The organism is Bradyrhizobium sp. ma5 (assembly GCF_042258955.1).
GTDB lineage: Bacteria > Pseudomonadota > Alphaproteobacteria > Rhizobiales > Xanthobacteraceae > Bradyrhizobium.
Genome location: NZ_CP170156.1, coordinates 7,470,395 through 7,528,065, shown reverse-complemented (window position 1 = coordinate 7,528,065; position 57,671 = coordinate 7,470,395). Strand labels below are relative to the sequence as shown.

48 protein-coding genes and 1 riboswitch (2 of these 49 running past the window's edge) are annotated in these 57,671 nt (G+C 65.6%); of the genes, 27 read left to right on the top strand and 21 right to left on the bottom strand.

Annotation, left to right across the window (positions count from 1 at the left end):
- The 4 genes in view from ACE103_RS35440 to ACE103_RS35425 are tightly spaced (at most 27 nt apart) and all read left to right on the top strand, a layout consistent with a single transcriptional unit that may run on beyond the window.
- Positions 1–889, top strand: the 3' portion of a protein-coding gene (locus ACE103_RS35440; protein WP_375776802.1) for an ABC transporter ATP-binding protein. It extends 119 nt beyond the left edge of the window; only the last 889 of its 1,008 coding nucleotides appear in the window; its start codon lies off the left edge, out of view; its stop codon occupies positions 887–889.
- An 11-nt stretch (positions 890–900) separates the two neighbouring features.
- A complete protein-coding gene (locus ACE103_RS35435) occupies positions 901–1,674 on the top strand; it encodes an SDR family NAD(P)-dependent oxidoreductase (RefSeq protein ID WP_375776801.1) in 774 nt (257 codons plus the stop codon).
- Positions 1,675–1,701: 27 nt separating this feature from the next.
- Complete coding sequence (locus tag ACE103_RS35430; protein ID WP_375776800.1) at positions 1,702–3,354, top strand: FGGY-family carbohydrate kinase; 1,653 nt, start codon at positions 1,702–1,704, stop codon at positions 3,352–3,354.
- Positions 3,355–3,363: 9 nt separating this feature from the next.
- Entirely contained in the window at positions 3,364–4,302 is a 939-nt protein-coding gene (locus ACE103_RS35425) for a carbohydrate kinase (RefSeq protein WP_375776799.1), read from the top strand.
- Positions 4,303–4,329: 27 nt separating this feature from the next.
- Here the strand turns inward: ACE103_RS35425 and ACE103_RS35420 are convergent, their stop codons facing one another.
- Entirely contained in the window at positions 4,330–5,214 is an 885-nt protein-coding gene (locus ACE103_RS35420) for a LysR family transcriptional regulator (protein WP_375776798.1), read from the bottom strand.
- Positions 5,215–5,339: 125 nt separating this feature from the next.
- On the opposite strand from ACE103_RS35420, the gene ACE103_RS35415 reads away from it, so the two are divergent.
- The 8 genes from ACE103_RS35415 (at position 5,340) to ACE103_RS35380 (ending at position 15,193) form a co-directional block, all read left to right on the top strand.
- Positions 5,340–6,767, top strand: coding sequence for an amidase (locus ACE103_RS35415; RefSeq protein ID WP_375776797.1), 1,428 nt, complete (start codon positions 5,340–5,342; stop codon positions 6,765–6,767).
- 79 nt (positions 6,768–6,846) lie between these two features.
- Positions 6,847–7,797, top strand: coding sequence for an ABC transporter permease (locus tag ACE103_RS35410; protein ID WP_375776796.1), 951 nt, complete (start codon positions 6,847–6,849; stop codon positions 7,795–7,797).
- Positions 7,794–8,690, top strand: coding sequence for an ABC transporter permease (locus ACE103_RS35405; protein WP_375776795.1), 897 nt, complete (start codon positions 7,794–7,796; stop codon positions 8,688–8,690). Before ACE103_RS35410 ends, ACE103_RS35405 begins: the two co-directional genes overlap by 4 nt.
- A gap of 2 nt (positions 8,691–8,692) precedes the next feature.
- Complete coding sequence (locus ACE103_RS35400; protein ID WP_375776794.1) at positions 8,693–9,691, top strand: ABC transporter ATP-binding protein; 999 nt, start codon at positions 8,693–8,695, stop codon at positions 9,689–9,691.
- A complete protein-coding gene (locus tag ACE103_RS35395; RefSeq protein ID WP_375776793.1) occupies positions 9,688–10,716 on the top strand; it encodes an ABC transporter ATP-binding protein in 1,029 nt (342 codons plus the stop codon). The genes ACE103_RS35400 and ACE103_RS35395 overlap by 4 nt, the downstream gene beginning before the upstream one ends.
- 56 nt (positions 10,717–10,772) lie before the next feature.
- Positions 10,773–12,263: an ABC transporter substrate-binding protein gene (locus tag ACE103_RS35390; RefSeq protein ID WP_375776792.1), complete on the top strand. Its 1,491-nt coding sequence runs from the start codon at positions 10,773–10,775 to the stop codon at positions 12,261–12,263.
- 444 nt (positions 12,264–12,707) lie between these two features.
- Positions 12,708–14,417, top strand: a complete 1,710-nt coding sequence (locus ACE103_RS35385) for a pyrroloquinoline quinone-dependent dehydrogenase (RefSeq protein WP_375776791.1) — start codon at positions 12,708–12,710, stop codon at positions 14,415–14,417.
- Between the two features lie 209 nt (positions 14,418–14,626).
- Positions 14,627–15,193: a c-type cytochrome gene (locus ACE103_RS35380; protein WP_375776790.1), complete on the top strand. Its 567-nt coding sequence runs from the start codon at positions 14,627–14,629 to the stop codon at positions 15,191–15,193.
- Positions 15,194–15,308: 115 nt separating this feature from the next.
- On the opposite strand, the gene glyA is transcribed toward ACE103_RS35380, so the two are convergent.
- The 3 genes from glyA to bla all read right to left on the bottom strand — a co-directional run bounded on the left by glyA (position 15,309) and on the right by bla (position 18,791).
- Complete coding sequence (gene glyA / locus ACE103_RS35375) at positions 15,309–16,586, bottom strand: serine hydroxymethyltransferase (RefSeq protein ID WP_375776789.1); 1,278 nt, start codon at positions 16,584–16,586, stop codon at positions 15,309–15,311.
- Between the two features lie 34 nt (positions 16,587–16,620).
- Positions 16,621–16,706, bottom strand: a riboswitch (ZMP/ZTP riboswitch).
- An 83-nt stretch (positions 16,707–16,789) separates the two neighbouring features.
- Complete coding sequence (locus ACE103_RS35370) at positions 16,790–17,704, bottom strand: ankyrin repeat domain-containing protein (RefSeq protein WP_375776788.1); 915 nt, start codon at positions 17,702–17,704, stop codon at positions 16,790–16,792.
- Positions 17,705–17,855: 151 nt separating this feature from the next.
- Positions 17,856–18,791: a class A beta-lactamase gene (gene bla / locus ACE103_RS35365; RefSeq protein ID WP_375776787.1), complete on the bottom strand. Its 936-nt coding sequence runs from the start codon at positions 18,789–18,791 to the stop codon at positions 17,856–17,858.
- Between the two features lie 99 nt (positions 18,792–18,890).
- Here bla and ACE103_RS35360 point away from each other — a divergent pair, with 99 nt between their 5' ends.
- Positions 18,891–19,868 (top strand): LysR substrate-binding domain-containing protein, encoded by a 978-nt coding sequence (locus tag ACE103_RS35360; RefSeq protein ID WP_375776786.1) that lies wholly within the window; start codon positions 18,891–18,893, stop codon positions 19,866–19,868.
- Positions 19,869–20,021: 153 nt separating this feature from the next.
- On the opposite strand, the gene ACE103_RS35355 is transcribed toward ACE103_RS35360, so the two are convergent.
- The 6 genes from ACE103_RS35355 to ACE103_RS35330 all read right to left on the bottom strand — a co-directional run bounded on the left by ACE103_RS35355 (position 20,022) and on the right by ACE103_RS35330 (position 27,670).
- Positions 20,022–20,990, bottom strand: a complete 969-nt coding sequence (locus tag ACE103_RS35355) for an ABC transporter ATP-binding protein (protein WP_375776785.1) — start codon at positions 20,988–20,990, stop codon at positions 20,022–20,024.
- The gene (locus tag ACE103_RS35350; RefSeq protein ID WP_223977601.1) at positions 20,987–21,967 is read right to left on the bottom strand and encodes an ABC transporter ATP-binding protein; all 981 of its coding nucleotides are present in this window, start codon (positions 21,965–21,967) and stop codon (positions 20,987–20,989) included. Before ACE103_RS35350 ends, ACE103_RS35355 begins: the two co-directional genes overlap by 4 nt.
- A complete protein-coding gene (locus tag ACE103_RS35345) occupies positions 21,964–22,881 on the bottom strand; it encodes an ABC transporter permease (protein WP_173638359.1) in 918 nt (305 codons plus the stop codon). The genes ACE103_RS35350 and ACE103_RS35345 overlap by 4 nt, the downstream gene beginning before the upstream one ends.
- Entirely contained in the window at positions 22,847–23,803 is a 957-nt protein-coding gene (locus ACE103_RS35340) for an ABC transporter permease (protein ID WP_342726821.1), read from the bottom strand. Before ACE103_RS35340 ends, ACE103_RS35345 begins: the two co-directional genes overlap by 35 nt.
- 245 nt (positions 23,804–24,048) lie before the next feature.
- Positions 24,049–25,839, bottom strand: coding sequence for a peptide ABC transporter substrate-binding protein (locus tag ACE103_RS35335; RefSeq protein ID WP_375776784.1), 1,791 nt, complete (start codon positions 25,837–25,839; stop codon positions 24,049–24,051).
- Between the two features lie 412 nt (positions 25,840–26,251).
- A complete protein-coding gene (locus ACE103_RS35330) occupies positions 26,252–27,670 on the bottom strand; it encodes a M20 family metallopeptidase (protein WP_375776783.1) in 1,419 nt (472 codons plus the stop codon).
- A gap of 272 nt (positions 27,671–27,942) precedes the next feature.
- Here ACE103_RS35330 and ACE103_RS35325 point away from each other — a divergent pair, with 272 nt between their 5' ends.
- Complete coding sequence (locus ACE103_RS35325) at positions 27,943–29,304, top strand: metallophosphoesterase family protein (RefSeq protein ID WP_375776782.1); 1,362 nt, start codon at positions 27,943–27,945, stop codon at positions 29,302–29,304.
- 54 nt (positions 29,305–29,358) lie between these two features.
- On the opposite strand, the gene ACE103_RS35320 is transcribed toward ACE103_RS35325, so the two are convergent.
- The 4 genes from ACE103_RS35320 to ACE103_RS35305 form a co-directional block, all read right to left on the bottom strand.
- Positions 29,359–29,571: a hypothetical protein gene (locus ACE103_RS35320; protein ID WP_375776781.1), complete on the bottom strand. Its 213-nt coding sequence runs from the start codon at positions 29,569–29,571 to the stop codon at positions 29,359–29,361.
- A gap of 422 nt (positions 29,572–29,993) precedes the next feature.
- Complete coding sequence (locus tag ACE103_RS35315; RefSeq protein ID WP_375776780.1) at positions 29,994–30,368, bottom strand: response regulator transcription factor; 375 nt, start codon at positions 30,366–30,368, stop codon at positions 29,994–29,996.
- Positions 30,365–31,231, bottom strand: a complete 867-nt coding sequence (locus tag ACE103_RS35310; RefSeq protein WP_375776779.1) for a S1C family serine protease — start codon at positions 31,229–31,231, stop codon at positions 30,365–30,367. Before ACE103_RS35310 ends, ACE103_RS35315 begins: the two co-directional genes overlap by 4 nt.
- Before the next feature lie 97 nt (positions 31,232–31,328).
- Positions 31,329–32,357 carry an AraC family transcriptional regulator gene (locus ACE103_RS35305; protein WP_375776778.1) on the bottom strand — a complete coding sequence of 343 codons (1,029 nt, stop codon included), beginning with the start codon at positions 32,355–32,357 and terminating at the stop codon, positions 31,329–31,331.
- Between the two features lie 263 nt (positions 32,358–32,620).
- Here ACE103_RS35305 and ACE103_RS35300 point away from each other — a divergent pair, with 263 nt between their 5' ends.
- Positions 32,621–33,070 (top strand): cupin domain-containing protein, encoded by a 450-nt coding sequence (locus tag ACE103_RS35300; protein ID WP_016842394.1) that lies wholly within the window; start codon positions 32,621–32,623, stop codon positions 33,068–33,070.
- Between the two features lie 117 nt (positions 33,071–33,187).
- Positions 33,188–34,681 carry a flavin-containing monooxygenase gene (locus ACE103_RS35295; protein WP_375776777.1) on the top strand — a complete coding sequence of 498 codons (1,494 nt, stop codon included), beginning with the start codon at positions 33,188–33,190 and terminating at the stop codon, positions 34,679–34,681.
- Here ACE103_RS35295 and ACE103_RS35290 read toward each other — a convergent pair.
- Positions 34,678–35,403, bottom strand: coding sequence for an alpha/beta hydrolase (locus tag ACE103_RS35290; RefSeq protein WP_375776776.1), 726 nt, complete (start codon positions 35,401–35,403; stop codon positions 34,678–34,680). The two genes, ACE103_RS35295 and ACE103_RS35290, sit on opposite strands and share 4 nt — an antisense overlap.
- A 153-nt stretch (positions 35,404–35,556) precedes the next feature.
- On the opposite strand from ACE103_RS35290, the gene ACE103_RS35285 reads away from it, so the two are divergent.
- Both ACE103_RS35285 and ACE103_RS35280 read left to right on the top strand, forming a co-directional pair.
- Positions 35,557–36,537 carry a helix-turn-helix domain-containing protein gene (locus tag ACE103_RS35285; RefSeq protein ID WP_375776775.1) on the top strand — a complete coding sequence of 327 codons (981 nt, stop codon included), beginning with the start codon at positions 35,557–35,559 and terminating at the stop codon, positions 36,535–36,537.
- Positions 36,538–36,558: 21 nt separating this feature from the next.
- Positions 36,559–37,626, top strand: a complete 1,068-nt coding sequence (locus tag ACE103_RS35280) for a maleylacetate reductase (RefSeq protein WP_375776774.1) — start codon at positions 36,559–36,561, stop codon at positions 37,624–37,626.
- On the opposite strand, the gene ACE103_RS35275 is transcribed toward ACE103_RS35280, so the two are convergent.
- Positions 37,627–39,081 carry a GH1 family beta-glucosidase gene (locus ACE103_RS35275; RefSeq protein ID WP_375776773.1) on the bottom strand — a complete coding sequence of 485 codons (1,455 nt, stop codon included), beginning with the start codon at positions 39,079–39,081 and terminating at the stop codon, positions 37,627–37,629.
- Between the two features lie 104 nt (positions 39,082–39,185).
- On the opposite strand from ACE103_RS35275, the gene ACE103_RS35270 reads away from it, so the two are divergent.
- The 6 genes from ACE103_RS35270 to ACE103_RS35245 all read left to right on the top strand — a co-directional run bounded on the left by ACE103_RS35270 (position 39,186) and on the right by ACE103_RS35245 (position 49,893).
- The gene (locus ACE103_RS35270) at positions 39,186–41,987 is read left to right on the top strand and encodes a M1 family metallopeptidase (protein ID WP_375776772.1); all 2,802 of its coding nucleotides are present in this window, start codon (positions 39,186–39,188) and stop codon (positions 41,985–41,987) included.
- Between the two features lie 78 nt (positions 41,988–42,065).
- Positions 42,066–43,718, top strand: a complete 1,653-nt coding sequence (locus ACE103_RS35265; RefSeq protein ID WP_375776771.1) for an acetolactate synthase large subunit — start codon at positions 42,066–42,068, stop codon at positions 43,716–43,718.
- A 138-nt stretch (positions 43,719–43,856) separates the two neighbouring features.
- Complete coding sequence (gene pgm, locus ACE103_RS35260) at positions 43,857–45,497, top strand: phosphoglucomutase (alpha-D-glucose-1,6-bisphosphate-dependent) (RefSeq protein WP_375776770.1); 1,641 nt, start codon at positions 43,857–43,859, stop codon at positions 45,495–45,497.
- A 23-nt stretch (positions 45,498–45,520) separates the two neighbouring features.
- A complete protein-coding gene (locus ACE103_RS35255; RefSeq protein ID WP_375776769.1) occupies positions 45,521–46,477 on the top strand; it encodes an NAD-dependent epimerase/dehydratase family protein in 957 nt (318 codons plus the stop codon).
- Positions 46,470–47,345 carry a dihydrodipicolinate synthase family protein gene (locus ACE103_RS35250; protein WP_375776768.1) on the top strand — a complete coding sequence of 292 codons (876 nt, stop codon included), beginning with the start codon at positions 46,470–46,472 and terminating at the stop codon, positions 47,343–47,345. Before ACE103_RS35255 ends, ACE103_RS35250 begins: the two co-directional genes overlap by 8 nt.
- A gap of 223 nt (positions 47,346–47,568) precedes the next feature.
- Positions 47,569–49,893, top strand: coding sequence for a xanthine dehydrogenase family protein molybdopterin-binding subunit (locus ACE103_RS35245; protein ID WP_375776767.1), 2,325 nt, complete (start codon positions 47,569–47,571; stop codon positions 49,891–49,893).
- Positions 49,894–50,095: 202 nt separating this feature from the next.
- On the opposite strand, the gene ACE103_RS35240 is transcribed toward ACE103_RS35245, so the two are convergent.
- The 3 genes from ACE103_RS35240 to ACE103_RS35230 are packed head-to-tail and all read right to left on the bottom strand — an operon-like array spanning position 50,096 to position 53,247.
- A complete protein-coding gene (locus ACE103_RS35240; protein WP_375776766.1) occupies positions 50,096–51,292 on the bottom strand; it encodes an acyl-CoA dehydrogenase family protein in 1,197 nt (398 codons plus the stop codon).
- 13 nt (positions 51,293–51,305) lie between these two features.
- Positions 51,306–52,451 (bottom strand): acyl-CoA dehydrogenase family protein, encoded by a 1,146-nt coding sequence (locus ACE103_RS35235; RefSeq protein ID WP_375776765.1) that lies wholly within the window; start codon positions 52,449–52,451, stop codon positions 51,306–51,308.
- A gap of 4 nt (positions 52,452–52,455) precedes the next feature.
- Entirely contained in the window at positions 52,456–53,247 is a 792-nt protein-coding gene (locus ACE103_RS35230) for an enoyl-CoA hydratase (RefSeq protein WP_375781252.1), read from the bottom strand.
- Positions 53,248–53,471: 224 nt separating this feature from the next.
- Between ACE103_RS35230 and ACE103_RS35225 the strand changes: the two genes are divergently transcribed.
- Genes ACE103_RS35225 through ACE103_RS35215 form a run of 3 tightly spaced genes read left to right on the top strand, consistent with a single transcriptional unit; the run spans position 53,472 to position 55,509 of the window.
- Positions 53,472–54,086, top strand: coding sequence for a LemA family protein (locus tag ACE103_RS35225; RefSeq protein WP_375776764.1), 615 nt, complete (start codon positions 53,472–53,474; stop codon positions 54,084–54,086).
- 21 nt (positions 54,087–54,107) lie between these two features.
- A complete protein-coding gene (locus ACE103_RS35220; RefSeq protein ID WP_375776763.1) occupies positions 54,108–55,007 on the top strand; it encodes a TPM domain-containing protein in 900 nt (299 codons plus the stop codon).
- A gap of 4 nt (positions 55,008–55,011) precedes the next feature.
- Complete coding sequence (locus ACE103_RS35215) at positions 55,012–55,509, top strand: TPM domain-containing protein (RefSeq protein ID WP_375776762.1); 498 nt, start codon at positions 55,012–55,014, stop codon at positions 55,507–55,509.
- A 199-nt stretch (positions 55,510–55,708) separates the two neighbouring features.
- Here ACE103_RS35215 and ACE103_RS35210 read toward each other — a convergent pair whose 3' ends face one another.
- Together ACE103_RS35210 and ACE103_RS35205 are read right to left on the bottom strand one after the other, a co-directional pair.
- On the bottom strand, positions 55,709–56,323 hold the full coding sequence (locus tag ACE103_RS35210; RefSeq protein ID WP_375776761.1) for a glutathione S-transferase family protein: 615 nt from the start codon (positions 56,321–56,323) through the stop codon (positions 55,709–55,711).
- 103 nt (positions 56,324–56,426) lie between these two features.
- Positions 56,427–57,671, bottom strand: the 3' portion of a protein-coding gene (locus ACE103_RS35205) for an MFS transporter (protein WP_375776760.1). 69 nt of this gene lie beyond the right edge of the window; 1,245 of the gene's 1,314 nt are visible here — the last part of the coding sequence; its start codon lies beyond the right edge, outside the window; the stop codon is at positions 56,427–56,429.

Sequence of the window (57,671 nt, the reverse complement as noted above, 5' to 3'; positions counted from 1 at the left end):
CGGCAAGACCACGCTGCTGCGGCTGATCGCGGGGCTCGAGGACGTCACCGGCGGCGCCATCCTGATCGACGGCCGCAATGTGGTCGACGTTCCGCCGGCCAAGCGCGGGCTGTCGATGGTGTTTCAGTCCTACGCGCTCTATCCGCACATGAGCGTGCGCGGCAACATCGCCTTCGGCCTGAAGATGGCTGGCATCGCCAAGGACGAGATCAACCGCAAGGTTGAGGCCGCCGCGGCGACGCTCAATCTCACGCCCTATCTCGACCGCAAGCCGCGCGAGCTCTCCGGCGGCCAGCGCCAGCGCGTTGCGATCGGGCGCGCCATCGTGCGCGAGCCGAAGGCGTTCCTGTTCGACGAGCCGCTGTCGAACCTCGACGCCGCGCTGCGGGTGCAGATGCGGCTCGAGGTGACGCGGTTGCAGAAGCAGCTCGGCACCACGGCGATCTACGTCACCCACGACCAGGTCGAGGCCATGACCATGGCCGACAAGATCGTGGTGCTGAACGGCGGCAAGATCGAGCAATACGGTTCGCCGCTGGAGCTCTATGAGAAGCCTAACAACCTGTTCGTCGCCGGCTTCATCGGCTCGCCGAAGATGAATTTCGTCACCGGGGAACTCGCGAAGCAGCAGGGCGCAGCGACCATCGGGGTGCGGCCCGAGCATTTGAAGGTCGAGCGCGACGGGCAGGGCGGCTGGCACGGCACGGTCGCGGTCGCCGAGCATCTCGGTAGCGACACCTTTCTCTATGTCGATGCCGGACCGCTCGGGATGCTGACCGCGCGCTATGTCGGTGAGCTCGACCTGCATCCCGGCGACAAGGTGTCGCTGATCCCGGATCCGGCGCGCATCCATCGTTTCGACGACAGCGGAAAGTCGATCCACGCGTAAGGAAGAAGAAAATGTATCTCGAGAAATTCAGGCTCGGCGGCAAGACCGCCATCATCACCGGCGCCGGACAGGGCATCGGACTGGCGTGTGCCGAGGCACTCGCGGAAGCCGGCGCCAAGGTCATCATCGGCGACCGCGACGCCAAGGCGGCCCATGACGCGCAGGCGGAGCTGAAGGCCAAGGGCTTCGACGCCGATATCGCGCTGATGGACGTGACCGATTCCGGCCGTGTCTCGGCGGTCGCCGACGAACTGGTCCGCAAGTACGGCAAGGTCGACATCCTCGTCAACAATGCCGGCATCGCGCGCAGCGAGACGCCGGCCGAAACCGTGACCGACGAGCATTGGCTCAACGTCATCGACGTCAACCTGAACGGCACCTTCTGGTGCTGCCGGGCGTTCGGCAATCACATGCTGAAGGCGAAGTCCGGCACCATCGTCAATGTCGGCTCGATGTCCGGCTTCATCGTCAACAAGCCGCAGGAACAGTGCTTCTACAATGCGTCCAAGGCCGCGGTGCACCATCTGACCAAATCGCTCGCGGCCGAATGGGGCGCGCGCGGGGTTCGCGTCAACGCCGTGGCGCCGACCTATATCGAGACGCCGCTGAACGCCTTCGTGAAGAACAGCCCCCGCATGTACGACGCCTGGATCGGTGGAACCCCGATGGCGCGGATGGGGCAGGTCGACGAGATCGCCTCCGTCGTGCTGTTCCTGGCCTCCGAGGCGGCGAGCCTGATGACCGGAAGCATCGTTCTGGTCGATGGCGGCTACACTTGCTGGTAGGATCGCGCCGGAAATAGCGGAGCGGCCATGCGGCAAGCCTATATCGGGGTGGACGTCGGGAGCACCAGCGCCCGGGCGGGGGTATTCGACGAGGCCGGCAAGCTATTGGGTTCGGCGCGGCATCCGATCCGGGTCTGGCACGAGCCCGGCGATATCGTTGAGCAATCGTCCGATGACATCTGGGCCGCCTGCGTGACGTCCGTGCGCAACGCGATGCGCGAGGCGGCGGTCGCCGCCGAGCACGTCAAGGGCATCGGGTTTGATGCGACCTGCTCGCTGGTCGTGCTCGACGGAGGCGGCCGGCCGCTCACGGTCAGCCCGTCCGGCGATCCCGCACGCAATGTGGTGGTCTGGATGGACCACCGCGCGATGGGTGAGACGGAGTTCGTCAACGCGACCGGCGACCGCGTGCTGCGCTATGTCGGCGGTGCCATCTCGCCGGAGATGGAGATCCCGAAGATCCTCTGGCTCAAGCGGCATCTGCCCGCGACCTTCGAGTCCGCCGGGCATTTCTTCGATCTCGCTGACTATCTCTCGTTCCGCGCTACCGGCTCGCTGGCGCGCTCGACCTGCACGGTCACCTGCAAATGGACCTATGTGGCCGGTGAGGGCGGCTGGAGCGAATCGTTCCTGAAGCGGGTCGGGCTCGAGGCGCTCGCAGCGGATCGCTTCGCCCGGATCGGCACCGAGATCGTCCCGCCGGGCTCGCCGCTCGGCCGCGGCTTGTCGGAAGGTGCCGCGCGCGATCTCGGCCTGCTGCCGGGAACCGCTGTCGGCGCCTCGCTGATCGATGCCCATGCCGGCGGCGTCGGTGCGATCGGCGGCCGCGACGGCTCCGGCGCCGATGTCGATGTCTGCCAGCGACTGGCCTACATCATGGGAACGTCGGCCTGTATCATGGCGACGACGGTCGATCCCTGCTTCGTGCCCGGGGTCTGGGGCCCGTATTTCGAAGGCATGGTGCCGGGCTTCTGGCTGAACGAGGGCGGTCAATCGGCGGCCGGTGCCGCGATCGATCATCTGCTCAAATCGCACCCGGCGCATGCCGAGGTTTTGCTGGCTGCGAAGCACGACGGCGTCGATGTCATCGAGTATCTCGAAAAGCGCATCCTGGCGCGCAGCGGCAATGCCGGGGCCGCGGCGCTGCTTGCACGCAACGTTCATGTCCTGCCGGAATTCCTCGGCAACCGGTCGCCCTATGCCGATCCCGGCTCGCGCGCCGTGATCGCGGGGCTCGATCTCGACACCGACGTGTCGGCGCTGGAGCGGTTGTTCATCGCCGGCCTGTGCGGGCTGGCCTATGGCCTTGCCGACGTCATCGAGGCGCTGCAGGCCCACGGCGTCAGCGGCAAGACCATTGTGATCGGCGGCGGCGCGAGCCGCAGCCCGCTGGTGCGCCAGATCATGGCCGACACCACCGGCTACACGGTGGCGCTGCCGCAGACGCAAGAACCCGTCTTGCTCGGCGCCGCCATGCTGGGTGCGGTCGCCAGCGGTGCGCATAGCTCGATCAATGCGGCGATGGCCGGCATGTCGGCGCTCGGGCGGTTGAGCGAGCCGACCAGGCCCGAGTTGGCCGATTTCCATCGCAAGAAGCGCGGCGTGCACAAGATGCTGCGCCAGCTCGATCGTGACAGCCGCGAGGCGATGAAGCGGGCTCCCGGCGCGGCGCCGGGTTGAGGTGTTTGCATGCTGCTGAGTTGCGGAGATGCGCTGATCGATTTCCTGCCGTCGCGGACGGCGGATGGGCGCGAGGCCCTGACGCCCGCGGTCGGCGGCTCCTGTCTCAACATCGCAATCGGCAGCGCCCGGCTCGACGTTCCCACCGGCTTCGTCGGCGGCATCTCGACCGACACCTTCGGCCGCATGATCGCCGATCATGCGGCGGCGTCAGGCGTCGATCTCAGCCGCGCGACACGCAGCGATCGCCAGGCAACGCTGGCCTTTGCGCGCGTCACCGGCACCGAGACGCAATACGCCTTCTATGACGCCGACACCGCATCGCGGAACTGGGCCTATCGGCGCGAGGCGATTGCGCTTGACGGCATCACATGCCTGCACACCGGCTCGACCACGCTGGTCCATGACAAGGGCGCGGCCGAGACGCTGGCCTTCATCGACGATGTGCGGGCGAAGGTGACAATCTCGCTCGATCCGAATTGCCGGCCGAACCTCGTCAGGGACAAGAACGCCTATCGTGCGCGCATGCTGGCGTTCTGCGGCAAGGCGGATATCGTCAAGATGTCCGACGTCGACTTCGCCTATCTGTTCGGCGACGAGGCCTATGCGGCGAGGGCCGAAGCGCTGCTGTCCGGCGGCGCATCGCTCGTCGTCATCACGCGTGGCAATGATGGCGCCTCTGCCTGGCATCGCCAGGCCGGACCGATCGAGGTCGCGTCGCCGGTCGTGAATGTCGTGGATACGATCGGCGCCGGCGACAGTTTTCAGGCCGCGCTGCTCGCCGCATTGCACCGGCTGAATCGGATCGCGCGGCAGCAACTGCGCGAGATCGGCGCGGCCGAGCTCACACGCGCGCTGTCGTTTGCCTGCAAATGCGCCGCCTTCACCTGCACGCGCGCGGGCGCCGATCCGCCGCGGAGCCGGGAGTTGCCTGCGGACACCTGGTAGTTGCTCGGCAGCGGCAAAGACCGCGCGTCACAAATGTGCAACGACCTTCTCGGCGCCCTTGAGGAAACTTCGGATCAATGGGCTGGAGGAATCGCGCCGCCAGCAGGCCGCAATCTCGATCGTGTCGGCGATGTCGACGAAGCGCCGGAACGCGATGCCGGGCGGCGCGCCGAGCTTGGCGCAGGCCGGCAGGATCGCGAGCCCTTCGCCGGCGAGCACGAGGCTGAGCGCCGAATGCACGGTCTCCACCCGGCTGACGACCGGCATCACGACCTGATGCCGCCGCAGCATCGCCGATACCGCCGACGATGTGGGCTCCTCCGGCCGTGGCAGGGCAATGAGCGGACGCCCCTGCAATCTGCTGACCGGTACCGCAGGGAGGCGGGCGAGCGGCGAGCGCGCGGGCATCGCCAGCATCAGCGGCTGCGTGCCGATCTGGGCGACCTGGATTTCCGGGTGATGGATCGCGGGCATGCACAAGGCAACGCTGACGGCGCGGTCGAGCAGCAAGGTCTCGCGGGTCGATGCGGAAAGCTCAACGAAATCGAGGTCGACGCCCGGCAGCGACCGGCGCAGCTCCGGCACCAGCCGCGGCAGCACCGCGCTCGCTAGCACGAACATGTAGCCGACCGCGAGCCTGCCGCGCTGTCCAGAGGCGATCGCGCGCGCGGCCTCGATGCCTTCCTCGGCCAGCGCCAGCGCCTCGCTCGCCCGCGACAGCAGAGCGAGGCCGGCCTCGGTCAAATCCATGCCGCGCGTGCCACGCCGGAACAGCGGCGTGCCGAGCTCGGCCTCGAGCTTGCGGATTTGCACCGACAGCGGCGGCTGGGCCATCCGCAGCCGCTCGGCAGCCTTGCCGACGCTGCGCTCTTCAGCCACGGCAACGAAGTAACGAAGCCGACGCAAATCCATAGGCATACCGAAAACGTATGGGTTGGTCTTCAAATTCGTATTGGACGCCGAGTTAACATGGGAGGCATTCTGGCTGTCAATTTGGTCGAACGTGCCGTCCGGCCCTTTGGAGAGCGTGTTTGGGGATGAGTGGAGATCCGTGTCTTCTGCCGGCGACCGACTTGCGCGCGCGCATCGCCGCCAGGGAAATCTCTCCCGTCGAGCTCACCGCCGCGGTGCTCGCCCGCGCCGAGCGGCTGCAGGGCGAGCTGAACTGCTTCATCACGCTGTGCGCCGACGAGGCGATGGCGCAGGCGAAGGCCGCGGAGCGCCAGGTCATGGCCGGCGAGCCGCTCGGCCTGCTGCACGGCATCCCGTTCACCGTGAAGGACATCGTCAGCACCAAAGGCGTGCGCACGACCTTCGGCGCGGTGCCTTACCGGAACAATGTGCCGAACCATGATGCCGTGGCGGTGGCGCGGCTCCGTGCGCAGGGCGGAATATTGCTCGGCAAGACCACGACTCCAGAGTTCGGCAGCAAGTGCCTGACCGACTCGCCGCTGTTCGGCCGCACCCGCAATGCCTGGAGTGCCGAGCGGACGAGCGGCGGCTCCAGCGGCGGCGCGGCGGTGGCGGTCGCGAGCGGGATCGCGCCGCTGGCGGTTGCGACAGACGGCGGCGGCTCGACCCGGATTCCCGCCGCCTGCAACGGCGTGGTCGGGATCAAGCAGAGCAACGGCGTGATCCCGCACAGCCAGGTGCAGGACGCCTTCGGCAACCAAACCTATGTCACGCCGACCACGCGCACGGTCGCCGACACCGCGCTGATGATGCAGGCGATGGCCGGCGAGGATCCGTCAGATCCGTGGTCGATCGGCGTGCCGGTGCCTGATTATCTCGATCGCACGGCGCCGCGTGGTGATCTCAGGGGCAGGCGAGTGCTGTACTGCCTGTCGCCCCCTGGCCGCCCGGTGACATCAGACGTCTCCGCAAACTTCAAGGCGAGCCTCGACCGGCTGGCCGGCCTCGGCGCCGAACTCGAGGAGTTCTCCGGCGACGGCTTCGACATCGAGCCGATCTGGCGCGCCATCAATCACACCGTCTGGCGCACCCGCTTCGAGAAGCTGGCGGCCGATCATCCCGATGACCTCAGCCCGACCTTCCTGAAGCAGCTCGCGCTGGCCGCGAAGGTGAGCGGCGTCGAGTACCAGCAGGCGATGTTCGACCGCACCGCGCTGTTCCGCCGGGTGCAGGCGCTGTTCGCGCGCGGCGATCTATTGGCGATGCCGACAGTGACCCGCACGGCGCTGCCGATCGACCAGGATCTGTTCGGCAGCATCGACATCGACGGCCAGAGCTTCGACAGCGTGCGGCCGCACTGGTTTCCCTGGACCATGCTGTTCAACATGACTGGACATCCCGCGGTCAGCATCCCCTCCGGCTTCGGCAGCGACGGCCTGCCGGTCGGCCTGCATCTGGTCGGTCGCTTCCGGGCCGATGCGGAACTCTTGCGCGCCGCGGCGCTGTTCGAAGAGGCGAGCGATCTGCTCGGCCGTTGGCCGGCGCTGACATGATGAATGGCGCGGCGAAGGGCTTGCATTCGTCCGCGAACATGTTGAAACCTGCGGCCTGTTCCCAACCCTTCGGGCGGGCATGAGCGTATTCTTCCTGCGGCGGATCCTGACCCTGGTGGCGACGCTGTTCGCGGCCTCGCTGATCATTTTCCTGGTGCTCGACGCGCTGCCGGGCAATGCGGCGCAGATGCTGATGGGCGCCGACGCCTCGCCTGATGCGGTGCGCGCGCTTACCGTCAAGCTCGGCCTCGACCAGCCGCTCACGGTTCGCTATCTGCTCTGGATCAAGGGCATGGCGGTCGGCGATCTCGGCAACAGCTATGTCTACGGCACGCCGGTGGCCGGCCTGATCGCGGAGCGGCTGGTGCTGACGATCCCGCTCGCGATCATGTCGATGCTGATCACGGTGGTGCTGGCGCTCGCCGCCGGCATCTACACCGCGGCCAATCACAACAAGATCGGCGATGTCGGCGTGATGTCGCTGACTCAAATCGGCATCGCGCTGCCGAATTTCTGGTTCGCGATCCTCCTTATCCTGCTGTTCTCGGTGAAGCTGCAATTGCTGTCCGCCGGCGGATTTGCCGGCTGGGATGACGGAGTCTGGGCCGGGATCAAGTCGCTGCTGCTACCCGCGATCTCGCTCGCCGTGGTGCAGGCCGCGATCCTCGCCCGCGTCACCCGCTCCGCCGTACTGGAGGTGCTGCGCGAGGACTTTGTGCGTACCGCGCGTGCAAAAGGGCTCGGCAAGCGCGAGGTGCTGTGGCGCCATGTGCTGCGCAACGCCATGATCCCGGTCATGACGGTCATGGGCCTGCAATTCGCCAATCTGCTCGCCGGCACCATCGTGATCGAGAATGTGTTCTATCTGCCGGGCCTCGGCCGGCTGATCTTCCAGTCGATCGCCAACCGCGACCTGATCGTGGTGCGCAACTGCGTGATGCTGCTGGCTGCAATGGTCGTGACAGTCAACTTCGTGGTCGATGTGCTCTATGCCTTCATCGATCCGCGCATCAAGGTGGCCAACCTGTGAGCGCGCCGCTGACCGCATCCGCCGGCGCGCCGGCACTCGCACCCGGCGCAAGGCCTGCGACCGGCTTCTGGCGCCGCGCGCTGCGTCATCGCAGCTTCGTCCTCGGCGCGGTGCTCAGCCTCGTTGTGCTCGTCGCGGCGCTGCTGTCGCTGGTCTGGACGCCGTGGTCGGCCTACGACATCGACGTCGCATCGAAGCTGCATCCGCCGTCGGCGGCGCATTGGCTCGGCACCGACGTGCTCGGCCGCGACATCGTCTCGCTGCTTTTGGTCGGCGCACGCTCCACCATCATGGTCGGCGTCATCGCCGTCGGCATCGGCCTGACTGTCGGCGTTGGCCTCGGCCTGATCGCGGCGGCCCGCAAGGGCTGGACCGAGGAGCTCATCATGCGGATGAGCGACTTCACGTTCGCTTTCCCGGCCGTGCTGTCGGCCATCATGCTGGCCGCGGTCGCGGGCCCCGGCATGGTGACGTCGATCACCGCGATCGGCATCTTCCAGATCCCGACCTTCGTCCGCGTCACCCGCGGCTCGGCCAATGCGATCTGGGCCCGCGAATTCGTGCTGGCCGCGCGCGCCGCGGGCAAGGGCGCATTCCGCATCACGATCGAGCACGTGCTGCCGAACATCCTGTCGATCCTGATCGTGCAGGCGACGATCCAATTCGCGCTCGCGATCCTCGCCGAGGCCGCGCTGTCCTATCTCGGGCTCGGCACCCAGCCGCCGCAGCCGTCCTGGGGCCGCATGCTCAACGACGCGCAGACCCTGCTGTTCCAGTCGCCGATGCTCGCGGTCTATCCTGGCGTTGCGATCGCGATCGCGGTGCTCGGGCTCAATTTGCTCGGCGACGGATTGCGCGATCTGCTCGATCCCCGTCTGGCGCGGGAGCGTTGAGCATGAGTGACGCGCCGCTGATCGAGGTGAAGGACCTGGGCGTCCGGCTCAACACCAGCCGCGGCCCGGCGCAGGCGGTCCGCGGCGTCAGCTTCGCGCTTCGCCGCGGCGAGACGCTCGGGCTGGTCGGCGAATCCGGTTGCGGCAAGTCGGTCACGGCGCTGGCCCTGATGGGGCTGTTGCCGGACAGCGCCGTGATCAGCGGCAGCATCCGGCTCGATGGTGCGGAGCTCGTCGGCCTGCCCGATACGGCCTATTGCAAGCTGCGCGGCAATCGCATCAGCATGATCTTCCAGGAGCCGATGACGGCGCTCAATCCGATGCACACGATCGGGCACCAGGTCGCCGAGCCGCTGCGGCGTCACACCGGCATCTCGGCAACGGAGGCGCGCGGCGAAGCCATCGCCTTGCTCGATCGCGTCGGCCTGCCGGATGCGGCAAAGCGGGTCGATGCCTATCCGCACCAGTTCTCCGGCGGCCAGCGCCAGCGCATCACGATCGCGATGGCACTGGCCTGCCAGCCTGACGTCTTGATCGCCGACGAGCCGACCACGGCGCTCGACGTCACGATCCAGGGACAGATCCTCGATCTGGTTGCCGATCTCGTCGCGGAACGCGGCATGTCGATGATCCTGATCTCGCACGATCTCGGCGTGATCGCCGAGAATGTCGAGCGCATGATGGTGATGTATGGCGGCAATGTCGTCGAAAGCGGCACCACGGACGCCGTGTTCACGCGGATGGGCCATCCCTACACGCAGGGCCTGTTCCGTGCCCGGCCGCGGCTCGGCGCGCGCAAGGGGACGCGGCTCACCACCATCGCCGGCATCGTGCCGGATCTGGCTGACCTGCCCGCCGGCTGCACCTTCGCCGACCGTTGCGCGATCGTCGAGGCGCGTTGCCGCGCGGCGCTGCCGGCCGTCGTCGATGTCGGCGCGGCGCATGGCGTGCGCTGCATCAGGACCGACGTCTCGATGGCCGCCGGAGGCGGCGGCGCATGACGGTGCTAGAACAGCCATCATCCGCGACGCCGTTGCTCGAAGTGAGAGAGCTTGCGCAGCGCTACACCCTGCCGCGTGAAAGCCTGTTCAAGCCCGCAGCGCAGGTGCACGCGCTCAATGGCGTCACGGCGCAAGTCATGCCGGGCAAGAGCCTCGGCGTCGTCGGCGAATCCGGGTCGGGCAAATCGACCCTTGCGCGGCTGGTGATGGCGCTGGAGCGGCCGACATCGGGGCAGGTCGTCATGATGGGCCGCGACCTCAACCGCATGCCGCCCGACGAGCTGCGCCGCGCGCGCCGCGATTTCCAGATGGTGTTCCAGGATCCTTACGGCTCGCTCGATCCGCGGCAGACCATCGCGCGGATCGTGGCCGAGCCGCTGACTGCGCTCGGGTGCATGGATCGCGCTGGCCTGCGCGAGCGTGTCGCCACGGTGCTGCGGCAGGTCGGGTTGCGCGATGCCGACATGGACAAGTTCCCGCACGAATTCTCTGGCGGCCAGCGCCAGCGCGTTGCGATCGCGCGTGCGCTGATCACCCAGCCGAAGCTGATCGTCGCCGACGAGCCGGTCTCGGCGCTCGACGTGTCGGTGCAGGCGCAGGTGCTCAATCTGATGCAGGATCTGCAGGACGAGTTCGGTCTGAGCTACATCCTGATCAGCCATGACCTCGCGGTGGTCGATCTGCTCTGCGACGAGATCGCGGTGATGTATCTCGGGCGGATCGTCGAGCAGGGGCGGCCCGCCGATCTGTTCGCCCACAGCGCCCACCCCTACACGCGCGCGCTGCTGGATGCGGTTCCGCGCGCCCGGGCGGGTGGCGTCCGGCGCCGCCGCGGCGCGCAGGCGATCGGCTCGCAGGCGTCCGCTGTGACCGGCTGTCCCTACGCGCCGCGCTGCCCTCTCGCCGACCAGCATTGTCGCGAGACCGCGCCTGCGCTACGCAGCGTGGAAGACGCCCATCTGGCGGCCTGCCATTACGCCGAAGCCGTGATGGCGCTGCCGCCGGTGGTCGCGGAGGCCGGTTAGTCTATTGTGCGGGACCAGCCCAGGCTGATGAAAGAGCACGTCCGGGGAGCAGACCAATGTTGAGGAAATTGTGCGTCATCGCGGCCGCTGCCGCACTCGCCGCAGCGCCGCTGCCAAGCCTCGCGCAAGGCAAGAAGGACAGCGTCGTGATGGGCATGACGCTGGAGCCACCGGGACTCGATCCCACCAACGCGGCGGCCGCAGCGATCGCCGAAGTCACGCTCTACAACGTCTATGAGACGCTGACCAAGATCAACGAGGACGGCTCGGTATCGCCGCTGCTCGCCGAAAGCTGGCAAGCCTCGCCGGATCTCAAGACCTATACGTTCAAGCTCCGCAAAGGCGTCAAATTCCACAATGGCGAGCCGTTCGATTCCGCGGCGGTGAAGTTCACGTTCGACCGCGCCGCGGCGCCGGCCTCGACCAACAAGGACCGGAGCCTGTACCAGGCGTTCGCGTCGGTGACGGCGCCCGACCCGGAGACCATCGTCGTCGCGTTGAAATATTCCGAGCCGAACCTGCCGTTCCTGCTCGGCCAGGCATCGGGCTCGATCGTCGAGCCGAAGAGCGCGCCGACCGATGTGACGCAGCCGGTCGGCACCGGGCCCTATACGCTCGGCAGCTGGGCCAAGGGCTCGTCGATCACGCTAGTGAAATGGCCGGAGTATCGTAACGCCGCTGCGATCAAGCTTTCCAAGGTGACGATCCGCTTCATCGGCGATCCCGCCGCGCAGGTCGCGGCGCTGTTGTCGGGCGACGTCGACGCGTTTCCGCGGGTTGCCGCGGCGCGCAGCCTGGCGCAGTTCAAGGCCGACCCGCGCTTCAACGTGCTGATCGGCGGCTCGCGAACGAAAACCATCGTCGGTATCAACGAGCGCAAGAAGCCGCTCGACGACGTCCGCGTTCGCCGCGCCATCCTGGCCGCGATCGACCGCAAGGCGATGATCGACGGCGCGGTCGACGGCTTCGGCACGCCGATCGGCAGCTTCTACACGCCGGGATCGCTCGGCTATGTCGATACCACCGGCATCAACCCCTATGATCCGGAACTCGCCAAGAAGCTGCTGGCCGAGGCCGGCGTCAAGACCCCGCTCGAGCTCAGCCTCAAGCTGCCGCCACCGTCCTACGCGCGGCAGGGCGGCGAGGTGCTCGCGGCCCAGCTCGCAAAAGTCGGCATCGTTGCCAAGATTGAGAACGTGGAATGGGCGCAGTGGCTGTCGCAGGTCTTCACCGGCCCGCACAATTACGACCTCACCATCGTCGCGCATGTCGAGCCGTTCGACCTCGTGAAAATGACCGAGCCGGATTATTATCTCGGCTACAAATCCGAGGCGTTCAATGCGCTCTATCAGCAGATCATGGCGACGCCTGATGAGGCCGGCCGGGCCAAGCTGCTCGGCGACGCGCAGCGGATGCTGGCAACCGATGCGGTCGCCGGCTTCCTGTTCCAGCCGCAACTGATCACGATCGCCAACAAGAAGCTGAAGGGCGTCTGGAAGGACGTGCCGCAGTTCGAGAATGATTTCTCGACCTGGGCTTGGGAGTAACTTGCGAGTAACTTGGGAGTAACCCGAGAGCAGGCGATCGCGCCGGCGGAGAGCAATGGCCTCAGCCGGCGCCGCACCTCGCGGCCGCTTGACGTTTAGTCTCATTTTGCGTGCTGCGCCTGCGAAGGCGAATGTGTCCGGCGATGCGCGAAGTCGCCGGAAGCCACCGATATTGCTTACATTGATGCAAGCCCGCGGCCGCAGCACTTCGGGCGCGCGAACGCATGCAGTTCCGGCTTCGCATTGAGCGCATCGGTTGTCTTTGTGAACGACAGCGCTAACATGGAACTCGTCCATCGATACCTGTCGTTGTCTTTTCTTGATCATCTATTGCAGCGCAACCAAAGCCACCCACGGTGTGCGCTCGCTACGGCGGCCAGGCCTCGAGGGGGAAGTAGCAAACACCATCCCTGATACTGCAACCAAGAAATAACGGGGGAGACTATGTACGTGAAAGGGCTTGCGGCATTTGCCGCAGCGGTCGGCGTTGGCCTGTTGTCCGGTGCCGCCATCGCACAAGAAGTCAAGCAGGAGAAGCAGTCGGTCCTTGGGAACGCCAATGTGCCTCCGGTGACCCAGGAGCAGCTCAACGCCGCTGACAAGAACGCCAAGGACTTCCTGCTCACCAACGGAAATTACGCCCAGACGCGGTTTTATCCGGGCAAGCAGATCAGCCGCGACAATGTGAAGAACCTGCACGTCGCCTGGATTTTCCAGACCGACGTCAAGGAATCGCTCGAGACATCGCCGATCGTGGTCGACGGCGTGATGTATGTCACGACGTCGTTCAGCCATGTCTATGCGCTCGACGCCAAGACCGGCCAGCAGCTCTGGCACTACGCCCACAAGATGGGCCCGATCACGGTGTATTGCTGCGGTCCCAACAATCGCGGCGTCCAGGTGCTCGGCGACCGGGTCTATCTCGCGACGCTGGATTCCAAGCTGATGGCGCTGAACGCCAAGACCGGCGAGGTGGTCTGGACCACCAATATCGCCGATCCCGAGCTCGGCTACAGCGAGACGATGGCGCCGACCGTGGTCAAGGACAAGGTGCTGATCGGCACCAATGGCGGCGAGTACGGCATCCGCGGCTTCGTGCGCGCCTACGACGCCAAGACCGGCAAGCAGCTCTGGAATTTCAACACCATCCCGGAGAACTCCGTCGGCGTCTGGGCAACCAAGGACGCCACCGGCCGCGACATGCATCGCAATATCCAGGCCGAGAAGGACATGCTCGCTAAGATCGGCGATCCCTATGCCAAGCTCGGCGGCGGCGTGTGGCAGAACCCGTCGGTCGATCTCGCAACCAACCGGATCTACTTCGTCGTCGGCAATCCCTCGCCCGACCTCGACGGCTCGAACCGGCCCGGCGACAACCTCTACACCAACTCGCTGGTCTCGCTCGATCTCGACACCGGCAAGTATGTCTGCCACTTCCAGTATATCGCCCATGACGTCTGGGATCTCGACGCGGTCAGCCCGACGGTGCTGGTCAACGTCAAGGACAAGGACGGCAAGACGATTCCCGGCGTCATCCATGCCGGCAAGACCGGGCACATCTATGTGCACGATCGCAAGGACTGCAGCCTGATCCGCTTCTCCGAGGCGATGGTGCCGCAGGAGAACATGTGGGTGCTGCCGACCAAGGAAGGTGCGCGCATGCTGCCCGGCGCCAATGGCGGCGTCGAATGGTCGCCGATCGCGACCGATCCGGGACAGGAGCTGGCCTACGCCATCAACCTGCACCAGCCGATGACCTACCACGTCGAAAGCTCCGCCTATCCGAACGGCAAGCTGTGGCTGGGAGGCGCCTTCAAGGTGATCCCGAGCGAAAAGCAGTCGGGCAACATCACCGCGGTGAACTACAACACCGGCAAGATCAAGTGGCAGGTCAAGACACCCGAGCCGATGATCGGCGGCATCCTCGCTACCGCCGGCGGCCTGGTGTTCACCGGCGAAGGCAACGGCAAGTTCGCGGCCTATAATTCGTCGAGCGGCAAGGAGCTGTGGAGCTTCCGCGCCGGCGCCGGCGTCAACGCGCCGCCGTCGAGCTACATGATCGGCGGCAAGCAATATGTCGTGGTCGGCGCGGGTGGTAACACCCAGCTCGACTACAAGCGCGGCAACAACATCATCGCCTTCACGCTCGACTGAGCCGAAGCGGGATGCATCATCGCGCGTGCAAGCATTGGCGGGACCGGTTCGGTCCCGCCTTCGCTTTGTTTGATGAAAGTTCTAACTGCGTCATTGCGAGCGAAGCGAAGCAATCCATCGTGTCACCTATGCGGAAGCATGGATTGCTTCGTCGCTATCGCTCCTCGCAATGACGCAGGTGGACGGATACTGCGCCTTAGGATGAGCAGATGCTTGGTAAATTGATGATCTGCGGCGCCGCACTGGCGCTGATTACGGCCGCGGCGCGCGCGGAGACGATCGAGGAGAAGGTGCAGGTCTGCACCGGTTGCCACGGCGAGGACGGCAAGCCCGTCGACAAGACCATTCCGACGATCTGGGGCCAGCAGGCCGGCTATCTCTATATCCAGCTCCGCGATTTCAAGCGCGGCGATCGCAAGAGCGAGATCATGCGGCCGATCGCGACCCAGTTCGAGCGCGACGACATGCTGGCGATCGCGGAATACTTTTCGCAGAAGCCATGGCCGAATCTTGGCCAGCCCAGCGCGCCCAAGGACGTCGCAGCGAAGGCGCTCAGCGCCAGCGCATCGGTCGGTTGCCCGGCCTGCCACCTCGATCGCTTCCAGGGCGACGGCACGGTGCCGCGGCTTGCCGGGATGGGACGGGATTATCTTGCCAAGACCATCGCCGATTTCCGCACCCGCGCCCGCGGCAACAATCCCGGTATGTCGGACCTTATGATCGCGACGTCGCCGGACGACCTCGCCGCGCTTGTGGACTACCTGGCGGGGTTGTAGCGGCGAGCAGGTTGACCCTCACGCGAGCGCAGGGCTGTCGCATATGCGTTTTTGGCGGGCGGGTCGGGCGCGAGCGCCCGACCCCGTTCCGCGTATCTGAGCGTCAAAGTTCCGGTCAGTTCGGTCGAGACCCGGACACCACGCCTGGAACGGGAAAAGCTCGGCACATCTCGATGCACTCCGACCTGAGACGCGCGAGGATCGCATCGTCTCCGTTCGCCTGCAGAGCCCCCGCAATGAACTCGCCGATGCGGCGCATTTCGGAATCTCCCATGCCACGCGTGGTCGCTGCCGGTGTCCCAATTCGAATACCGCTTGGCCTGAGCGGCGGACGCGGATCGTCTGGAATAACTTGCTTGTTTGTGGTGATGGCGATGGCATCGAGCACGTCCTCGGCTGCTCGCCCGTCCAGTCCGACGGACGCTATCGTATCGACGACCATCATGTGATTGTCCGTCCCGTCCGTGACCAGCTTCATCCCGCGTTCCATCATCGCGCCGGCAAGAACCTTCGCGTTGCGCAGAACCTGTCGCGCGTAAAGCTGGAAATCCGAGGTCGCCGCCTTCTTGAGCGTCACGGCAGTCCCGGCCACGACGTTCATGTGAGGTCCGCCCTGCAACCCGGGAAAGACGGAAGCATCGATCCGACCGGCATTTTCCTTCCGGCACAGGATGATCCCGCCGCGGGGGCCGCGCAGTGTCTTGTGGGATGTCGTCGTCATGACGTCGAAGCCGGCATCAAGCGGATTGCGCATGACGTTCGCGGCAACCAATCCGCCATAGTGGCTCACGTCGGCCATCGTGAGCGCGCCAACTTCGTCGGCGATATTCTTGAACGCCGCATAGTCCAGGTCGCGCGGATAGGAGCTGTATCCGCACAACACCATCTTCGGACGTGCTTTACGCGCAATCTCGCGCAGCTCATCGAAATCTATCGCGCCGTTTGACGGTGCCGTCTTGTAGCGAACGAAGTTGAACAAACGCCCCATGTGGGACACCGGCGCGCCGTGGGTGAGATGACCGCCGTGGGACAGGTCCATAGCGAGAATCGTGTCGCCGGGCTGCAACAGGCCGAGATAGACGGCCTGATTCATCGGTGATCCGGAAAGCGGCTGAACGTTGGCGTGCTCGGCACGAAAAAGCGAGCAGGCCCGCTGGCGTGCGAGGTTCTCGACGTCGTCAGTATACTGCTGGCCGCCGTAGTATCTGCGTCCCGGATATCCCTCGGAGTATTTATTGGTGAAGACCGATCCGAGCAGTTCAAGCACCTCCGGGTAGGTGTAATTCTCGGACGGAATCAGTTCGACGCCGTCCTGTTGACGGCGCTCTTCCCCCACAAGGGCAGCGGCGATCTCTTGATCGTTGATGGACAGTTCGTTGCGAAACGACGGCATGATCGGGCTCCTCAACACGCTGTTTTTCCAGCAGATTGGTTGCCCAGGCGATCGGCGTCGGAACCCTTCGCGCTTCCCCGTGGTCTATTCCACGTTAGCTCGCCAGTCGCGCGATAGGACGAATGAGCACGGAGACTCTTCGCAAAGGAGAATTTAGCCGACCTGCGGACCTTCCGCAACCAATGAGTCGATCGCGTCAAGCTTCAGCGCGGCGTCAGCTCCTCGCGCAGCGCGGACAGGATCGTGAGATCGGCGGCGTGCTTGCCGGCCTTGTCGGCCAGCGCCGCATCGGCGCCGTGGGCGAGCAGCGCCTTCGCGATCGCCGGGTGGTTGCCTTCGGCGGCGATCATCAGCGCCGTGCGTCCGCGCGCATCGCGATCGTCGACCCTGGCGCCTGCGTCCAGCAGATACGCGACGACCTCGAGCGCCTGCGCCTCCGGCACGGTCTCATCCGGTCCGGTCGCCCACATCAGGAGCGTCAGATCGTTGGCGTAGCGGGCGTTGATGTCGATATCGAGCGCGAGCAACTGCTTGACGATTCCGAGCTGGCCGCCGGCTGCCGCATACACGACCGGTGGCTTGCCGGTGTCATCAACCTTGCGGCCGTCGGCGCCGTGCGCCAGCAGCATGCGCACCACCATGTCCCGGCCGGCATAGGCGGCGGCCGCGACCGCCGAGGCGCCGCTGCGTCCGCTGAGATTGACGTCGGCGCCGCGGTCGATCAGCCGCTGCACGATCGCGACATGGCCGCGCTCGGCGGCAAGATAAAGCGCGGTCGATCCCGCGAGGTTGCGCGCGTCGACCGGCGCGCCGCGGGCCAGCAGCAGGTCGACCATGTCGAGATGGCCGGAGCGGGCGGCGTGGCTGAGCGGTCTTGCACCGAGCCGGTCCCGCGCATCGACCGAGGCGCCGCCATCGAGCAGCGCAGTGGCGAGGTTTATGCAATCGGCATTGGCGGCCGAGAATAGCGTCAGCGAGATCTCGACTGCGCTGAGCTGGGCCTTGTCGGTTTCGTATTTGCGGATCAGCTCGCGGCAGCGTGCCGGGTCGGCCGCAGCAGAGCTGCTGTGAGCGTGGCCCGCAACAAACAGCGCGGCGAGGGCGATGCGGCGATACAAGACGTGTCCTCCGTATGGCCTGCTGACAGGTCAGCCATTTGGATTGAGCGTCGCATGATCCTTGGATGCTGCCAAGCCGCGCAGCGATTTTGGAGCCGCGCAGCGAAGTCGAGCCGCGCGGCGACGGGATGCCGCGCGGCGTTATCCAGCTCTAGCCGGTCTGCCCGGTGCTCGCATTGGCAACGGCGCGCGCGACATTGGCGATCACCTCGTTGCACTTCTCCATCGGAGCACTTGCCCCGGTCAGGTAGACCGTCACCACGATCGGCTTGCGGCCGGGCGGCCAGAACACGCCGATGTCGTTATAGGTGCCGCGATCGCCGGTGCCGGTCTTGTCGCCAACCCGCCAATCCCGCGGCACGCCGGCGCGCAGCCTCGTGTCGCCGGTCCTGTTGGCGACCATCCAGTCGACGAGTTTCTGGCGCGAGGCGGGTTGCAGGACATCGCCGATCGCCACGCGCTGCAAGCTTTTCAGCATCGCAACCGGGCTCGTGGTGTCGCGCAGATCGCCCGGCACGGCTTCATTCAGCGCCACCTCCCAGCGATCAAGCCGGCTGACATTGTCGCCGATGGTGCGGAAGAAGCTGGTGAAGCCGGCAGGCCCGCCGATCTCGCGCAGCAGCAGGTTGGCGGCGGTATTGTCGCTGAGGGTGATGGCGGCCTCGCAGAGTTCGGACAGCGTCATGCTCGATCCGACGTGTTGCTTGGCCACCGGCGCGTAGGCCAAGATATCCTTGGCCTCAACCTGCACGCGCTGGTCGAGGCTGGATTCGCCGCGGTCGACCCGGTGCAGCACCGCGGCCGAGGCCAGCGCCTTGAAGGTGCTGCACATCGGGAACCGCTCGTCACCGCGCCGGCTCGCGCGCAATCCGGTCTCCATGTCGAGCGCGGCGACGCCGAGCCGGCCGCTGGTCGCGAGCTCAATGCGTGCAAATTCTTCCTGCAGCCGCTTTGCCGGCTCGCCTGGTCCCGCCGCCGCGCTCTGTCCTGCTGCAGCGCTCTGTCCTGCCGCAGCGCTTGGCCGCGGCAAAGTGCAGGAAACCGCAAGGCCCAGCGCGCGCAATCCGAATGTCCGTCTCGTCAGCATCTCTCGTCTCCGTTGGCGGCGCGAACCTGCCGGGCGGCGTGACGGAGCACAAACAATCATTTATACAACGAGGCATGAGGAAAACTTGGTCATGACGCCATGCGCCGGCACCTCCCGCTGAATGCATTGCGCGCCTTCGAGGCCTCCGCGCGGCTGTTGAGCTTCACCCGCGCGGGGCTGGAGCTGCGCGTGACGCAGACCGCGATCAGCCACCAGGTCAAGCAGCTCGAGGATACGCTCGGCGCGAGCCTGTTCCGCCGTCTGCCGCGCGGGCTGGTGCTCACCGACGAAGGGCTGGCGCTGCTGCCGGTGCTGTCAGACGCGCTCGACCGGATCGGGGCCGCGATCGACCGCATCGAGGCCAAGGGCGCGCGCGAGGTCGTCACCGTCGGCTGCGTCACGACGTTTGCGACCGGATGGCTGCTGCAGCGGGTCGACCGGTTCAAGCGCGCGCATCCCTATATCGATCTGCGCCTGCTCACCAACAACAACCGCGTCGACATTGCGGGCGACGGGCTCGATCTTGCGCTGCGCTTTGGCGACGGCTCCTGGCACGGCACCGAGGCGATCCACCTGCTGTCCGCGCCGCTCTCGCCGGTGTGCTGCGCTGACGTGGCGGGCCGGTTGCGCAAGCCGTCCGATCTCACGCAGGAATTCTTGCTGCGCTCCTACCGCGCCGAGGAATGGCCGCTGTGGTTTGCGGTCGCAGGCGCGCCGTGCCCGAAAATCCAGGGACCGATCTTCGACAGTTCAGTGGCGATGGCCGAGGCGGCTGCGCGCGGCGTCGGCGTCGGGTTGGTGCCGATTGCGATGTTCAACAACGAGTTGACCTCAGGTCGGCTGGTGCGGCCGTTCGCGGCCGAAGTGCCGGCGGGGTCCTATTGGCTGACCTGGCTGAAGTCGCGTGAGGTCACGCCCGGCATGCGTGCCTTCCGCGACTGGCTACTGGATACGCTGCGGGCGGAGGTGAGTGAGATGGAGGAAGTGAGGGATGCGGCGGAGGTGCCTACCGCAAGGCCCAAGCCGAAAGCCAAAGCAAAGGCCAAAACGAAGCCCGCGAAGAAGCGGCAACGCTAGTCGAAGTTCATCTAGCCCCGTCATCCTGAGGAGCCGCGAAGCGGCGTCTCGAAGGATGTACGGCCCGGCTGGTGGCCGTCGACCCTTCGAGACGCGCTTCGCGCTCCTCAGGGTGACGGTCCGGGAACAGGTTGCGCCGCGGGGCAATCGGCCCTACGCCAGATGGCACGCCACGGAATGCCCGTTACTGCCTTCACGCAGCTCCGGCGCGCTCTGCCGGCAGCGCTCTTCGGCGATCGGGCAGCGGGTGTGGAAGTGGCAGCCTTTGGGTGGATTCATCGGGCTCGGCACGTCGCCCTTCAGACGGATGCGCAGCTTTTTCGCCTTGGGATCGGCCACCGGCACCGCCGAGAGCAGTGCCTTGGTGTAGGGATGCTGCGGGTTGCGGTAGAGATCGCTGGCCTTGGCAAGCTCGACGATGCGGCCGAGATACATCACGGCGACGCGGTCAGAGATGTGCTCGACGACAGAGAGATCGTGGGCCACGAACAGATAGGTGAGGTTCAGCTCGGCCTGCAGATCCTCGAGCAGGTTGATGACCTGGGCCTGGATCGAGACGTCGAGCGCCGAGACCGGCTCGTCGCACACGATCAGCTTCGGCTCCAGGGTCAGCGCGCGGGCGATCGCGATGCGCTGGCGCTGGCCGCCGGAGAATTCATGCGGATAGCGCCGCATGTGCTCGGCCTTCAGCCCGACCTTGACCAGAAGGCGCGCGACGCGGTCCTCGCGCTCGCTGGCTGGTGTCACGAGATTATGGATGATGAAGGGCTCGGCGAGGATCGCGCCGACCGTCATGCGCGGATTGAGCGAGGCGAACGGGTCCTGGAAGACGAGCTGCATGTTGCGCCGCATGGCGCGCAGATCGCCGCCGCCGAGCCCGATCACGTTCTGGCCGTCGAACACGACCTCGCCTGAGGTCGGCTCGATCAGCCGCAGCACGCAGCGGCCGGTGGTCGACTTGCCGCAACCGGATTCGCCGACCAGCCCCAGCGTCTCGCCACGGTTGACCGCAAACGACACGCCGTCGACCGCATAGACCTGCCCGACCTCGCGCGACAGGAGACCGCCGAGCACCGGAAAGTGCTTCTTCAGATTGCTGACGCGCAGCAGCGGCTCGCTCATGACGCGTCTCCGAGGTGGCAGGCCATGCGATGGCCGGGCGCGATCTGGCGCAGCCGCGGCTCCTGCTCGGTGCAGATGCTCATGGCGTGCTTGCAGCGGGAAGCAAACCGGCAGCCGGGCGGCGGGTTGATCAGGATCGGCACCGAGCCGCCGATCGCTTCCAGCCGGGTCTTGTGCTCGGCGTCGAGATCGATGCGCGGGATCGAGCGGATCAGGCCCTGGGTGTAGGGATGGCTCGGATTGCCGAACAATTCGTCGACCGCCGCCTCTTCCACCACCTTGCCGGCATACATCACGACGACGCGCTGCGCGGTCTCCGCGACCACGCCCATCGCGTGGGTGATCAGCATCACCGCCATGCCGAGGCGTTCCTTCATGTCCTGCAGCAGGTCGAGGATCTGCGCCTGGATGGTGACGTCGAGCGCGGTGGTCGGCTCGTCGGCGATCACGAGCTTGGGCCGGCAGGCCAGCGCCATCGCGATCATCACGCGCTGCCGCATGCCGCCGGAGAACTGGTGCGGATAATGATGCACGCGGCCCGCGGCATTGGGGATCTGCACCAGCGTCAGCATCTCGATGGTGCGCTCGAGCGCCTGCTTCCTGGTCACCGCCTCGTGGCGGCGCAGGCTCTCGGCGATCTGCTCGCCGATCGTCAGCACCGGGTTGAGCGAGGTCATTGGCTCCTGGAAGATGAAGCCGATCTCCTTGGCCCTGATGTCATCGAGCTGATGGCTGGTCAGCGGCGCCAGATCGCGGCCCTCGAACATGATCTCGCCTGCGACGATCTTGCCCGGCGGCATCGCGATCAGCTTCAGGATCGACATCGCGGTGACGGTCTTGCCGCAGCCGGACTCGCCGACCACGCAGAGCGTCTCGCCGCGGTTGATGCTGATGTCGACGCCGTCGACCGCCTGGACGATGCCGTCGTCGGTGGTGAAATGGGTCTTCAGGCCCTTGATGTCGAGCAGCGCCATCAGATCACCTTGCGGGCGTCGAGCGCGTCGCGCAGCCCGTCGCCGATGAAGTTGATGGCGACGACCGCGATGAAGATCGCGCCGCCCGGGAATAGCGCCCAGTGCGGGCCGATGTCGAGAAAGTCCTTGGCGTCATAGAGGATGCGGCCCCAGGTCGGCGTATCCGGCGGGAAGCCGAGGCCGAGGAACGACAGCGTCGATTCCGCGATGATCGCGGCGGCGACGTCGATCGTACCGGCGATGATCACGGGTCCCAGCGCATTGGGCAGGATGTGGCGTACCACCTGCCGCACCGGGCTCGCGCCGAGCGCGCGCGCCGCCTCGACGAATTCCTTCTCGCGCAGCGACAGGAACTGGGCGCGCACCAGGCGGGCGACCGGCATCCAGCGCAGGCCGCCGATGACAAGCACGATCAGGATGAAGATGCCGCCTTCGGGACCGAACACGGCCTTGAGCCCGTCGCGGAACAGATAGATCAGCATCAAGAGCAGCGGCAGTTGCGGCAGCGACAGGAACAGGTCGGTCAGCCACATCAGCGCGTAGCCGAGCGGACCGCGCGACATGCCGGCGAGCGCGCCGATCAGCGTGCCGACGAACACCGAGACCAGCATCGCGGCGAGGCCGACCGCGAGCGAGATGCGGCCGCCATAGATCATGCGGGCGAGCAGGTCCTGGCCGAGATCGTCGGTACCGAACGGATGCGCCAGCGAGGGGCCCTGCATGCCTGCCACCACGTCGATGTCGCTCATCGAGACGCGCCAGATGAACGGGCCGATCACCACGGCCGCGATCAGCAACAGCAGCAGCACGGCGCTGACCACGGCCGGCCGGTGCCGGCGGTAGCGCCGCCAGGTTTCGCGCCAGGGCGAGTAGCCGCGCCGCTCAGCGGAAGGAGATGCGAGGGTCAAGCCAGCCATAGAGGACATCTGCAATCAGGTTGAAGAGCACCACGAGACACGCGAACACGAAGGTCACGGCCATCACGACCGGCGTATCGTTGGCGAGGATGGAGGAAATCAGGAGCGAGCCGATGCCGGGAATCCGGAAGATCTGCTCGGTGACGATGGCGCCGCCGAACACCGCGGGCATCTGGAGCGCGATCAACGTGACCACCGGAATCATCGCATTGCGCATCACATGCTTGACGATCACCTTGGCCTGCCCGAGCCCCTTGGCGCGCGCAGTGGTGACATAGTCGAGCCGGATCACGTCGAGCATCGCCGAGCGCACGAAGCGGGTCATCGACGCCGCCTGGAACAGGCCGAGCACCATCACCGGCATGATGGCCTGCCGGATCATCTCCAATAGCCAGGGGATGCCGCTGCCCGGCACATCGGTGTAGACGAAGGGCAGCCAGTCCAGCTTCACCGAGAACACCAGGATGAACAGGATGCCGGTGAAGAAGGTCGGCAGCGAGAAGCCGATGAAGGCAAAGGTATTGGCGAGCTGGTCGAACAGCGAATACGGCCGGGTGGCGGCATAGACACCGACCGGGATCGCGATCAGCAGCGCCAAGAGCTGCGCCGAGCCGATCACGTAGAGCGTGGTCGGCAGCCGCTGCAGGATCAGCGTGTCGACGTTGATCCGGCTGACAAAGGAGAAGCCCCAGTCGCCCTGCACCATCGCCGCAAGCCAATGCAGGTAGCGGAGATAGATCGGATCATCGAGACCGAACTTGGTGCGCAGCGCGGCCTGCACCTCGGGAGGCACGTTCGGATTGGTCGCGAGCTCGCTGAACGGATCGCCCGGCGCGAGCGCCAGCACGACGAACAGCACGACCGAAATCCCGAGCAGGCTCGGGATCGCGATCATCAGACGGCGCAGGATATACTGACTCATCGAGAGATCATCTGACTAACGCTCGCACTTTGAGCACGTTGATCTTGCTTCCAGTCGAAAGGCGAGCTTCACCTCGCGCCCCGCGTACGGGGAGAGGTCGGAATCCAAGCACAGCTTGAATTCCGGGTGAGGGGGACTCTCCAAGAACTCATCTCGCACGGTATTTTCGGTTGGAGCCCCTCTCCCCGTAAGAACGGGCAGAGGGAGAACATGCACCCACTCAACTCCAAACCTGTTCCCGTGTCTCAGGTTTCACGATACCAGTCTTGCAGATTGTCGGTCTGGTTGGCCCAGCCGGACAGCGCGGGCCGCAGGGTGTTGGAGCAGGCTTCCACCGCAAGCCGATGCATCACGGGGATCATCACCGTGTCCTGCCACATCAGATCGTTGCACTTGATGTAGAGATCCGCGCGCTTGATCGGATCGGTCTCGGTATCGGCGGCATCGACGGCGGCGTCGAAATCCTTGTTGACCCAGCGCGGGAAGTTCGGCCCCTGCCACTTGTTCTCCTTGGTGGAGACGTTGCGCGAATGATAGCGGCGCATGTGCAGAGCGGGATCGGGCTGCGTCATCGGGATCTGGAACATCTCGATATCGGCATAGAAATGCGCGTAGGTGTCGGGGTTGGCGACGTCGGAGGAGAAGAACACCGAGGCCACCACCGATTTCAGCTCGACGTCGATGCCGGCCTTCTGGCAGGCCTGCTTGACGATCGCCTGGGTCTTCTGGCGCGGGCCGTTGATCGAGGTCTGGTACAGCAGCTTCAGCTTCTTGCCGTCCTTCTCGCGGATGCCGTCGGAGCCCGCCTTCCAGCCGGCCTGCTCAAGCAGCGCGCTCGCCTTCTCGACCGAGAACTCCCATTTGGTGTTCTTGGAGACGAACTCCTCAGGGCCGTTGAGATAGTTGGCGGTGGCGCGGCCGGCGCGACCGTAGATCACCTTCTTGATGGACTCGCGGTCGACCAGCAGCGCCAGCGCCTGGCGCACGCGCGGGTCGGACAGGATCGGATGCTTGGTCTTCATCGACGAGCGTTCGCCGTCGACCTCGGTGTTGGGGTCGGTGAAGTTGATGGCGATAAACTCGATGTCGCCGCCGACGGCATAGAGCGTCTTGCCCTTGCCGCCCTTCTCCAGCCGCAGCAGCACCTCGTCCTCGACCTGGATATTCCAGGCGAAATCATATTCGCCGGTCTGGATCACCGCGCGCGCCGCCGACACCGCGTCACCGCCGCCCTTCATCTCGATCGTGTCGAAATAGGGCCGGTTCGCCATGTGGTAGTCGGCATTGATTTCGCCGCGGATCAGGTCGCCCGGCTTGAATTCGATGAACTTGTAGGGTCCGGTGCCGACCGGCTTCAGATTGGTCGACGCCTCGCGCGACTTGCCGCCCTTGAATTCCGCGAACAGGTGTTTCGGAATGATGCAGCCATAGGCGCCGACGAACGCGTTGGCCCAGAACGGCGTCGGGTCCTTGAACTTGATGCGGATCGTGAGGTCGTCGACCTTCTCCACGGTCATGCCGGCGTAAGTCGCACTCGAGACCGCGGCCGTCGCGGGGTCGCTGGCATATTCCCAGGTGAAGACGACGTCGTCGGCGCTGAACGGTTTCCCGTCATGCCATTTGACACCGGGCTTGAGTTTCCAGACCACCGATTTGGCGTCGGCGGCGAGCCCGCCGTTCTGGAGCGAGGGGATCTCGGCGGCGAGGATCGGGTTGAGATGGCCGTCGACGTCCCAGCTGGCCAGCGGCTCGTAGAAGATGCGCGAGCCGTCCTGGTCCTTGGTGCCGGTGGCGAAATGCGGATTGAGCAGGGTCGGGCCCTGCCACCACAACAGCTTCAGCGGACCGCCGCCGCCGCGCTTGGTCGGCTTGTAGGGGTTGGGGCTCTGCGCCATCGCGACGCCGCCGATCGCCAGAATCTGGTTCGCCAGTGGCGCGGTGAGGCCGACGGCAATCATTCGCTTGACGAAGGCGCGGCGGTCCATCCGTCCGTCCCTTACGTCGTCGATCATCCCGCGCAGATTGTTATCGAACATTGTCCCCTCGGTCCGGCTCACGTGTGATTGCGGCGGGCCTTGGAACCGGCCGCCGTGCTGGCGGCAGATGCCACACCGAATGACTGCGAAGGTCAACGCCTGCAACGCCACAGGGTCTAGGTCTTTTGGCTATCGCTTGTGCAGAATCTCTCTGGGCAGCACACCGGTTCGGCATTTCGGTGCCAAAGCGCGGCTGCGCGCGCCTCGCAGTGCGGAAAATTTGTTCGTTATCCTTTGTTCCGAGATGCTTTCTTGCCACACGGACGCGCTTTCGCGCGAAGTGAATGCCAGTTCGCATCAAGAAACCGCGCCAAGACAAGAATCCCGAGCCCCGCTCCGATCAAAATCGGAGCGGGAAAAGGCGCTCGCCGGGCCGCGCATCGAAGCGCGGGCCCGGCCGCAGATGCGGCGCTCAGGCGACCGACATGTCCAACGGCGGTGCAACATTCGCCGGCAGCGGACTGACATAGGGCGTTCGGGTGGTCCGCTTCTTGAGGTCGGCCTTGGCGGCCGCGATCAGCTCGGGCTCCATCAACGCCTTGACGCCGAGGCCGGCCATCGCCTTGGCGGCCTGCACCATCGCCTTGTGCGCGGCCGGCGTCTTGCCCTGCGCCACAACCTGCCAGGTGTGGAACGGCGTGCCGATTGCAACCGTCGGTGCATGGACCTGCACCGTCGGCACCACCCAGCTGACGTCGCCGACATCGGTCGAGCCGACCAGCGGATTGCGCTTGGCGTCGATCGGCACCAGGAAATCGGCCAGCGGCCGCTCGGTCGGATCCATGCCGATCGCGTAGTAGACCGAGGCGATGTCCTTGTCGGTCAGGGTCGCGCGGATCTTGCCGGCGAAATCCTTGTCGGCATCGTCGAAATGCGGCGGGCCGAGATCTTCCATGATCCGGTGCAGCGTCTGCTCCAGCGGGGTGTTGGGCAGGATGTTGGAGACCGCGGAGATGATCTTCATCTCCATCTTGGTCTCGGTCATCAGGGCTGCGCCTTGCGCGATCTTGTTCACGCGCTCGACCAGCTCGTTCATGCCCGGCAGGTCGCGGGCGCGGATCGAATAGCGCACGCGGGCATGGGCCTGCACCACATTGGGCGCAATGCCGCCGGTGTCGAGCAGCGCGTAATGCACGCGGGCATCGCTCGGCATGTGCTCGCGCATATAGTTGACGCCGACATTCATCAATTCCACCGCATCGAGCGCGCTGCGGCCGAGATGCGGCGAGGCCGCCGCATGCGAGGTCCGCCCGGTGAAGATGAAATCGGCACGGGTGTTGGCGAGCGACGGCGTCACCGCCACTTCCCAGAAGCTGTGCGGATGCCAGGTGATGGCGATGTCGGCGTCCTCGAACGCGCCACAGCGCACCATGAAGGCCTTTGCCGCGCCGCCTTCCTCGGCCGGACAGCCGTAATAGCGCACCCGGCCCGGCACCTTGTTGGCGGCGAGCCAGTCCTTCACCGCGGTCGCCGCGAGCAGCGCGGAAGAGCCGAGCAGATTGTGGCCGCAGCCATGGCCGTGACCGCCGGTCTCGACCGGACGAGGTTCGGCAATTCCGGCCTCCTGGCTGAGGCCGGGCAGGGCGTCATATTCGCCGAGGAAGGCGATCACAGGTCCGCCCTCACCCCATTCGCCCATCACAGCGGTCGGAATGTCGGCGAGGTTCTCGGTGATGCGGAAACCCTGGTGGCGCAGTTCGGCCAGATGTTCGGCGGATGAGCGCGCCTCGGTGTAGCAGACCTCGGGCATCGCCCAGACCCGGTCGCTCAATTCGATGAAACGCGGCTTGATCGTGTCGACGCCGCGCCAAACATCATTACGGTTGTCCATTTGCTTCGGTTCCTTAGCTCGCAAGGCAATCTGAAGCGCGAAAGGCTAGCAGCTTGGCGCGACGCCGCCTAGCTTGTCGCGGCAGACCAGCTTTTCGGCAGCGTCACGTCTCGGTGTGCGAGAAACATGGCTGCCGCGCCAAAACTGCTCTCGTTGGATGGACGCTATGCATATAGAGGCGCCACTCCGCCACGACCTTGCGCACAAGTGTCTGCCTTGAGCGATCGACCTGCCTTCCTCTATGATATGGCTCGCGAGGACGTGGTCCGACCATGCATGATGCAATTCCGTCTCTGTTGCCGAGAAATCCGGGCCACCAGTTCGTGATCTATGCCGACGCCTGCTCGGGCATTCCCGGCGCGCTGCATGAGCGCACCTTCGCCTCGGTCAATAATGTGGTCCGCCGGCTGCATCCTGCGCCCGAATTCATTCTTTTCCCCGGCGACGAGATCATTGGCCTCACCGCCGATGCCGACGCATTGCGTGCGCAATGGCGGCATTGGCTTGAGGTTGAGATGGCCTGGCTCGACCGGCGTGCGGTGCCGCTGTGGCACACGACCGGCAACCACACGACTTACGACGAGATGAGCGAGGCGGTGTTTCGCGAGGTGCTCAAGCTGCCGCGCAATGGTCCGCCGGGGCAGGAGGGTCTGTCCTACTGGGTCCGCCGCGACGATCTCCTGATGGTGTTCGTGCACACGCTGTGGAGTGGGCTGGGCGGCGAGGGCCATGTTGAGACCGATTGGCTGCAAGCAGTCCTCGCACAGCACAGCGATGCCAGGCACAAACTGGTGCTGGGTCATCATCCGGTGTACCCGATCAATGGCTTCGGCGGCAGCTATCAGCGCGAGATCGGCCACGAATACAGCGCGCGCTTCTGGGATATCCTGGTCCGCGCCGGTGTGACCGCCTATCTGTGCAGTCACATCCTCGCATTCGATGTTCAGGTCCATCGCGGCGTCCTGCAGATCTGCACCGCGGGCGCGGGCACCGCGCACCGGATGCCCGAGGGCGTCGAGTATCTGCATTGCGTGCAGGCGGCGCTCGATCAGGACGGTCTTCGCTATCAGGTGCTCGACACCGAGGGCGTCGTGCGCGAGCAGCTCGCATGGCCGCTGCCATCGCTCGACCACGTCGCGTGGTCGCGATTGCCGCACGGGACCAGCCCCGCGCCATTGTCCGGGATGGCGGCGCGCGCGACGGTGGTCGCCCTGAAATTGTCGGGCCGCACCGCCGCGGCGAGCGCCGCGCCGCAGACGCTGCTGTGTACGCCGGTGCCGGACATGATCGCACCGCTCTGGCTCGGCCTGCGCGGTCCGAACCGGACGCTCACCCTGATCCTCGGGCGTGAGCCCGGGCGCAGTCCGCATTATTGGGTCGGTCCCGATCTCGGCGATGAGCGGGATTTCGACCTCGACATCGCCTTCTATCCGGATATGGGACCGGGTGGCGTGCTGTGGCGACGGCGCGGCGACATCAGCTGGACGTCGTTCGCGGCGATATCTGCAACGGGGCTCGAGCGGTTCTCATGGCCCGCGCTCTGGAGCGTCGGGCGCAGCGAGCGTGGACCGGACGACAGGCGATATGCCGGACCACGGCTCGACGTCGCTGCGGCCGTGATCGCATTGTTATGAGCCATAGTCGGCGGCGACCGCCCGGCTGAGACGCCGAGCAAGGAGGCAGGTGGCCTAGTCAGGCTTGTTCGGCTTGTCGCGTTCTGCGCTTTTCAATTCGCGATCGATCAGCGTGCAGACCCGCCGCTGCGCGAGCAAGCCGAGCCGCGCGCGCGTGCTGCCGTGCTTGATCTTGCCGTTGATTTCGAATGACCAGCTCCAGAGGTCAGGTTCGATGTTGGTGAGCGTGTATTGAATGTCCCGATGACGATAGATCAGCTTCTTCATGCCGTTTCTTCTTGTTGGCTGAAGATTGCATAGCGAGATCAAGAAGGCGTCTGTATCCGGACGACTACTTACACAATTGGTCTAAGTGTCCGCGCGACGGAATTTTCGCACTCACTGAGTTGGGGCCTTGTCCAGTGGTTACGCAAGCTCGGGCAAATCTTGTCGCGAGAACGCGGAACTGTTTCCCATTCTCATCTGTCATCGCCCGGCTCGACCGGGCGATCCAGTACGCCGCGGCCTCTCGGCTCAATGACTGACGTCTCTGGAATAGTGGATCACCCGCGTGCGCGGGTGATGACACCGGAGGTGAGTGGCTTGAGATCCAATCGTCATTGCGAGCGAAGCGAAGCAATCCATCGCTCAACGCCCGCGGGGGAATGGATTGCTTCGCTTCGCTCGCAATGACAGCAGAACGTGAGAACTCACAAATTGATCACCCCGCGCCGCGCCGCATGCGCCACCGCATCGGTGCGGCCGGTGGCGTCGAGCTTGTCGAGCAGGGAGCCGACATGAAACTTGGCGGTGTGGACCGAAATCCCGAGCCGCTGTGCGATCATCTTGTTGGATGCGCCTTCGGCCAGCAACGCCAGCACGTCGAGCTCGCGCGGCGTCAGCTCGAAGTCGCCGCCGCCCGCGGTGTCCCGGTTGCGTGCGACGATCGCAGCCGTTGCCTGTTCACCCGGCGCGGCAAGCCGCAGGCCGGCGACGCTGCCGAGCAGTGTCGCCAGCCGGTCGGCGAGGGCGGGATCGTCGATCTCGAGTGCGATGACGATGTCGGCGGCAGGCTCGCTGCTCACGTCTCGGGCCTTTCGCCGACCGTCACCTTGAAGTTCAACGGCTCGCCGCCGCGATGCACGGTGAGCTCAACGACGCTGCCGACGCTCTGCGGTCCGAGACCGCGCGACAACGCCCGCACGCCCGACAGTTTCTCGCCGTTGACGGCAATAATCACGTCGCCCTGGCGGATGCCGGCGGCGGCCGCGGGGCCGGCCTTGTCGACATTCATCACCATTGCGCCGAGGCCGTCGTCGAGACGGACCGGCTGCAGCCCGACGCCGAGATATCCGCGCGCGATGCGGCCGCTCTTCTCGAGCTGGGCCGCGACCCGCTCGATGGTCACGGCAGGGATCGTCAGCACGCGGCGCGGGCCGAGCACCGCCATGCCGAACGGCGCACCTGCGGCGTTCAGCGCCAGCCCGCCCTGCTGGCTGTGTCGCAGCCGGACGTCGAGCTCGATCCGCGCGTCGATCTCGCCGCCGCGCAGGCTGCGCCAGGCGGCGCCGGACCGGGAGACCATGCCGAGCCGCGCAATCGGCGCGCCGCGGTCGGCCGCGACGATCACCGCGAGAGATCCGAGCGCGGGGATTTCGGTCGACAGCTTGATCGGCGCGACATCGCCATCGACGCGCAGCAGCGCGATGTCGGTGGTGTGGTCGCGTCCGGCGACAACGGCTTGCCTGCGGCTACCGTCGGCAAACTGGATTTCGACCTCGCCCTCGTCGGCGAGCGCTTCGTCCGCAGTGACGATCAGGCCGGTCTTCCAGACGAAGCCGGAGGCGCGCGCGCGATGCGAATGTACGGAGACGATTGCAGGCGCCGCGCGCGCAATGGTCTCGGAAAGGGCTGATGACAGCGAGGCGAGTGTGGTCGGTTCGGTCATGGGAAACTCCGTTGGCGTCCCTCAATCTGGGATGCTGCGGCGGACGGCGATACTGGCCGGATGGGCAGGGCGCTGCCCCGCCGATCGGAACAGCGGCTCAGCTCAGCCGCTGCAGCGTTGCCTTCGGGCTTTCGCCGAACTTGGTGCGGTAGGCGCTCGCCATCCGGCTCAGATGGGTAAAGCCGAGGTCGAATGCAATATCGACGATGCGTTCGCCCGGCCGCGCCGTCTTGAGACGGGCGTTGAGATGGGCGAGGCGGATGTCGAGCAGCATCTCAGAGACGGTGGTGCCGAAGTGACGGCGGAAGCCGAGTTGCAGCGCGCGGATGCCGGTGCCCGCGATCTCCGCGAGCTCGGCGAGATCCAGCGGCTCGGTCGCACGGGTCTCGAGGTAGGCCCGCACGCGCTTCAGCGCGGCCGGCTGGGCCTCAGTGCGGCCGTTGAAGACGTCGATCGCCGAACTCAGGCTGTGTCGCTGCTCGTTGAGCAGGACATTGAGAAACTGTTCGCGCCAATCGGCCGCCGCGACCGCGGGCAACGATTTGCGCGGCCCGAGCTGCTCGGCTGTCGTCACGAGCGCCTCGATCCTGGCGGAGAGCGTCTCGCCGAGCTGCCCGCTCAGCGCGACGGCCGGATCGAACTCGACCGGCTGGACCGCGACGCCGCCAAGCGCTGCCGCGCGATGCTCGACCAGCTTGCGATCGAGCAGCAGGATGAGCTGGGCGCAGTCGTCGCGCCAGGTCATTTCGGTCGGAATCGTCGGCGACAGCAGTGAGGCACAGTGTTGCGGCCCGGTGGTGAGCTCGCGCGCGGTGGTCCGCACCGCGGCCGAGCCGGACAACGGCATCTGCAACAGGAAGAAGCGGTCGAGGCAACCCGGATTGATTGCGACCGATCCGCCATAGGCGACATAGTTGACGGAGAAGCCGTCGAACCCGGCGCAATTGTGGTGCGCGGTAAAATCGCGCTCCGAACGATCGACCGGCATCAGATCGTGCGGACAGAAGATGCGGCCGATCGCTTCCGCCGCGTCGTCGACGCGATCAGTCGCGACGCGCGCGAAATCCTTGAGCCTTGCTCTTGTCGAGCTAGTCCTTGCCGAAACCTCGTTGCCAACAGCTGTCACGCCGGCCGTCCGGAGTTGTTTGAGGTCTAAAACATCAGGCAGCCTAGTGCATCTGCCGGCAAAGGGGAACGCCGTTTCGTCGCGCAATCTGCCCGATCGACGGTCAGGAAGATGCGAAGGCATTGGGCAGATGTCGCCGGCCCGGCGCTCCCGCATTGCAGCATGGTCGCGCAGGCTGCGGATTCGTTTATCGGCTAGACAGCCTCATCGGCTGGCGACAGGCTCCGTGTCGGCAATACGCATCCAAAACTGGAGAGGCTGACATGGGCACGCTCGAAAAAGGCATTACCCGAACCGGCACCGGCTACGGCGGCAAAACCTGGAATATCCTGGGCCAGGTCTACTATCCGAAGGCGATCACCGACTCGACCTTCGCGTTCGAGACTAACAGCGATCCCGGCCAGTTCGTGCCGGTGCACATCCACCCGACCCAGGACGAATTCATCCTGGTGCAGGAGGGCGTGCTCGACCTCAAGCTCGACGGAGTCTGGGTGCAGGCCAAGGCCGGCGACCTCGTGCGCATGCCGCGCGGCATTCCGCACGGCTATTTCAACAAGTCCGACAAGCCGGCGCGGGCGCTGTTCTGGGTGTCGCCGATGCAGAAGCTCGAGGCGCTGTTCGAGAAGCTGCACAATCTGCAGGACCCGGTCGAAGTGGTGCGCATTTCCGCCGAGCACGAGGTGGACTTCCTGCCGCCGGAGGCCAACGACTAGGCCGGCGAGCACCGACGATACGCGCGCGAGGCGGCAATCGCCGGAGTTGGCTCCGGCGATGACGGAGACACGTGCGCGCAGGGAAATGGGCTTGTTCATTCATCGCGGAGACGTTTCATGGTCAAGCAGAAGCATGTGTGCGTCATCGGCGCCGGCATTTCCGGGCTCGCCGCCGGCAAGGCCTTCGCCGGTCGCGGTCACAAGGTGACCATCATCGAGCGCAGCGGCGATCTCGGCGGGGTCTGGGAGCCGGCGCGCTCCTATCCCGACGTACAGACCCAGAGCCCGAAGGAGCTCTATCGCTACACCGACAAGGCGATGCCGGAATCCTATCCGGAATGGCCGAAGGGTCCGCAGGTCCATGCCTACCTGCGCGACTACGCGCGCAGCCATGGGCTCGGCGGCACAATGCGGTTCGACACCAGGGTCGAAGACATGAAGCGTCGCGCCGACGGCAAGCCCGGCTGGACGCTTGAACTACGTTCGACCGACGGCGCTACGGGGCACGAGGATTTCGATTTCGTCGCGGTCTGCACCGGGCAATTCAACGAGCCGCAGTCGCTACCGCTTTCCGGCGAGGACGAGTTCAAGGCGCACGGCGGCCACATCCTGCATTCGTCGCAGTACAGCGATCCTGATCTCGCCAAGGGCCGCAAGGTAGTGGTGCTCGGCGGCTCCAAATCGGCGACCGACATCGCCGTGAATGCGGTCAATTCCGGCGCCAGCGAGGTCACCATCGTGTTTCGCGAGCCGGTCTGGCGGATCCCCTATTTCGTCGGCGGCCTCGTCAACTTCAAGCGCATCCTCTACATCCGCGCCCAGGAGCAGATGTTCGCGAGCTGGGGCATCGGGCCGATGGCGCGCCTCGCGCACGTCGTGGCCAAGCCGTTCGTCTGGGCGAACTGGCGCGGGCTCGAGAGCATGCTGAAGATGCAGCTCAAGCTGAAGCAGTGCGGCATGGTGCCGAAGGAGCGGATCGAGGACGGCGTCAACTGCTCGGTGCCGATCGCGACCCCCGGCTTCTATCCGATGGTTGCCGATGGCCGGATCAAGGCGGTGCAGGGCACTTTCGATCACTATGAGGGCAAGACCATCGTGATGAGCGGCGGCCAGCGCGTCGCGGCCGACGTCGCGGTGCTCGCGATCGGCTACAAGCTCGGTGTGCCGTTCCTGCCTCAGGAGTATCAGACCAAGCTGGTCGAGCCCGACGGGCAGTATCGGCTCTACCGGCTGATCGCCAATCCCGATTTGCCCGACATGGGATTTGTCGGGTTCAATTCGAGCTTCTGCACCGTGCTGTGCGCGGATCTCGCCGCGAACTGGCTGGTGCGCTACGCCGACGGCCAGCTCGCACGGCAGCCGAGCGCGGCCGAGATGCACGACAACATCGCGATGATGCTGAACTTCAAGCGCGTCGAGCGTCCGGCGGCGGGCGTCTATGGCGGGCTGTGCGTCGCGCCCTACCACTTCAAGCATTTCGACGAGCTGTTGGCGGACATCGGCACCAAGGCGTCGCGCCGCAACCCGCTCGTCGAGAAATTCACGCCGCCGGACGCGGACGCCTATGCGCGCTTCCTGGCGACCGCGCCGGAGTATAAGGCCGTGGCTTAATCGCGGCCGGCGTCGAGGAAGGCCTGCGCCAGGCGCTCCGGATTGGAGAAACACAGCTCGTGGCTGCCCGGCACCTGGACCAGGCGGAATAGCCCGAGCTTCTCCGACAGCCGCGGATGCCAGGGCAGGCCGTGCGGCATCGCGGTATCCTCGGTGCAGTTGACGTAGGACTTTGCGATCGGCATCTCGGCCGGATTGGTCCGCAACGCGATCTTGTCCTGGAAGGTCTTCAGCGGATGCGGGTTGAGCTTGTCGTAGGCACGTTGCGCCGTCTCGAGGTCGGCGTCGTTGATGAAGGCTTCGCGCCAGATCGGGAACGGCAGCACCACCGAGCCGTCGCCGCGCTCGGCATGGATGGCGTCGAACAGGCCGCGATAGTGCGGCGGCACCATGTCGTTGAGGCATTCGCCATTGTTGGGCACGAAGGCATTCCAGTACACCAGCCGGCGGATGCGGCTGGCGGCGGCGTCGGCAACGCCCGTGATGACCATGCCGCCATAGCTGTGGCCGACCAGCACGATGTCATTCAGATTGTGCTCGGCGAGATAATCCACGATGGACTGGATGGCCTCGGCAAGGCCGGAGTCCTTGCGGTCGCCGGGCCGGTTGCCCTTGATGGTCGGGGTGTGGACGACATGGCCGGCCTTGCGGATCGCAGCCGCAACCGGCTCAAACTCGGCGCCGGTATGCCAGGCACCATGGACGAGAACATAGGTCGACATGTTGTACCTCCCTCTGTGGTTTGGTTAGATCGATTGCGCGGCTCGGACGGTCGGCCATACGCGCTGACGTCATGCAATTCCTGATGGATATTGACCCGGGGCCACGGAACGCGCTTGGCTGTAACCGAACCGGATTGGGCTCGGAGTGAACTGATGCAGCAAATCGCCGCCGCGGATCGCTCGCGCAGGCTGAGCTGGAATACCGCGGACACACGGCCGGGCGAGCAGTTCGCCTATTATCGCGAGGCGATCTGCCAGGCCTTCATGAACCTGACGCCGGAGCCGCCGGCGACGGCGGGCTTCCTGGCCCGGGTCGAGACCGCTGGGCTCGGCGACGGCGCGGTCAACCGGGTCAGTTTCCCGGAGCATGTCGTGCGGCGCTCGGCCGCTGATATCGCCGCGTCCACACGGCGCTGCTACTACCTCAATCTCAAGCTGGCCGGCCGCTGCCGCATCCAGCAGGCTGGGCGCGAGGTCAGCCTGTCGCCGGGCCAGGTCGGAATCTTCGACAGCGGGCAGCGCTTCTCGCTGCTGCACGACCGCGGCCCCGCGCTGCAGGTCGCCTCGTTCTGGGTGCCGGCCGAGGCGCTCGATGAGCGGCTGCCGTCGGCGCCGGAGGTCGCCCCGGTGCGGGTCTCAGACGACCCGTTCGTCGGCCATCTCATCGCGGAGACGGCGCAGGTGCTGAACAATTCGGCGCTCCGCGCGTCTGACACGGATAACGCCCGGCTGTTCGGTGTTCTGCTTGACCTGGTCGCGCTCAGCCTGTCGCGGACCGGTCGCGCGGGCGCTGCCGAGAGTGCGGGTCTTGCAGATGCAACCTGGCTCGCGCTGCGCCGTGCCGTGGACCGCAGGCTGCGCGAGCCCGGGCTCGGCGTTGCCGCCGTCGCCGCCGGGATCGGCATCAGCGAGCGTTATGTCCACAAACTGTTCGAGCGCGCAGGCACGACATTCGCCAGCCATGTGATGGACCGCCGCCTCGACGGCGCGGCGCGCGACCTCAGGGATACCGCGATCGCCGGGCGTGCGATCGGCGACATCGCGTTCGACTGGGGCTTCTCCGATCTGTCGCATTTCACCCGGCGTTTCCGGCACCGCTTCGGCTGCACGCCGCGCGACTGGCGCCGCGGCTGACCAACCGTTCTGGAAATCGTCATGCCACAGCCGTTCACCTATCAAGTCAGCCCGATGCGGGTCGTGTTCGGGACCGGCACGATCGCACGCCTGGCGGACGAACTCGGCCGGCTCGGCATCGGCCGCGCGCTGGTGCTGGCGAGCCGGCGGCAGCAGGCCGAGCTCGGCGATCTCGGAGGTTTGACCGGCGGCCGCATGGCCGGCGCGTTCGACGGCGCCGTCGTGCACACCCCGGTCGCGGTCACCGAACGTGCGATGCAGATGGTCCGCGAGTTGAAACCCGATGGCGTGGTTGCGATCGGCGCGGGTGCCGCGACCGGCCTCAGCAAGGCGATCGCGCTGCGCACCGACCTGCCGCAACTGATCGTCCCCACCAGCTACGCCGGCTCCGAGATGACGCCGGTGCTCGGCGAGACCGTCGACGGCGTCAAGACCACGCAATCCTCGCCGAAGATATTGCCCGAAGCCGTGATCTACGACGTCAACCTGACGATCTCGATGCCGGCAAAATTCTCCGCGATATCAGGCCTCAATGCGATCGCGCATGCGGCCGAGGCGCTGTATGCGCGGGATGGCAATCCGATCACGTCGCTGATGGCGGAAGAGGCGATTGCAAAGCTTGCGTCGTCGCTGCCGGACGTGATCGCGCGGCCGCACGACCTCGATGCGCGGTCCGATGCCCTGTATGGCGCGTGGCTATGTGCGGTCTGTCTCGGTACGGTCGGCATGGCGCTGCATCACAAGCTCTGCCACACCGTCGGCGCGCTGTTCGACCTGCCGCATGCCGAAACCCATGCGGTACTGCTGCCGCACACCATCGCCTACAACACGCCGGCCGCGCGCGATGCGATCGGCCGCGCCGCGCGGGCGCTCGGGGTTGCCGATGCGGCCGATGGCCTGTTCGATCTGTCGGCAAGGCTCGGCGCGCCGCGTTCGCTCGCCGAAATCGGCATGCCCGAAGACGGTATCGCAAAAGCGGCCGCACTCGCCACCAAAAATCCTTACTGGAATCCGCGGTCGATCGAGGAGCGCGCGATCAGCGACCTGCTCCGGCGGGCGTGGTCGGGCGCGCGGCCGCAGGCCGGATGATCACACGCCGATGGCGTTGCGCGCGATCACGTCACGATAGAATGCCGCGCTCAGTTTCGGTACCCGTGCCTGGGTCTCGAAATCGACGCGATAGAGGCCGAAGCGCTTCGCATAGCCGAAGATCCATTCGAAATTGTCCATCAGGCTCCACAGGAAATAGCCGTGGACCGGGACGCCGTCGGCGGTCGCGCGCTGCAATTGGGCGAGGTAGTTGCGCAGGAACATGATGCGGTCGAGGTCGTAGATCTGCCCGTCCGGCTGCACCTTGTCCTCGCCGGAGGTGCCGTTCTCGCTGATGTAGATGCTCTTGATGTTCCAGAGCTTGGCGGCAATCCGCGGCGCCCAGTAGATCGTCTCCGGTGCGATCCGCAGCCAATCCGAACTCATATGCGGGAACGAGGCCGGCATTGGCAACGGCTTCCAGCCGGGGGCTGAGTCGGTGGCGAGGACATAGCAGTGCGGCGCGTAGATGTTGAGCCCGACGAAATCGTTCGGTTGCGAAATGATCTTCAGCTCTTCGGCTGTGAATTTGGGCGCGTCAGCGCCGGCATATTGCAGGAAGGCCTCGGTGTACTTGCCTTCAAGGAGGACGCCAAGGAAGCCCGCATTGAGCTCGCGGGTCGCGATCTCGGTGGCGCGGATGTTCTCCGGCGTGTTGACCGCGGGCACGCAGGCGGTGATGTTCTCGGCGGGGCCGACCCGCGTGCCCGGGCGGCCCTTGGCGCGGATCGCCTGCACCGCGAGCCCATGCGCCAGCGCGACGTGGTGGCGCGCCTGGTTCACCTCGGCCGGCGGGAGCGTCAGCCCCGGCGCGTCGACGCCGAGCGCATAGCCGAAGGGGAGGAAACGCCCGACCTCGTTGAGGGTGAAGATGTTCTTCACCCGGTCGGTCATTCGCTGGGCCACGTAGCCGGCGTAGTCGCCGAATGCCTTCGACGTGTCGCGCGAGCGCCAGCCGCCGACGCGGTCCTGCAACGCCTGCGGCAGGTCCCAGTGATAGAGCGTGGCATAGGGCTCGATGCCGTTTGCGAGCAACTCGTCGACCAGGCGGTTGTAGAAGTCGAGGCCCTTCGGATTCGGCGTACCGGTGCCGTCGGGAAACACCCGCGACCACGCGATCGAGAAACGGTAGGCCCTGGCGCCGAGATCCTTGATGAGCCGGACATCTTCCTTGTAGCGGTGATAATGGTCGTTGGCGCGATCGCCGGTCGAGCCGTCCTCGATCTTGCCCGATGTGTGGGTGAATGTGTCCCAGATCGACGGGCCGCGGCCGTCCTCATTGACCGCGCCCTCGACCTGGTAGGACGAGGTCGCGGTGCCCCAGACGAAGCCGGCCGGAAAGTTTGTGCCATTCGGCCGCGGAGCGTGGTTCGCGGCCTCGGCAGGGTCGGTCAAACCGAGCGCCGAGAGGCCAGCAAGGCCCGCAAACTGCCGGCGCGAGAATTTTCCGAACATCATTGTCTCCCGTCGCCGCATGTCGCGGCTGGAATGCCGGCCGCAGGTTAGCCTTCCGCCCCGCGGTTGAGCAACAAGGGCCGGTAGGCCGATGCGAGTGCGCAGTGATCGATGCGAGCCATTGCGATGTCAGATGTCGCGGAGTTGTCAGTTTTGTGGCGACATGTTCTCTACTAGATTGCCTGCTACGTCCTTCCGCAATGACATCAGAATATCCCGAGATCTCGGTGAGCTGCGCAATGAACAAGCCTGCGACAAACGTCCGAACCGCGTTGCTGCGTCGTCTTGCCACGGCAATCGGCTTGCTGCTGGCGACAGCCGTTGCAGCGCAGGCCGAGCAGACATTTTCGTTCGACAGTACGCCCGGAAGGTTGCCGAAGACGGTTGTCCCGTTGAGTTATGCGATCGAGCTGACGCCGGATATCACCGGCCTGGCGCTGCCTGGCGTGGAGACCGTCGACATCGAGGTGCGTGGGCCGACAGCGCAGCTGACGCTGAATGCGATCAGCACGACGTTTGCCGAGGCCACGATCGATAACGGCGCACAGCGCGCGGAGGTCGTGACCGACGCTACCGCGCAGACCGCGACGCTGACCTTCGCCAAGCCGCTTGCGGTGGGCCGGCACAAGCTCCGCATCGCGTTCACGGCGCAGATCAACAAGTTCGGCACCGGACTGTTTGTGGTCGACTATCCGACCCCGAGCGGGATCAAGCGGCTGATCTCCAGCAAGCTGGAGCCGGCCGATGCAAGGCGGATCTTTCCGTGCTGGGACGAACCGTCGTTCAAGGCGAGCTTTGCGCTGACCGTCGTGATCCCGCGCAATCTGCTCGCGGTCGGCAACATGCGTGTGGCGAGCGAGGAGCCGGCAGCCGGCGATCGCAAGAAGGTCACGTTCGAGCCGACGCCGAAGATGTCGAGCTATCTGTTCGTGCTCACGGTCGGCGAGCTCGAACGCGTCACGGCGGATGCCGGCGGCGTCACCGTCGGTGTGGTGACGACGGAGGGCAAGAGCGGGCAGGGCCGGTTTGCGCTCGACAGCGCGGTGAAGCTGCTCGGCTATTACAACGACTATTTCGGCGTCAAATATCCGCTGCCGAAGCTCGATTTGATTGCCGTTCCCGGCGGGTTCGGCGGCGCGATGGAGAACTGGGGTGGCATCACCTTTTTCGAGAGCCGGCTGCTGTTCGACCCCGCGACCAACGCGGAGACCGCCAGGCGCGGCATCTTCGCCATCATCGCGCATGAGATGGCGCATATGTGGTTCGGCGACCTCGTCACCATGGCGTGGTGGGACAATCTCTGGCTCAACGAGGGCTTTGCCAGCTGGATGGCGACCAAGGCCTCGGAGCAGTTCTATCCGCAATGGCAGAGCTGGTTGAACGGCACCAGCGCGAAACAGTTTGCCATGGCGCTCGATGCGCGCCGCACCTCGCACCCGGTGCAGCAGCCGATCGCCGATCACAGCGAAGCGGTCACGGCGTTCGACGCCATCACCTATAACAAGGGCCAGGCGCTGATCCGCATGCTCGAGACCTATCTCGGCGAGCAGGCATTCCGCGACGGCATCCGCAAATACATGGCCGCGCATGCCTACAGCAATTCCACCACCGCCGATCTCTGGCAAGCGCTCGAGACGTCCGGCGGCAAGACGATCACCGGCATCGCCGCCTCCTTCACCGAGCAGGACGGCGTGCCGCTGGTCGTGGCCGAGACGGCCTGCGATGGCACCGCGCAGCGTCTGATGTTGCGGCAGGACCGCTTCGTGATCGCCCCGGCCAACGATCCGCCGCTGCCGGCCCACGACTGGCAGATCCCGGTCGCGGCTGGACCGGCGCAGGGCAAGCCGTTTGACGAGATCCTGCTGAAAGGCAGTACAGATATTCCGGCCGGCGCATGCGGCGATGCCATCAAGGTCAATCTCGGCGACGTCGGTTACTTCAGGGTCGAATACGGGCCGAAGAACCGTGCTGCGCTGCTGAACGCATTCCCGCAAATGCAGGTCGTCGACCGGCTCAATGTCGTCACCGACAGCTGGGCAATGGTGCAAGCGGGCCGGGCTGAAGCACCGTCCTATCTCGCGCTGCTCGATGCGCTCGATACCGGCGACCATCGCGCGGTGTGGGATCAGGTCATCTCGACCTTTGCCACGCTCAACCGCCTGTCGCGCGACCGCAGCGAGCGGGGGGTGATCCAGGCCTATGCCCGCGCCAAGCTGCGCCCGGTGTTCGACCGGATCGGATGGGATGGCGGCGGCTCGGGCGACGACGACACCGCGCTGCTCCGCGCGAGCCTGATCTCGACGCTTGGCGACCTCGGTGACGCGGCCATCATCGCCGAGGCGAAGCGGCGCTTTGCAGCGTTCCTCGAAGATCCCAAATCGCTGCCGACCTCGCTGCGCGATGCGGTCACCCATGTCGTCGGCATCACGGCCGATCGGGCGACGTATGACAAACTGCTGGCGCTCGCGCGCAACAGCACGGCGACCAATGAACGGCTGCGCTATTATTTCGCGGCGGCCAGCGCCCGCGATGCTGAGCTGGCGCGCGCGACGCTGGCGTTGACGCTGACCAACGAATTGCCCGACACGATCGTCACAGGGATGATCAATTCGGTTGCGTCCGCAGGCGAGCATCCGCAGCTCGCCTGGGACTTCGTCCAGGCGAATTTCGATACGTTGCTGGCCAGGCAAGGGCCGAACTTCCGCGACCAGTTCGTGCCGAACTTCATGATCAATTTTACCGATCAGGACCACGCGGCACAGCTCGCCGCGTTTGTCCCGTCGCAATCGACCAGCGGCGGGCGGGTGACGGTGGCGCGCTCCTTGCAAGCGATCGCGATCTCGGCCGATCTTGCCGCACGTGTGCTCCCCGCCGCCGACGCCTGGATCAGGGCGCACAAGCCGTGAGATCGCGAGGGAGTTTCCGGCGGCGCGCGATGCGGCTATGCTCCGCGCGCGGCATGCAATCAACGATGCGAGGCTGATATGGTCAAAGGTTCCGATTTGCTGGTCGCCGCCCTCGAGAATGAGGGCGTGGAACGGGTGTTCGGCGTTCCCGGCGAGGAGAATCTCGACGTCGTCGAGAGCCTGCGCAAATCCTCGATCAAGCTGATCGTGACCCGCCACGAGCAGGCGGCGGCGTTCATGGCGGCGACCTATGGCCGGCTGACCGGAAAGCCCGGCGTCTGCATGACGACGCTGGGCCCCGGCGCGCTGAACCTCACCACGGGTGCGGCCTATGCACTGCTCGGCGCGATGCCGATGGTGATGCTCACAGGCCAGAAGGGCATCTTGAGCAGCCGGCAGGCCAAGTTCCAGATCGTCGACATCGTCAACACGTTCCGTCCGCTGACCAAGTTGTCGCTGCAGATCGTCAGTGGCGCCACCATTCCGACGTTGGTCCGCGACGCCTTCCGGATCGCGACGCAGGAGCGGCCGGGGCCGGTGCTGCTCGAACTACCGGAGGATATCGCGCGCGAGGAGATCGCGCCGGTCGAAATCGTGCCGCCGCACCCGATCGAAATTCCGATCGCGCATACGGCTGCGCTCGACCGCGCCGCCGACATGATCCTGAAGGCGCAGCGTCCGCTGATCATGCTTGGTGCTGCGGCATCGCGCCCGCGCTCGACCGCCGGCATCGGCGACTTCGTGCGGCGAACCAAGATCCCGTTCTTCACCACACAGATGGGCAAGGGCACGGTCTCCGGCGGCACCAACCAGTATATGGGGACGGCCGCGCTGAGCGAGCGCGACTATGTGCATGAGGCGATCGACCGCGCCGATCTTATCATCGCGATCGGTCACGACACGATCGAGAAGCCGCCCTTCATCATGGGGCCGAAGGGACCGCAGGTGATCCATGTCAGCTACACGGCGGCAAATGTCGAACAGGTCTACTTCCCGCAATGCGAGGTGATCGGCGATGTCGGGCCAAGCCTCGAACTGCTGGCCGACCGTGTCGCGGGAAAGCTGCCGTCGGCCAGCGCGTTGCTCAGCCTGCGTGAAAGCATCCTGGCGAAGATCACCGATCGCGCCACCGAGGGCCGCTGGCCGCCGACGCCGCAGCGCATCGTGCACGATGTGCGCCAGGTCATTCCCGAGGATGGCATCGTCGCGCTCGACAATGGCATGTACAAGATCTGGTTCGCGCGCAACTACCGCACGCTGCTCGCGAACTCGCTGCTGCTCGACAACGCGCTCGCCACCATGGGCGCCGGCCTGCCGTCGGCGATGATGGCGGCGATGCTCTATCCGAAGAACCGCGTGCTCGCGGTCTGCGGCGACGGCGGCTTCATGATGAACTCGCAGGAGCTCGAGACCGCGGTCCGCCTCAAGCTCAATCTGGTGATCCTGATCCTGGAGGATTCCGCGTACGGCATGATCCGCTGGAAGCAGGCGGTCGACAACTTCCCGGATTTCGGCCTCACCTTCGGCAACCCGGATTTCGTCAAGTACGCCGAGAGCTACGGCGCCAAGGGTTCGCGGATCGAGAGCACGGAGGCGATCGTCCCGACCCTGGAGCGCGCCTTCTCCGGCGGCGGCGTGCATCTCGTCGTGGTGCCGGTCGATTATACCGAGAACAAGCGGGTGCTGGTCGACGAGCTGCGCGAGAAAGTAAGGCAGATCGACGTCGAATAGCGGATTGCCGCAGACGGCTCGGAACGAAATGCCGTCGGCTTGATTGAACGTAAGCCGCCATGGTAGCACGCCCAGATGTTACGCAATGAGCATCACTCGTTGTGCTGATGGTCGGCGATACCAGATCTGAGAGGTCACGTGACTGCACCAAATCCTGCCGCCGGCAAACCCATCGATCCCTCCGCGCTTGCAAATGTGCCGCGGCTGGTCACGGCGTATTTTGCCGGCAAGCCCGATGCCAGCGATCCCACCCAGCGGGTTGCCTTCGGCACCTCAGGCCATCGCGGCTCGTCGCTGAAGAATTCCTTCAACGAGGACCACATCCTCGCCACCACGCAGGCGATCTGCGACTACCGGCGCGAGAAGGGGCTCACCGGGCCGCTGTTCATCGGTATCGATACCCATGCGCTGGCCGAGCCGGCGCTCGCCAGCGCTGTGGAGGTGTTCGCCGCGAACGGCGTCGAGATCATGATCGACGCACAGGGCGGCTACACCCCGACGCCGGTGATCTCGCACGCCATCCTGAGCTACAACAAGGGCCGCAGCAGCGGCCTTGCCGACGGTGTCGTCATTACGCCGTCACACAATCCGCCGGAGGACGGCGGCTACAAATACAATCCGCCGCATGGCGGCCCGGCCGACACCGATGTCACCGCCGTGGTCGAGAAGAACGCCAATCGCACCATCGAGGCCGGTCTCAAGGGTGTCGCGCGAATGCCCTATGATCGTGCGCGCAAGGCGGCCACCACGCATCTGCATGACTACATCACGCCCTACGTGGCCGATCTCGGCAACACCGTCGATCTCGCGCTGATCAAATCCGCCGGCGTCAGGATCGGCATCGATCCGCTCGGCGGCGCCGCGGTGCATTACTGGCACCCGATCATTGCGCGCTACGGCATCAACGCGTCAGTGGTCAACGAGGCGGTCGATCCGACCTTTCGCTTCATGACCGCGGATTGGGACGGCAAGATCCGGATGGACTGCTCGTCGCCTTATGCGATGGCGAGCCTGATCGGGATGCGCGACCGGTTCGACGTTGCCTTTGCCAACGATACCGACGCCGACCGCCATGGCATCGTGACGCGCTCGAACGGGCTGATGAACCCGAACCACTTCCTCGCCACCGCGATCGCCTATCTGTTTGCGCACCGGCCGCAATGGAGCAAGGATGCCGCGATCGGCAAGACCATCGTGTCGAGCTCGATCATCGATCGTGTGGCGAAGAAGCTCGGTCGCAAGCTGGTCGAGACGCCGGTCGGCTTCAAATGGTTCGTCGAAGGGCTCGGCGGCGGCGGCTTCGGCTTTGCCGGCGAGGAGAGCGCCGGCGCCTCGTTCCTCAAGCGCGACGGCTCGGCCTGGACCACGGACAAGGACGGTATCATCCTCGGCCTGCTGGCGGCGGAGATCATCGCCAAGACCGGCCGTGATCCCAGCGAATTGTTCAACGAGCTGACCGCCGAACTCGGCGTTCCCTATTATGAGCGCATCGATGTCGCGGCGACGCCGAAGCAGAAGAATGCGCTGAAGGCGCTTGGGCCCGAGCAGCTCAACATGACCGAGCTCGCCGGCGATCCCGTGCGCGCGGTCAGGACCAAGGCGCCGGGCAACGATCAGCCGTTCGGCGGCATCAAGGTCGAGAGCGAGGCCGGCTGGTTTGCCGCGCGTCCCTCCGGCACCGAGGATGTCTACAAGATCTACGCCGAGAGCTTCCGCGGGCCGGATCATCTGAAACAGATCCAGGGCGATGCGCAGGCCGCGATCGCCAAGGTGTTCTGAAGGCGCGGGGCCGGGCGGAATTCATGCGCGTATTGTTGACCGGTTCCTCCGGCTGGCTCGGCCGCTTCCTCGCGCCGCGGCTGCGACAGGCCGGCCATGACGTGACTGGCCTCGATGTCGTTGCGGGTGAGGCGACCCATGTGGTCGGCTCGGTGGCCGACCGGTCGGTGGTCGATCGGGTGTTCGGCGATCACGGCATCGAGGCCGTGATCCATGGCGGCGCGCTGCACAAGCCTGACATCGCGCGATTCGCGCCGCAGGCCTTTGTCGACGTCAACGTGTCAGGCACCCTCAATCTGCTGCAGGCGGCCGCGGCCGCCGGCCATGACCGCTTCGTCTTCACCTCGACGACGTCGCTGATGATCTCGCAGGCGATCCGCGACGAGGAAGGCCATGCGGCGGCATGGCTTGACGAGACAACAGGGCCGCTCGAGCCGCGCAACATCTACGGCGTGACGAAGCTTGCCGCCGAAGGGCTGTGCCGGCTCTTCAGTCGCGAGCATGGGCTGAATTGCGCGGTGCTGCGCACCAGCCGCTTCTTTCCCGAGGACGACGACACCATCCGCAACATCCACGGCGAGAACCTGAAGGCGACCGAATTGCTGTATCGCCGCCTGACGGTCGAGGATGCCGCCGATGCCCATGTCGTGGCGCTGGAGAAGATCCGCGGCTTCGAGGTGTTCGTGATCAGCGCGGCGACGCCGTTTGCGCGCAGCGATGTGGCCGACCTGAAGACCAACGCGGCCGGCGTGATCGCGCGCCATTTCCCCGATGCGCCAGCGCTGTTCGCACGTCGGGGCTGGCATCTGCCGCATTCGATCGGCCGGATCTACGATGCGAGCAAGGCCGAGCGGCTGCTCGGTTTCCGCGCGGTAACCGACTTTGCAGCGGTGCTCGGCGCCCTGCGCAGCGGCGAGCCGCTTCCCTTTGCGCACGATCCCGATTATGTCTCGCCGTCAACGAGGCTCGCAAATGGCTGATTTTCACGGCGTCTTTCCCTACCTGGTGTCCCCGGTCGATCCCGCCGGCCATGTCCGCACCGAGGTGCTGGGCCGGCTCTGCGACGATCTGATCAAGGCCGGTGTCCACGGGCTGACGCCGCTCGGCTCGACCGGCGAATTCGCCTATCTCAACAATGCGCAACGCATGCAGGTGGTGGCGACCGCGATCGAGGCCGCGCAGGGCCGCGTGCCTGTTGTCGCCGGCGTCGCCTCGACCTCGACGGCGGATGCGGTGGCGCAGGCCAAGGCCTATCAGAAGCGCGGTGCTGCCGGCATTCTCGCGATCCTGGAGGCGTATTTCCCGCTCAGTGACGCCCAGGTGGAATCCTACTTCCGCGCTATCGCCGACGCCGTCGACATTCCGGTCGTGATCTACACCAACCCGAATTTCCAGCGATCCGACCTCACGCTCGACGTCATCGCGCGCCTCGCCGAGCATCCGCGGATCGGCTACATCAAGGACGCCTCGACCAACACCGGCCGGCTGCTGTCGATCATGAACCGCTGCGGCGACAGCCTGAAAGTGTTCTCGGCCTCCGCCCATATTCCGGCTGCGGTGATGCTGATCGGCGGCCATGGCTGGATGGCGGGACCTGCCTGCATCATCCCGCGGCAGAGCGTCGAGCTCTACAATCTGTGCCGGCGCAACCGCTGGGACGAGGCGATGGCCCTGCAGCGCAAGCTCTGGCGCATCAACGAGGCGTTCGCCCGCTTCAACTTGGCGGCCTGCATCAAGGCCGGGCTCGCGATCCGGGGCTACGATGTCGGCGACCCCGTGCCGCCGCAGGCGCCGCTCACGGCCGAGCAGCGCAAGGTGGTCGAGGCCGCGTTGCGCGATCTCGGTTGAAGCCGGCTTGCGGGATGCATCGGCTCTAACCATCTCGTCATTCCGGGGCGATGCGTTAGCATCGAACCCGGAATCCATAACCACCATCGGGAGTATGGATTCCGGGCTCGCGCCAAGGGCGCGCCCTCAGATGCGCAATTGCTGATCGGGGAATGACAGCCAGTTGTGTGGCTCCGAAAATCCGTTAAAACCCGCCGAAATTTCTGAAATCAAGGACCCTCCGATGAACATTCTTCCCGGCAATATGCGTTTTGGTGCGGGCCAGCCGGTCAAGCGCCTGGAAGACCAGCGGCTGCTCACCGGGAAGGGGCATTTCATCGACGACAAGCCGCAGGACGGCGCGCTCTGGCTGCACGTGCTGCGCTCGCCGCATGCCCATGCCAACATCAAGTCGATCGACGCCAAGGCCGCGCTCGAGATGTCCGGCGTCAAGGCGGTCTATACCGGCGCGGACCTCGTGAAGGACGATATCGGCACGCTGCCGACGCTCGCGATCTTCAAGCGCCCCGATGGCTCGCCGATGACTGTGCCGCCGCGGCGCCTGCTGGCGCATGAGGTTGTGCGCTACGCCGGCGAGGGAGTCGCGGCAGTGGTCGCGACCTCGCGGGTGCTGGCGCAGACCGCGGCCGAGGCGATCGAGGTCGATTACGAGGTGCTGCCTTCGGTGGTCGATCCGGTCGAGGCGATCAAGCCGGGCGCGCCGGCGGTCTGGCCGGAGGCGCCCGACAACATCGTGGCCGCGATGAGCTATGGCGACGCCGTCAAGGTCGAGGCAGCTTTTGCCAGCGCCGCGCACAAGGTGTCGCTCGACCTGGTCAGCCAGCGCCTGGTGCCGTCGGCGATGGAGCCGCGCTCGACGATTGCCGAGATCGAGAAGAAGACCGGCCGGCTGATTCTCCATGTGCAGTCACAGACCCCGGGCTCGACCCGCGATCTGCTGGCGGAATCGATCCTGAAGCGTCCGAAGGACAGCGTGCGTGTGCTGGTCGGCGATATCGGCGGCGGCTTCGGCCAGAAGACCAGCCTTTATCCCGAAGACGGCATCGTCGCCTATGCCGCGACCAAGCTGAATGAGAAGATCCGCTGGCGCGGCGACCGCACCGACGAGTTCGTCGGCGGCACCCATGGCCGCGACCTGACCTCGACCGGCGAGTTCGCGCTCGACGCCAAGGGCCGCGTGCTGGCCTATCGCGTGCGTTCGATCGGCGGCACCGGCGCCTACTCGTCGGGCACCGCCAACATCATTCCGCTAGTGCTCGGCCCATTCGTGCAGACCGGCGTCTACGATCTGCCGCTGGTGCATTTCGAGGTGAAGTCGGTCATGACCAACACCGCGCCGGTCGGCGCCTATCGCGGCGCCGGCAGGCCCGAGGCGGTGTTCATCGTCGAGCGGCTGTTCGATGCCGCCGCACGCCAGATCGGCATGGACCCGCGCAGCATCCGCAAGGTCAACTACATCAAGCCGGCGCAGCTGCCCTATACCAACGCGGTCGGACAGGTGTACGACTCCGGCGCCTTCGCCCACATGCTGGAGCGCGCGTCCGACTTGGCCGACTGGAACGGCTTTGCCGCGCGCAAGAAGGCGGCGAAGAAGAAGGGCCTGCTCTACGGTCGTGGCCTGACCAGCTACATCGAATGGACCGGCGGCCGCGCCCACACCGAAAACGTCTCGCTGCATGCGACCGCCGAAGGCCGCGTCGTCCTGCATTCCGGCACCATGGCGATGGGGCAGGGCCTCGCCACTACGTATACCCAGATGATCGCCGATACGCTCGGCATTGCCATGGACAAGATCGACGTCATCCAGGGCGACACGGATCTCGCCACCGGCTTCGGCAGCGTCGGCTCGCGCTCGCTGTTCGTCGGTGGCACCGCGGTCGCGGTCTCCAGCAACGACATGATCAACAAGGCGCGCGACAAGGCCTCCCACCTGCTCGAAGCCTCCGTCGGCGACATCGAGTATCGCGACGGCTTCCTCACCGTGGTCGGCACCGACAGGCGCATCAGCCTGTTCGAGATCGCGCAGAAAGAAAGCGGCGCAAAGCTCTCGGTCGAGAGCGAGGGCAATGTCGACGGCCCGAGCTGGCCGAACGGCACCCACATCTGCGAGGTCGAGATCGATCCCGAGACCGGCGTGACGCGCGTGGTGCGCTACACCACGGTCGACGACGTCGGCGTCGCGGTCAATCCGATGCTGGTGACGGGGCAGGTGCATGGCGGCGTCGTCCAGGGCATCGGCCAGGCCCTGTACGAAGGCGTGGCCTACAGCGAGGAAGGTCAGCTGCTGACCGCGAGCTATCAGGACTATTGCATCCCGCGCGCCTCCGACGTTCCGCCGATCACGGTGACGCTCGATCCCTCCGCGCCGTGCAAGACCAATCCGCTGGGCGCCAAGGGCTGCGGCGAGTCGGGCGCGATCGGCGGGCCGCCCTGCATCACCAACGGCGTGATGGATGCCTTGAGCGAGGTCGGCATCACCCAGCTCAACACGCCGCTGACGCCGGTGAAGATCTGGCAGGCGATCCAGGACGCGAAGGCGGGGACCTAAGCACGCCGATGCCTTTCACCCTCCCCTGGAGGGGGAGGGTCGTCACGCATCGTCAGATGCGTGACGGGGTGGGGTGATCTCTCAGCTGAGGCAGTGCTCGCGAGGAGGGACTTTCACCCCACCCCGCCGCTCCTTTCAGTCGCGTCGACCCTCCCCCTCCAGGGGAGGGTACGGGGAAACGGCGAATTCGCCCAAACGCGGCCTACAGCCCCAACACCATCTTCGCGATGATGTCGCGCTGGATCTCCGACGAGCCGCCGAAGATCGTATACGCCCGCCCGTTGAGATATTCCGGCACCACCGGCAGCAGTTCCTCCGGGATCGGCGGCTCGTGGTTCAACCGGTAGAACGGCCGCGCCGATTCGACGGCAAGGCCGTCCTGGCCGATCACGTCGACGCCGAGCCGCGTCACCGCCTGGCGGATCTCGCTGACCCGCAGCTTGATCAGCGACGACACCGCGCCGGGATTCTGTCCGGTTTGCAGCGCCGACAGCACCCGTAATTCGGTCATCTCGAGCGCATCGATATCGACCTCGACCTCCGACATCCGCATCGCGATGTCGGGGTCCTCGATGGCGCGGCCGGTGACCTCGGAGCCTGCGAGATCGGAGATCGTCTTCAGCGCCTCGCGCAGCTTGGCCGACGCGATGCCGGAGCCGCGCTCGAATTCGAGCAGATATTTGCCATAGGTCCAGCCCTTGCCTTCCTCGCCGACGCGGTTGGCGACCGGCACGCGGACGTCGTCGAAGAACACCTGGTTGACCTCGTGGTCGCCGCCGATGGTCAGGATCGGGCGCGTGGTGATGCCCGGCGTCTTCATGTCGATCAGGATGAAGCTGATGCCGTCCTGCTGCCGCTCGCCGTCATTGGTGCGCACCAGCGCGAACATGCGGTTGGCGTGATGCGCATGCGTGGTCCAGATCTTGGTCCCGTTGATGATGTAGTCGTCGCCGTCGCGCACCGCGCGGGTCTTCAGCGACGAGAGATCGGAACCCGAACCCGGCTCGGAATAACCTTGGCACCAGTAGTCTTCGCCGGAGAGGATCCGCGGCAGGTAAAAGTTCTTCTGCTCGGGCGAGCCGAAGCCGATGATGACGGGACCGACCATCTTCACGCCCATCACGTTGACATTCGGCACGCCGGCGCGGGCGCATTCGGCCTCGAAGATCCAGCGTTGCGCCGGCGTCCAGTCCGGCCCGCCATGGTCGACCGGCCAGCCCGGCGCGCCCCAGCCCTTCTTGTGCAGCGCGCGCTGCCAGGCCATGCCGATATCGGGATCGGAGAACACCGACGGCGTCAGCGCGGTGGCGCGCTTCATTTCCGGCGTCAGGCCACTGGCGATGTAGTCGCGGACTTCCTTCTCGAAAGCGCGCTCCTCGGCACTGAAGGTGAGATCCATGGTGCGCTCTCCGTTAGGCGTGGGCGCGGCCGCTCAGCGCGGCGTGGCGGCGATAATGATGGGCGCTGCCGCCGAACAGCGTGTCGAAGGCGAGCAGCCGCTTGAAATAGGCGCCGATGTCGAGTTCTTCCGTGACGCCCATGGCGCCGTGCAGCTGCACCGCCTGCTCGGCGACGAAGCGCGCGCATTTGCCGATCTTCGCCTTGGCGCCGGAGGCAGCACGGCCGCGGGCCACCGGCTCGGCGTTGGCCATCAGCGCGGCGCGCAATGCCATCGAGCGCGCCTCGTCGACCTGCATCGCGACGTCGGCAAGGCGATGGCGGATCACCTGATTGGCCGACAGCGGCCGGCCGAACTGCTTGCGGATTTTGGTGTATTCGAGCGTGGTGTCGAGCAGCGTCTGCATGATGCCGACGGCTTCCGCGCCGAGCGCGGCCATCGCACGATCGATCACGGTCTCGATCGCGGGCAGCGCATCCTTGCCGTCGCCGAGCAGTGCGTCGGCCGGCAATTGCACATCCCTGAGATCGAAATTGCAGCCGCGCCCGCCACCGAGCCGCGCGTAGTCGCGCAGGGTGAGGACGGGTGTTCCTGCGGGCACCAGGAACAGGCCAAGCTTGCCGGATGCGCCGTTGGCATTGGCAACGCGGGCCGAGACGATGATCTGGCTCGCCGCAGCGCCGTCGAGCACCGCGATCTTGCTGCCGCTCAGCCGCCAACCGTCGGCGGTTTTCGTCGCTGTGGTGTCGACATGGGCGAGGTCGAAGCGCGCGGCGCGCTCCGAATGCGCGAAGGCGAGCGTGAGCGCGCCTTCGGCGACCTTGGGCAGGATCGCCTGCTTTTGCGCCTCGGTGCCGCATTCGGCGACCAGCGCGGCGCCGATCACGACGGTGGAGAGGAATGGCTCGGACACCAGTCCGCGTCCGAATGCCTCCATCAACAGCCCGATCTCGATCGCGCCGCCGCCAAGCCCGCCATGGGCTTCGCTGATCGGCAGCGCCAGCCAGCCGAGCTCGGCAAACTGTTTCCAGATTGCGGGCGAATAACCCAGCGGGTCGTTCGCCGTCTTCTTGCGATGCTCTGACGTGAAGGTCTCCGCCACGAAGCGGTCGGCACTTTCGCGCAGCAGGCGCTGCTCGTCGCTGAGGGTGAGGTCCATCTGGTCACTTCACGTTGGCGTTTTTCTTGACGGAAGGATGCAGACCCGCGGGGTCTACCACCATTCCGAATTCCTGAAGATTATGTGCGTGGCAGAGCTGATGCAGCGCGAAGGCCTGATCGATCGCAGCCGGTTGCCCCATGATGTCGATCGAGCGGTTTACCGCCTCCTTGGACAGCTTCAGCGCGAAGGCGGGTTTGGCTGCAATTCTGCCCGCCAGCGCCAGCGTGAAGGAGGAGAGATCGCCGCGCGGCACGACGTGATTGACCATGCCGAGGCGATGCGCCTCGTCGGCGCTCCAGACGTCGGCGGTGAACAGCATCTCCTTGGCCTTGCGCGCGCCGAGCTCCCAGGGATGCACGAACCACTCGACGCCGCAGACGCCCATCGTCACCACGGGATCGCAGAACTCGGCATCGTGGCTGGCGACAATCAGGTCGCAAGCCCAGGCCAGCATCAGCCCGCCGGCGATGCACTTGCCATGCACTTCGGCGATCATGGGCTTGGCGAGATTGCGCCAGCGTCGTGTGATCTGCAGGTAGATCTCCTGCTCGCGCGCGAAGCGCCCATGCGCGTTTGGTTCGGCGAAGCCGCCCCAATTTCCGACTGGCGGGAAATCGACGCCGGCCTGGTTCTTGGCCCCAGGCCTGAGATCATGACCGGCCGAGAAATGCGGGCCGTTGCCGGCGAGGATGATGACCTTGATTGCGTCGTCCTGCACCGCCTGGTCGAAGGCGGTGTTGAGGTCGTAGGTCATTTGCAGGTTCTGGGCGTTGCGCGCTTCAGGGCGGTTCATCACGATCCGCGCAATCGCAGGATCAGGCCGCTCGACAACAATCGTCTCGAATTGTTCAGACGCCAATGGATCCTCCCGGGATCGATTTTTCGCCATGATGAACGGCGCAAGGAGGGATAGGCAAGGGGCATCATCGGCAAAACCGGCCGCGAATCCCGCCACGCGGGATTGTCGGGCGAAAATCTGTTACTGTGATACGAGAATCCACCGGGAGGACCATCTTCATGCGCAAGCTTTGGACCGTGCTGGCAGCGCTGGCGACATTGAGCCTGACGAACTGCGGCTACAACGCGATCCAGACCAACGACGAGACGGTCAAGTCGAGCTGGTCGGAAGTGGTGAACCAGTACCAGCGGCGCGCCGATCTGGTGCCGAACCTGGTCAACTCGGTGAAGGGCTTTGCGCAGCAGGAGAAGGACGTGCTGCTCGGCGTCACCAACGCGCGCGCCAAGGTCGGCAGCATCCAGGCGACGCCCGAGGTGCTGAACGATCCGGCCGCGTTCCAGAAGTTCACGCAGGCGCAGGGAGAACTGACCAGCGCGCTGTCACGGCTCCTGGTCGTCACCGAAAATTATCCGCAGCTGAAATCGGATGCGCTGTTCCGCGATCTGATGGCGCAGCTCGAAGGCACCGAGAACCGCATCACCGTGGCGCGCAACCGCTACATCAAGGCGGTGCAGGACTATAATGTCGGCATCCGCACCTTCCCGAACAATTTGACCGCGATGGTCTTCGGCTACAAGGAGAAGCCCAACTTCACGGTCGAGAACGAGAAAGAGATTTCGACCGCGCCGAAGGTCGATTTCAATCCGGCGCCGGCGCCCGCGCCGTCGAAATAGCGCCGGCATGTGTCCACCGCGATGACAGCCGCACGCGTCTTCCTGCTCGCCTTGCTGCTGGGCTTCGTGTGCCCGGCGTGGGCCGAGGTCGCGGTGCCTCAGCTCACCGGCCGCGTCGTCGATCAGACCGGATCGCTGTCGGCGAATGACGTGGCCTCGCTAAACGACAGACTGAAAGATCTGGAGACCCGCAAGGGCAGCCAGATCGCGGTCCTGATCGTGCCGACCACCGGCGAAGAGACGATCGAGCAGTTCTCGATTCGCGTTGCCGAGGCCTGGAAGATCGGGCGCAAGAAGATCGACGACGGCGCGCTATTCGTCGTCGCCAAGAACGACCGGCATTTGCGCATCGAGGTCGGCTACGGCCTCGAAGGCGTGCTGAGCGACGTCGTCACCCACCGCATCATCGACGAGGACGTCACGCCGAAATTCAAGGCCGGCGATTTCGCCGGCGGCATCTCGGCCGGCGTCGACCGCATGATCCGCCTGATCAATGGCGGGCAGCTGCCGGCGCCGGAACCCGAACATTGGCAGGGGCCGAACCTGGTCGACTTTGCCAATCCGGTCGTGATCTTCGTCGTCATCATCGTGGCCAGCGTGTTGCGCGCGATGCTGGGGCGGCTGTTGGGCTCGGCCGCGACCGGTGGCATCGTCGGTGTCTTCACCTGGATGGTCGCCGGTTCGCTCGCCACCGCCATGGTGATCGGGCTATTCGCGGCCGTTGCGGCATTAATCTTCGGCGGATTGAATTTCGGCGGTCCGGCGGCCGGTTCGGGACCGTACCGGCGTGGCGGCGGTTATTCCGGCGGCTGGTCGGGCGGCGGTGGCGGCTGGAGCAGCGGCTCGAGCTCGAGCGACAGCGGCGGCTTCAGCGGCGGAGGCGGCAGCTTCGGCGGCGGCGGCGCTTCGGGGAGCTGGTAGGCACATGGGCATCAAGCGCATCGGCAAGCATCTGCTCGAACATCGCTGGCGCGTGCGGCGTGAATTTCCGCCGCGCGTGCTTGACGCGATCGAACAGGCGATCAAGGCCGGCGAGGCCACGCATTCCGGCCAGATCCGCTTCGTCGTCGAGGGCGCGCTGGACGGCGTGCCGCTGTTCCGCGATCAGCCGGCGCGGGAGCGGGCGCTCGACATATTCGCGCATCTGCGGATCTGGGACACCCATCATAACAACGGCGTTCTGATTTATCTTTTGCTCGCCGACCGCGACGTCGAGATCGTCGCCGATCGTGGCATCGATGCCAAGGTCGGCCACGCCGGTTGGGAAGCGATTTGCCGCGCGATGGAAACGGACTTTCGGGCCGGCCGGTTCGAGCAGGGCGTGATCAAGGGGATCGCGGCGGTGTCGCGCGAACTGGCGCGATATTTCCCGCACGTCGCCGGCGGTCCGAACGAGCTGCCCGACAAGCCGGTGGTGATTTAAGCGATCAACGATTTGGTCCGGTGGTCCTCATCCTCCCCTGGAGGGGGAGGATCGACGCGAATGCAATGAGCGGCGAGGTGGGGTGAAGGTCTCTCCCCGTGAACGCTGCCCGAGTGGAGAGATCACCCCACCTCGGTTCGCATTGCGCTACGCTTCATGCGAACCGATTCTCCCCCTCCAGGGGAGGATAAGAAGAGCCCTACGCCTTCACCGACGGCCGCTCGGCCACACGGTTGAACCAGGCGACGATGTTGGCGTTCGACTGGTCCAGCGGCTGGCCGACCTGGTTGCCGAAATCGAGCCAGCAATACAGCAGCATGTCGGCGAGCGTGAAGCGCTGGCCGCAGATGTAGTCGCGACCGTCGGCCATCTGGTTATCAAGCCATTTGATGCGGTTGGCGGCGATCATCTTCAGCCCGGGCGAGGCCTCGGGCGCGACCGGAATGCGCTTCTCGAAGAATTTCAGCGCCTCGCCGAAGCGGTAGCCGTTGGCTAGCGGCTCGGCGATGTTGAGATCGACGCGGCGCGTCCACATCCGGCACTCCGCGCGTTCTTCCGGCGTGCTGCCGATCATCGCGGGCGAGGGGTGCTTCTCCTCGAGATACTCACAGATCGCCGTGATCTCCGAGAGGTAGTTGCCGCAGTCGAGCTCCAGCGCCGGCATCTGGCCGTGTGGATTGCGCTTCAGATGCGCTTCCTCGCGGTTCTCGCCCTTGCGCAGGTCGACGGCCTCCTTGGGTATCTCGATGCCCTTCTCCGCCATGAACATGCGCACGATGCGCGGATTGGGTCCGATCGAGTCGTAAAGCTTCATGGTCCTCGCTCCCTGTTCTTCAGTGTTGTTGTTGCCGTTGTTGAACAGGCCACGCGCGGATTTGTCAAATGCAGCGCCGTATGTGCGGTCGCGCACGTAGAGATCACTGCGCCGGTTGAGTTGCGATCCCCGGCACGGACGGCCGTCCGCGATAGACCGCCAGACCCACGAGACCCACTGCCGCGGCGAACAGGATGTAGTAGACGGGAGCGGCCTTGTCGCCCGTCGCCTGGACCAGCCAGATGTTGATGAACGGCGCCAGTCCGCCGAACAGCATCACGGCGAGATTGTACATCAGCGATGCTCCGGTCGAGCGCACGCCGACGGGAAATATCTCGGTCATGAAGGCCGGCATCGGCCCGGCCAGGGCGCCGAGCAGGACCGCGACGATCTGCAACTGCCAGAGGTTCGCGGTGGTCGGGGCGGCGACGAGCCGCTGCAGGATCACATAGAACAGCAGGCTGTAGACGATCAGCGCCGGAACGAGCACTGCGCGGCGACCGATCCGGTCGGAGAGCGCGCCGCTGGCCACCGCCACCGCCGCATTGATGAGGCTGACGACGAGCAGGCCGAGCTGTGCATTCAGGATCGGCAGCTTCAGCTCGGCGACCGCATAGGTCGGCAGAAAGATCGCGTTGACATAATTGATCGCCGTACCGGCCGCGATCAGGCAGAACGAGGCAATCAACTCGCGTGGATGTTCGGAGAACAATTGGCCGAGCGTGGTCTGCTTGCTCGGCTGCGCCGTCGCAGCCTTCTCTGCAAGATACGCCTTGAATTCCGGCGACTCGTCGCACCGTTGGCGCAGATACCATCCGGTCGGCCCGATCAGAATGCCGAGGATGAACGGCACGCGCCAGCCCCAGCTCGCGAAGGCGTCGGGCGTCAGGCCGAGATTGAGACCGATCGCCATCGCGGCACCGAGGCCGAATGCCAGCGACTGCGACACCATCTGGAACGAGCCGTAGAAGCCGCGCCGGCCGGGCGGCGCGAATTCGATCAGCATCGCGCTGGCGCTGCCGAACTCGCCGCCGGCGGAAAAGCCCTGGATCAGCCGCGCCAGCAGCAGCAACAGCGGCGCTGCGATTCCGATCGCGCCGTAGGTCGGCAGCAAGCCGAGCAGGCCGGTGCCGACAGCCATCAGCGATATCATCACGACCAGCGCCTTCTTGCGGCCGTGCTTGTCGGCATAGAGCCCGAACACCAGGCCACCCAACGGCCGGGCCGCAAAGGCGATCCCGAATGTCGCGAAGGTCAGCAGCAGCGAGGAATGCGGATTGTCCGCCGGAAAGAACAGCTTGCTCAGGATGCCGGCGAACAGGCCAAAAACGGTGAAGTCGAACCATTC

Coding starts and splice junctions, on each gene's coding strand:
- ACE103_RS35435 (WP_375776801.1), top strand. CDS start 901: ATGTATCTCGAGAAATTCAGGCTCGGCGGCAAGACCGCCATCATCACC.
- ACE103_RS35430 (WP_375776800.1), top strand. CDS start 1,702: ATGCGGCAAGCCTATATCGGGGTGGACGTCGGGAGCACCAGCGCCCGG.
- ACE103_RS35425 (WP_375776799.1), top strand. CDS start 3,364: ATGCTGCTGAGTTGCGGAGATGCGCTGATCGATTTCCTGCCGTCGCGG.
- ACE103_RS35420 (WP_375776798.1), bottom strand. CDS start 5,214: ATGGATTTGCGTCGGCTTCGTTACTTCGTTGCCGTGGCTGAAGAGCGC.
- ACE103_RS35415 (WP_375776797.1), top strand. CDS start 5,340: ATGAGTGGAGATCCGTGTCTTCTGCCGGCGACCGACTTGCGCGCGCGC.
- ACE103_RS35410 (WP_375776796.1), top strand. CDS start 6,847: ATGAGCGTATTCTTCCTGCGGCGGATCCTGACCCTGGTGGCGACGCTG.
- ACE103_RS35400 (WP_375776794.1), top strand. CDS start 8,693: ATGAGTGACGCGCCGCTGATCGAGGTGAAGGACCTGGGCGTCCGGCTC.
- ACE103_RS35395 (WP_375776793.1), top strand. CDS start 9,688: ATGACGGTGCTAGAACAGCCATCATCCGCGACGCCGTTGCTCGAAGTG.
- ACE103_RS35390 (WP_375776792.1), top strand. CDS start 10,773: ATGTTGAGGAAATTGTGCGTCATCGCGGCCGCTGCCGCACTCGCCGCA.
- ACE103_RS35385 (WP_375776791.1), top strand. CDS start 12,708: ATGTACGTGAAAGGGCTTGCGGCATTTGCCGCAGCGGTCGGCGTTGGC.
- ACE103_RS35380 (WP_375776790.1), top strand. CDS start 14,627: ATGCTTGGTAAATTGATGATCTGCGGCGCCGCACTGGCGCTGATTACG.
- glyA (WP_375776789.1), bottom strand. CDS start 16,586: ATGCCGTCGTTTCGCAACGAACTGTCCATCAACGATCAAGAGATCGCC.
- bla (WP_375776787.1), bottom strand. CDS start 18,791: ATGCTGACGAGACGGACATTCGGATTGCGCGCGCTGGGCCTTGCGGTT.
- ACE103_RS35360 (WP_375776786.1), top strand. CDS start 18,891: ATGCGCCGGCACCTCCCGCTGAATGCATTGCGCGCCTTCGAGGCCTCC.
- ACE103_RS35355 (WP_375776785.1), bottom strand. CDS start 20,990: ATGAGCGAGCCGCTGCTGCGCGTCAGCAATCTGAAGAAGCACTTTCCG.
- ACE103_RS35345 (WP_173638359.1), bottom strand. CDS start 22,881: ATGGCTGGCTTGACCCTCGCATCTCCTTCCGCTGAGCGGCGCGGCTAC.
- ACE103_RS35340 (WP_342726821.1), bottom strand. CDS start 23,803: ATGAGTCAGTATATCCTGCGCCGTCTGATGATCGCGATCCCGAGCCTG.
- ACE103_RS35335 (WP_375776784.1), bottom strand. CDS start 25,839: ATGTTCGATAACAATCTGCGCGGGATGATCGACGACGTAAGGGACGGA.
- ACE103_RS35330 (WP_375776783.1), bottom strand. CDS start 27,670: ATGGACAACCGTAATGATGTTTGGCGCGGCGTCGACACGATCAAGCCG.
- ACE103_RS35325 (WP_375776782.1), top strand. CDS start 27,943: ATGCATGATGCAATTCCGTCTCTGTTGCCGAGAAATCCGGGCCACCAG.
- ACE103_RS35320 (WP_375776781.1), bottom strand. CDS start 29,571: ATGAAGAAGCTGATCTATCGTCATCGGGACATTCAATACACGCTCACC.
- ACE103_RS35310 (WP_375776779.1), bottom strand. CDS start 31,231: ATGACCGAACCGACCACACTCGCCTCGCTGTCATCAGCCCTTTCCGAG.
- ACE103_RS35300 (WP_016842394.1), top strand. CDS start 32,621: ATGGGCACGCTCGAAAAAGGCATTACCCGAACCGGCACCGGCTACGGC.
- ACE103_RS35295 (WP_375776777.1), top strand. CDS start 33,188: ATGGTCAAGCAGAAGCATGTGTGCGTCATCGGCGCCGGCATTTCCGGG.
- ACE103_RS35290 (WP_375776776.1), bottom strand. CDS start 35,403: ATGTCGACCTATGTTCTCGTCCATGGTGCCTGGCATACCGGCGCCGAG.
- ACE103_RS35285 (WP_375776775.1), top strand. CDS start 35,557: ATGCAGCAAATCGCCGCCGCGGATCGCTCGCGCAGGCTGAGCTGGAAT.
- ACE103_RS35280 (WP_375776774.1), top strand. CDS start 36,559: ATGCCACAGCCGTTCACCTATCAAGTCAGCCCGATGCGGGTCGTGTTC.
- ACE103_RS35275 (WP_375776773.1), bottom strand. CDS start 39,081: ATGTTCGGAAAATTCTCGCGCCGGCAGTTTGCGGGCCTTGCTGGCCTC.
- ACE103_RS35265 (WP_375776771.1), top strand. CDS start 42,066: ATGGTCAAAGGTTCCGATTTGCTGGTCGCCGCCCTCGAGAATGAGGGC.
- ACE103_RS35255 (WP_375776769.1), top strand. CDS start 45,521: ATGCGCGTATTGTTGACCGGTTCCTCCGGCTGGCTCGGCCGCTTCCTC.
- ACE103_RS35250 (WP_375776768.1), top strand. CDS start 46,470: ATGGCTGATTTTCACGGCGTCTTTCCCTACCTGGTGTCCCCGGTCGAT.
- ACE103_RS35245 (WP_375776767.1), top strand. CDS start 47,569: ATGAACATTCTTCCCGGCAATATGCGTTTTGGTGCGGGCCAGCCGGTC.
- ACE103_RS35240 (WP_375776766.1), bottom strand. CDS start 51,292: ATGGATCTCACCTTCAGTGCCGAGGAGCGCGCTTTCGAGAAGGAAGTC.
- ACE103_RS35235 (WP_375776765.1), bottom strand. CDS start 52,451: ATGGACCTCACCCTCAGCGACGAGCAGCGCCTGCTGCGCGAAAGTGCC.
- ACE103_RS35230 (WP_375781252.1), bottom strand. CDS start 53,247: ATGAACCGCCCTGAAGCGCGCAACGCCCAGAACCTGCAAATGACCTAC.
- ACE103_RS35225 (WP_375776764.1), top strand. CDS start 53,472: ATGCGCAAGCTTTGGACCGTGCTGGCAGCGCTGGCGACATTGAGCCTG.
- ACE103_RS35220 (WP_375776763.1), top strand. CDS start 54,108: ATGACAGCCGCACGCGTCTTCCTGCTCGCCTTGCTGCTGGGCTTCGTG.
- ACE103_RS35215 (WP_375776762.1), top strand. CDS start 55,012: ATGGGCATCAAGCGCATCGGCAAGCATCTGCTCGAACATCGCTGGCGC.
- ACE103_RS35210 (WP_375776761.1), bottom strand. CDS start 56,323: ATGAAGCTTTACGACTCGATCGGACCCAATCCGCGCATCGTGCGCATG.